This is a genomic window from Oceanispirochaeta sp. M1, from assembly GCF_003346715.1.
Lineage (GTDB): Bacteria > Spirochaetota > Spirochaetia > DSM-2461 > DSM-2461 > Oceanispirochaeta.
In genome coordinates this window covers 1-57,671 of sequence record NZ_QQPQ01000002.1, presented here as the reverse complement: position 1 = coordinate 57,671, position 57,671 = coordinate 1, and the positions used below count along the sequence as shown (strand labels likewise).

Below are 57,671 nucleotides of genomic sequence, written 5' to 3'. Positions count from 1 at the left end.
GAATAAATAATGAAATTATCTTTAAAAGAATTAGAGAATAAAAAGCAGTGGACTGATAAAGGTTATAAACTGCCTCAGTTTGATATAGAGAAAGTCCGGGAGAACAGCCGGAAGAATCCAGCATGGATTCACTTTGGAGCCGGAAATATATTCAGAGCCTTTGTTGCGGTTCTCCAGCAGGAACTTCTTAATAAAGGTAAAGTCGATACAGGAATTATCGTATGTGAAACCTTTGATGAAGAGATCATCAAAAAGGCATATGAAGCCTATGATAATCTTGCTCTTGCAGTGACCCTCAAAGGTAATGGTGATATTACCAAGGAGATTGTCGGCAGCCTGGCTGAGAGTCTGATTCCCTCCCGTGATTATGCAAGGATGGAAGAGGTTCTTACAGCTCCGACTCTGCAGATGCTGAGTCTGACTATTACAGAAAAAGGTTATGCCGTCAAAGACGATCAGGGAGATGCATTCCCATGGATACAGCCGGATCTGGATGATTTTAACAGACAGCCCACATCCACTATCGGAATTATCACCCGTCTTCTCTATGCCCGTTTTCAGAATGGTGCAGCTCCTCTGGCTCTGGTGAGTATGGATAACTGCAGCCATAACGGAACCCTCCTCAAGGAAGCCGTACTGTGTTTTGCGGAAGCCTGGAAAGGAAGCACAGGTCAGGGATTTCTTGACTATCTGAATGATGAAACAAAACTATCCTTCAACTGGAGCATGATAGATAAAATCACTCCCAGACCCTCTTCTGTCTTGAACTCAGTATTCGAAGCCGATGGTCTTGAGGGAATGGAGCTTGTGAAAACAGCAAAGAACACCTTTGTCTCTCCCTTCGTCAATGCAGAAGAATCCCAGTACCTTGCAATCGAAGATATTTTCCCTAACGGCAGAGGCCCTCTGGAAGATACCGGAGTCCTGTTTTCAGACAAGGAAACCATTGATAAAATTGAAAAAATGAAAGTCTGTACCTGTCTGAATCCCCTGCATACAGTTCTAGCTGTTTTCGGATGTCTGATGGGTTACAGCTCTATTTCGGGAGAGATGAAAGATCCTCTATTAAAGGGATTTATTGAGAGATTGGGATACGGCGAAGGAATGCCTGTTGTTGTAGATCCCGGCATCATGAATGCCGAAGACTTTATCCGTGACAGTATTGAAGTCCGTTTCCCCAATCCCCATGTTCCCGATACTCCCCAGAGGATTGCCACAGATACTTCAAAGAAAATTCCCGTACGTTTCGGTGAGACAATGAAGGCCTATATTGCACAGGGGAAATCGGATCTCTCCTTTCTGACTTTCATTCCTCTTTTTATGGCCGGATGGCTGCGTTATCTTATGGCTGTGGATGATAAGGGACAGAGTTTCGAACTCAGTTCAGACCCCAATCTGGACAAGGTTCAGCCCTTTGTGGCATCATTCTCTCTCGGATTCTCCGGTAATCTCACTGAAGTTCATAAAGCCCTCGAAGAACTTCTCAGCAATGCTGAGATATTCGGAGTGGATCTCTATAAACATAATCTGGGTGACAAGGTTGAGGCCATGTTTCTCGAGATGCTGGCAGCTCCCGGCGCCGTTGCCGGAACAATTAAAAAATATCTGGAGCAGTAATACATAATGCTGAAGGTTGAGCATCTTTCAAAGAACTACGGTCGGGTGAAACCGATTCGGGACATCTCATTTACCCTGCAGAAGGGTGAGGTCCTGGGACTCCTGGGGGCCAATGGCACCGGTAAATCCACAACTTTGAATATGCTCGCCGGCTATTTCCCTCCCAGCGGGGGAAGCATCTCCCTGAATGGCTTTAACATTCAGGAACAGCCTCTGGAATATAAGAAAAATATTGGCTACCTGCCTGAATTTCCTCCTCTCTATCCGGATATGACTGTGAGAGAGCAGCTCTATATGGTCTGTTCTGTTAAAGGGATTTCCCGGAAAGAGCGGCAACGTGAGATTGAAAGAGTCTGCGGCCTGAGCCGTATTCCGGATGTGATTGACCGCCCTGTGAAAACCATGTCCAAGGGCTATAAACAGCGCATCGGACTGGCCCAGGCATTGATAGGAAATCCCGAGCTTCTTATTCTGGATGAGCCGACTTCCGGACTTGACCCGCAGCAGATAATTGATATCAGAGAACTGATCAGGGATCTGGGTAGTGACCATGCCGTGATTATCAGCTCCCATATCCTCTCGGAAATTGCATCGGTCTCCACAAGAATCCTTGTTTTGAATAAGGGGTCCATAGTGGCAGACAGCCCTTCGGATGAACTGCTGAATACTCCCAATGCCGCCCCCGTTCTGGATGTGCGTGTCTTTGGAGATCAGCCTCATATTCAGGCCATCATAAAAGAGCTTAAGGGTGTTGAGTCTCTTGACGTTCAGGATTGTATTGAAGAGGGATGTATGGATTACAGCATCACTCTGACTGAGGGAGAAGATATCAGAAAGGATCTTTCCCGGGTTCTGAATGAAAACGGCTATGCCCTTATGCAGATGAAAATGAAAAATCCCACTCTGGAAGAGATCTTTATCGATCTTACATCAGGTTTGCCTAAAGGAGGGGATGAATCATGACGGCTATCTATATGAAAGAACTGAGGCAGTATTTCCGTTCCATGATTGCCTATGTCTTTCTGACAATACTCCTTCTTCTCTGCGGTTTTATCTTTATCACAGCCAATCTGATGTCACAGAACGGTGATATTAACAGCTTCTTTTCTCCTCTGTTTAATATACTTCTCTTTGTAACTCCTATTCTGACAATGAGACAGTTTTCTGAGGAGCAGAGACAAAAGACACAACAGCTTCTTTTTACTCTGCCTCTTTCTCTGGAATCTATTGTGATCGGAAAGTTTCTGGCGACCCTGACAGTGATCGGAATCGGTCTGGCTGTCACTCTGGTTTATCCTGTTATTCTGGCTTACTTCGGCTCATTCAGTTTTATGGTGACCCTGGGTAATTACCTGGCTGTGATTCTCCTTGTCTCTGCGGTTTCGGCCCTGGGGCTTTTTATCTCCACCCTTACTGAAAATCAGGTTGTCTCAGCCATTGTGAGCTACGGTGTTATCCTGATTCTCTGGCTGGTTGATTCACTGGCTCCCTATGCCGGCAGCCCCCTGCTGAAAAAAATGCTTACTCTCTTCTCACTGAAGAGTAACTACATTGAGTTTACATACGGGATATTCAATCCCTCGGCCATTATTTATTTCCTGAGTCTGACAGTCCTGTTTCTGGTTCTCACTACTGTCAGTCTAGAGAGCAGGAGGCAGTAGGATGAATAGAATCGCTGCCGGAATTAAAGCCCTTCTCAAGGGAAATCTCCGCTCTATATTTGTAATACTCTGCATTGCCGTTTTTATCCTGATAAATCTCTTCAGTCATAAGGCAGTGGAGCGCTATTCTCTTAAACTTGATCTGACTGAAAATGCTCTTTATGAGTTTTCTGATACCACTGCTGCAGCTGCTGAAGCACTGAAGACCCCGGTGGAAATAACTGTGTTCAACAGAGAAGAAGACTATGTTGTAATGCTTCGGGAAGTATTGAAGCGCTACAGCTCTTTAAGCTCTCAGATCAGTCTTGAGTTTGTCGATCCCTATGAGAATCCGGTTCTTATCGACTCATTCGCCGCCCGAGGAATACAAATTCATGAAAATGACATTCTTATGGAAGGCACGGTCCGTGAGAAGATCTTTTCCATAAAGGATATGTATACCCTCAATGCAGGCAGGACTGAAATTACAGGTCTTAATGCGGAGCAGCAGCTCACCAGTGGACTCTACTTTATCAATGACAGCAATGTCCCCGTCGCTGCTTTTTCTGACGGTCACAATGAGAGACCAGGCAATGCATTAACTGCACTCTTCTCTTCAAATAACTATGATGTGGTCCGCGGTAATTTGAGTTCAGTTCTCAGGAAAAAACCGGAACTTCTCATTATTGCCGCTCCCAGCCGCGATATTTTATCCGAGGATAGGTCGCTTCTGAAAACTTATATGGAGCAGGGGGGAAATGCTTTAGTATTTCTGGAACCCTCTTCTGTCAGCTTCCCGAATCTAGAGGGATTCCTTGAAGAGTGGGGCATTATCGCCGGGAATGAGCTTGTCTTTGAAGAGCAGGCCTACACAGCAGGAAACCCTGTGAATATCGTCCCCATGTATGCTCCCCATGAGATCAACCGCTACTTTATGGAAACAAGAATATTCCTGACCATGCCCTCCAGCCGCAGTCTTTATGAATCGCCCCGCAGCGGCAGCGCCTACGACATAACACCGGTCCTTGGTTCTACCCCCGGCTCCTATGGAAAGACTGGATATCAGTTCAGTAATCTGGACCGGGAAGCCTCTGATATTGAGGGACCCTTTAATCTTGTAATGAGCTCCGAGAGAACCTGGGATGATAATTCTGTCAGCCGTCTTATTGTTGCTGGCAGCATGAAACTCTATGGTGATGACCTAATGGGATTCTCAAGCTACGGCAACAGTGAGTTTCTTGTACAGACTATCAACTGGCTGGCTGACGAAGAGTCTTCAGTCTATATACCGGCAAAAAAAATTAAGGCTGATCCTCTGAATCTTCAGTCAGGTCATATCCTGATTCTGGCAATTATTATATGCGGTCTTATTCCGCTGGCTTTTCTTGTTGCCGGCATCATGATGTATATCAGAAGGAAGAGGCTGTAATGAATTACAGAAAAGGTATATTTATCAACCTGATCCTCTTTATTGTCCTGGCTGTTTTAACGGGGATAGTTTATCTTCCTGAAAAAAAGAGTGTCTCTGAGACAGTAGTGCAGGAGATTGAACTCGTGGGGCTGAATGTCTCAGAAATCGCCGCGGTTGCAGTAATCAATGATGCAGCTCGATTCGGTCTGATACACAGGGAGGGGCATATCTCTCTGGAACCCGGGGTGGAAGGTATGAGCTACTCTGTAGAGGCAATGCAGTCCTTTCTCTTTCGCATATCAAAACTGAAAGCGGTCTCTTCAATAGAAAAATCCCTGGATGATACAGTATACGGCTTTGAAACTCCGCGGGCTGTTATCACCCTTATCCTGAGTTCGGGAAACAAGAAGCGTCTGATCCTGGGGGAGCCAATTTCTCTTGATGGAAGTTCCTACCTCCGGATAGAAGATCCCGCTGCATCTGATGATACTGTCTACCTTTTGAGTTCAGAGGATACGGAGCTGTTTCTATCAGAACCCATCATCTTCTCTTCAGATTTTATCATGCCGAGGGTAGAACTCAAGGAACTGGATACTCTTAAATCAATTGAGCTGGACTTTAGGGGAGCTGATTTCCCTTCATTTTCCATTGAGAACAATGGCGGATTTCTTTTTACTCTGTCCGAACCCATTGTGAGTACCCTGGATTATGAGCGTACTTTGAAGGAGCTGATCTTCCCTATCCTCTCTCTCTCATCTGTACGGACAGAAAGTCTCTTTCCCGAGCCTCTTCTGAAAGAAGATGAAATTCTCAGCCTGAATATTTCATTAAATGAAGATGAAATGTATACCCTTTCTCTATTCCGTCATGAGGGTAAAATATTTGCAGGGACTGAAAAGGGTAGAGCCATTGCAGAACTTTCCGAAGAGGATCTCCCATTTCTGGATCTTCACTATCTGGATCTACTGAACGGCTCGGTCTACCACTGCAATGTATCAGAAATTGAGTCTGTGGTGATTGAAGATTCTCTGGAAGGAGAGGACTACAATATTACTCTCTCGGGTGAATCAGTAAATATACAGGCCCTGATAAACGGTGTCTCTGTGGAATACCCTCAGGTGATGGAGTTCTTCGATGTACTCACGAAGACAGGAATAGCCAGAGAGCTGCCTGGATCCGGGGGATCAGATTTTCAGAAACAGAAGACTGTCTTCAGCATTTTAATCTACAAAAAAACGGGAGGTATGGACCGTCTTGAGTTTGTACCCTCGGAAAATAATGAGCTGGCTCTGTATGTTAATGGAACAGCTTATTTCTCAACATATTACAAAACAGTCCTGGATATCCGAAAGTCCTTGTCCGAACTGATCCTTAAGGAAGGTGCATAATGGCTAAACAGAATTGGGGTGAGAACGTTCATAGTAAAACCGCCAGCGAGACAGTGTATGCTATGCTCCACAGGAATATCATCAATCTGAACCTTATTCCCGGTACGGTGATGAGTGAGAAGGATATCTCTGAAAAGATGAATGTGAGCCGTACTCCTGTAAGAGAGGCATTTATCAGGCTCTCCAACGAGGCTCTTGTAACCGTAGTTCCCCAGAAGGGAAGTTTCGTTTCAAAGATCAATCTCGCAAGGGTTAAGGAAGAGCGTTTTTTAAGGGAGTCATTGGAGAATTCGGTTCTTTATGATCTTATTATGCATCATGAAAAACTTAAGATGTATGATCTTTATGAAAATGTAGAAGAGCAGGAAGTTGCATTGAGTAAAGGAGAAACCACCCGCTTTATCGAGTTGGATGATGAGTTTCACAGCATGCTTTTCCGCAAGGCCGATAAGTCCATGTGTTACAACGTAATCATGAGTTTTTCCAGCCATTACCGCCGGGTCCGCTATCTCTCAATGTCTGTCAGCGGTGTATCCATATCCAACCTGAAACATCATCAGGAGATGCTTGAGCTTATTAAAGCCCGGAATCTGGAAAAGGCTGTCACCGTAATGAAGATACATCTCAGAAAACTGGATATTGAGAAGGATGTAATCTATCAAAAGTATTCAGATTATTTTGAGGATAGCGGCTCCCTCGATCTTGTAGATGAGAAGGAGCTCTTTCAGGATTTGAATCGCTGATTACCTGCATATCCTGTGCACAGTATCATACGCTTTCTTCTGATCATCCACTGTCTCACAGTAAGTAGCCACAATCAGTTTCAGATCCTTCTGCCACAGCTTCGTCACTTCTTCCTCAACAACAGATGAATCTCCAACAATTCTCACATGTAGTGTAATATCAGTAGGAGCGAATGCCTTACCCAGTACTTCCGGATCGTTGGGGCAGGGATCAGTCTGGGCACCCACGGCACCGTCGGCCATAAGTACTCCGGGAATTGATGTGATCAGATCACAGCGTCCTGACCAGTCGCCACAGGAGTGGAAGACAGGGCCTTCCATCAGCCGGGCTGCATCACACATGGGGCTCTGGGCCATATCCCTGTAATTGTCATCGCTGAACATCAGCACATTGTCATCACTGAATCCCAAGCCTTTGAATTCTCTGGATGAGGCAAATCCATGACCCGGTTTAACAAGGGCATCACCTATAAGGTCTATCTGGGCCTTGATAAAGTCTTTTTCAATCTTTGCGATCAGAGTAAGCAGTTCATTAACATCCTCAGGATTATCAAATGTCTCATACATGAAGCTTTCAGGATTGAGAACATAGGAGGAGGCAATATTCAGGGGAGACTGGGTATCGGTGAGACTCATGGGAATCTGCCCCTTAGTCTGATCCAGAAAATATTCAATCCTCTCCATTACTTCCCTGCCGATCTCAGTCTCGGTTACAGGCTTCTCAAATTTGTTAATAGCCTCCCGGCAGGTTTTTATGGTGGACTGCACAGCAGGTGACTGCCCCTCATCCCAGATATAGGGAATACCGAAGGAGTTGGATACAACTCCAATACCGTACCAGGGCTCCAGAAAGTTCGGAATATCCGCCTTGAAATCAACACTCGCCTGGAGAGCAGCAAGCTGCCATCCCAGAGACATCTTTTTGTCCCTGCAGCCCCATGAGAAGACTTCAGGAACCCGGAATCTTCTATATACACTTACTCCCGAAGAGGCTGCCTGAAAAGTCGTGCATCCCTCTTCCAGAGATTTTTCATAGTCTCTGTATCCCTCTATATCAAATTTCCCTGATTCAAGGGGGGTCATTGAAGTCCCCTGTGCGTCTGCTTTTGATGTATCAAATACTTTAGCCATTCTTAATATCTCCCGTATTGAACTGCAGCATCTACGGCTGCCTGTATGTTTTCTTCAGGTGTATCCTTCTCTAGAAAGTCGGACCCTGCGAATATATAATTTCCGCCGTCTTTCGCGGCATCCATGAGTTCTTTAACCTTTGCTTTTACTTCAAGTGGGCTTGCCTTTTTAAGAAAGTCCACCTGGTCCAGTCCCCCGGAGAGAATCAGAGAATCACCGAAGTACTTCTTAGCCTCTGCCAGATCATTGTCTCCCTGAGGAGCAGGTGAGACTGTCTCCCAGACATCCATTCCCAGAGTCTTGTAGCAGGGATATAAGTTTTTGGCATAACCGCAGTTATGGTAGATCGAGTATTTTCCACCCTCACGGATTGTCTCAGTTATGACTTTTTCATAGGGGTAGATATACTCCATAAAGAACTTTTCACCCAGGAGTCCGCCGTTGGCGATATTCCCCTGAATTCCGAAGCCGTCGTATTCTGTCTGACACATGGATTCATAATCTTTTTTGATCCATGATGTGAAGAATCTCATCATCTCAGTATAGAAATCCAGGTTAAGGAGAGGGTCCATCATCAATTCCTGCATATCCCGGTAGGTGGAGAGGGTGTTGTAAACACCTCCGGCTCCCCAGGGAACGCCTATTCCTGTGTCTCCAATAACCTTGCGGGCAAGCTTTGCCGCCTCATGTTTTTCATCTATATTTGCCTTACTCTCATTGGGAAAGTATTTTCTGAATATCTCAAAATCGTCTGCCGACTTGATCATATACCTGCTTGTATGGAAATGAATCCCCGCCAGAATCTTTGGGTCATAGGGGGCTACTTCCTCCTGTGTCAGGACTCCGGAAGGAGTAGTGATGGTGGAGAGCCTGTGGTATACATCGTTATCAATCCAGGTTTTTTCATCTATTTCCCAATTTGGATAGCTCTGCTTCAGCCAGAAGGGTTTGATAAACTGATTTTCCCTTGTTGTTATATCAAAGCCGTAATGCCGGGCACAGTCCACGGCATCATGCAGGCGGGTAACCTTCTCTCTTTCGGGGTAGAACCAGGAGAGATACTCCTCCTGAACGAACATGCTGACAGGAACTCTGTCGGGGATCTCCCTCTGCATCACTGCTGATAGTCTCTCTCTTCCAGTCATCAAAAATCTCCGTATTTTTCCATCAGCATTTCTGCTGTGTTATATGTATTGTCCATATGAGTCTTCATGGCTCTAGCGCAGGCTTCTGAATCCCCCGCCTCAAGTGCCGCAATAATGGCCTCATGCTCGGCAAATGTCTCTTCGGTTCTTCTCTCCATCTCTTTTTCCATCACTCCCAGGTTTTTCCAGAAGTTGATCATGTCGGGAGTCATGATGCAGTACTGTGAGTTAAGCACCGGGCTGCCCGAGTTACTGACAATCAGGAGATGAAAGTAGATATCATCATCAATGGCCCTGTCTTTGCTGGCATTCTGTTTGAAAATCTCATGAGCCTTTCTGATCTTCCTCAGATCCTTCTCATCAATATTCTGTGCCGACAGTTCTGCCGCCCGTATTTCAATCATTCTTCTTGTATCTGCCAGAGAACGGTAGTCGATACTCTGCTCATTCAGATGGAGAATATTGGTCAGAAGTCCTTCCAGTATCTTCTTGCCGTAGGGGGCCATATAGGTTCCGCTCTGGGGTCTGGTCTCCACAATCCCGAAGTTCTCCATACGCTTAAAGGCCGACTTCAGCTGAGGCCGGGATACTTCAAATATCTCCTGAAGCTGAGGCTCTGAAGGGAGCTTATCCCCCGGCTTGAGTTCTTCCGAGACAATCCTATCCAGAATTTGCTGAATGATGAGATTAGGTACCTTGGGGACAACAATTTTTCCAAAACAGTTCTTCATATATGCTTCCTGAAAGTAAGTAACTAAGTAACTAGATATCCAGACTGTGCCATTGAAGAGACACACTGTCAAGTTTTTTCAAGAAAGTTGAGAAATCTTTGAAGTGGGGTAGCGGTTTGGGGCGTATAAGCTCATGGAGTTCCAAAATGAATATAAACCGACTTTCTTATTTCTTCGTTGTTCAGCTCCTTCTTGCGGGAGCATTCGTATGGGCATCAGACGATCCTTATCTGTTTCAAGAGAACAGTTCGTATGATGATTCTCTATATTACAGAGAGATCTCATTCACTGAAGATCCGATGAACTGGTACCGGGATAATCAGAGTAGACTGCCGCTTCTTTCTCCCAGGGAGCAGTCAATCAGATTAAATAGAATGGAAAAGGATATTTTAGGCTGGTCGGAGCGGGAGCTGCAGTCTCTACTGCCGTCTCCCGACTATGCGGATTTTCTTTCAACCATGGAAGAACTCAATCAGGTCTGGACTTTTCAGACAGAGAAAGGACAGGTCCTTTTTGATGAAGCCGGTGATCCTCTTCTACTCTCATCGGATCCTGATGATATTGAGATGGACAGGGCGGCCTGGGCTGCAGCCGTGGGAACTCTGGCAGAGGAGATTCTGGAGGGATGGTCCCTGTCAGCAAATTCTCTTCTTGGATCTGTAATATCCAGAATACCTGATGAATATAGTCACACCGTTGAAGAGAATCTCAAGATCAGTCTACGGGATTACTGCAGACTGATCCAGAAGGAGTCGGATCAGCTTGTCAACTGGTCTTCGGCCAAGATGAATTATCTCAGGACCGAAGACAATTACTCCCTCCGTCATAAGAGTGAAGATCAGAGTGCTGCCGGTATTGCGGACTCACTGATTGCGGGCATACGGGATGAATTGGAAGAGACAGAAGATGCGCTGGATAGCGGGCTGAATGAGCTTCAGGATATCAGTATGGCAGACGGTTTATCTTTGGGGTCTGAGGATTGGGAAGATTTGTTCCGGAGTGAGTTTCAAAAGGGGCTGGATAAATGGGGATATGCTGAACAGAATTTTCTGGCTGAGCGTCTGAGCTGGGAGCTGAGGACTGAAAAGGAGTTTCAGGAATCAGAGGAATCCTGGAATGAGGCCTTTGCTTTGTTTACAGCAGGTCGTGAAGAATGGATATCAGAAATTACTCTGCAAATGGAGAAGGGATTTGCTTTCTGGCAGGCCCGGGAAGAGAGTACTATGGCGGAATTGCGAAGTATTGCGGAGGAACTTGAGACTGCAGCTCTGGATCAGGAAAGAAAGTTTGCTGCTCAGGTGGAATCGGCTCTTTCTCTGTACTCAGACAGTTATTCTCTACTTTGTTCGGCAGAAGAAAATCTCTCCTATTACCTGGATAAAATTGAATATTACAAGGCGAAAATTGATTCTCTGGAAGGAAATGATCTCTCTTCTTCTATTGGTGGAGGGGCGTCTGCAGTGAGTTCAGATAGTAATAATTTGCTTGATTCAGGGGATGAAGTTGTCAGCCCTGAGTATAAGGAGCTATTAGAGAAGATTGATGCCCTTCAAACTGAACTGGTTTTGTATCAGGATGAATATAATATCTGGCAGTCTCTCCGGACATCACTCTTAAGTCAGATGGATGATGCGAGAGGGATGCTTTTTGATTTGGAGCTTACCGCATCAGGCTATGATGATACTGTTGCCCCTGGAATCCTGGAAAGGGATATTCAGGAGATGATAAAGCGTACAGACAGGCTGTATGTACAATGGGAAATTTCACAAGCGGTAGCATTATATGCTTTGACAGACAGTTCGTTAAGGGATACCGAGGCTGAAACTTCAGCAAAGTATGAGCAGGCTGAGTCGAAGCTGGTATCTTCTGAACTGCAGTACAACAAAGCTGTTCAGTCTCTGAGCATACTGCGGGAGAATCTTGCTTTAGAGCAGCTGGATATCGATGAAATCAGGGAGTCTCTGGCCATAGCTGAGGCAGCCATGCTGGATGCTGAGAAAAGCTATGAAAATTCAAGAGCCATTTATCTGAATGATGATCCCCTTGTAATCGAGAAAGTTATTGAAGATCTTGAACAGAGACTGGTTCTCTGGTTCAGGGGAGACTCAGAAAATCCGGCTGAAAGAGATACTTTATATCTGGATTACATTCTTGCCGGAGAATGGGAACGCCGCAATGAGCATAGCGAAGAGCTGCAGTCTCTGCTGAGGGATCTAAATGGTACTGAGCTTCCTCAGGAGTCAGATAGTTTTGAGGATCAGCAGGATCTTGAATCTGCTCTTGAATCATTATATGACCTTAAGGCTCTTAATCCGGATGCAGGACTTGAAGAATCCCTGGTGACTCTTAAAAAGGAACTGGATCTTCTGAAAAGGCTTGAATGGAATAATCAGGTACAGGACCGTCTACTGGATGTTTCAGAATCGGAAGATTTAAGGTCTATCCTGGAACAAAGGGTTTTGACAGCGGAGTCTGTTTTGTTACTGGATAAAGTAGCATTCTTGAAGGATCTTTTGATCTCTCTTGAGGATGGTGTACAAGGTGGTGAGAGCTTTCAGGGAGAGTACCTGAATACCCTGAAGGAACATGGCTTTTCAGTAGATTCAGAGCAGATCAATGCAGTTTCAACTTTGTATTCAACACTGAAGAAAATGGAAACCGAGGGTCTGAGTTTACAGGAGTGTAAAGATCAGATGGGCAGTGATTCAATTCTCTGGTTGGAGGCAGCTCTTTCAGAAAATGATCTTCTGCCGGGCGCCGAATATCTGGAACTGCTTGTGTCCGGGAGCAGTCTTGAAGTTCTGAAGGCAGAGGCTGCATTGGAAGCTTATGATTCAATTTCTGATTGGACTGCGTCTTTCCGGCTGCTTGCAGGAAATGGTTTTCTTCAAGCTGACAGTGGAGAAGAATTTCTTGAGAAGCTGGGGAGTTTCGACAACTTTGAAACTTTTTTTGACTGGTACCTTCCACTTCAGCAGAGTGATGTTTTTCCTGAATATCTGGAACAGGGGTTAAATGCTTTTATTCTGCATCAATACGGCAGTGAACTGGATTCCCTGAGTGCCGCTGGTGATGAACTGGATTTTAGAACAGTGTTTCTGGACCGCCTCAGGTCTCTGCAGTTTTCAGAGCAGAGCACATCTCTAAAAGAGCCTGGTTTTATTAATGAAATTTTTATTGAATCCTTTAAGGCAGTATGTGAGGAATCTGTCAGTATACCTATAAGATCAGCCCGTTCATATCTTAATAGTTTCTATGAGAATGAGATTGTTATGAATTCTCATAGAATCAGTATCAATAAGATGGAAAGTGATCTGACCCTTAAAAGGGAGAATGGAGATTTATATAAAATTCAGGTTGTTGACCGTGACAGGCAGATCTACTTTGATCAGAAAAATGAGTATGATAAAGTCCTACAGAATTTGAAAACCAGTCTGAGTTCTTTTGATTCGGCACAGTACTCCTTTCTCCAGGGACAGCAGGCAGTGCAGGATTCATACAATGAGTATATGAAGGCTTCCAGGTCATATCAGCAGGCAAAAGAAATCTCAGATTATGCCGGAGGAGCATACAGCTTTGATGAGTACAATGTTTTTACCATTCGTGATGCCCGGCAGGCGGAATATGAGAAGTGCAGAGGGGCTCTGGATATTCTCGAGCAACTGGACTCTGAAAATCAGAACACAGTGGATTCAGAATGGTCCCAATTGCTGCGATATGGACAGGATCTGCTCTCTGTTACAAATAATATTTCATATGCAGCTCAGGAGATCAGGAAGGAGCTGGGAGAATTGAGCCGGCAGCAGATGAAAACGCTTCGTAATCTGATTGATAACAGTACAGACTTTATTGATTTTTCTTTCAGAGATGGTCTTGCCTTCAGTTATGAATCTTCAATGATGAAGCAGGGAATGAGTTCGTTTGAATCCTGGGATAACAGTAATTACAACCAGCATATGGATAGTTATTTCTCCCGAACAGACAGTTCAGAGGTTTTTACAAAAGACCTGCTTCTCTGGCTGGGGCAGATAGCCGAATACACCAACTCCGAAGAAGTCCTTAAGGAATTTTCCTATGCCTATTATCATGAACTTCGTCAGATGGAAGGTATGGATTGGGAAACCATTAATTCTGAATACACAATCGATCTGTTTAATGATGCCAGGCATACGGATCTTCTGGACAGTGAAGGAAGTTTATTCCACCCGGTTCATATCGCTTATGAAGGCGATCTGGATCGTTTTAATAACGGAGAATATGAAACTGTAATCACAGGTCTTATCCATGAAGGTGAATATATAAGAGTCTTTATTGAAGGTGAAGAGTGGCTTCAGGAGCAGACTGCCGTCCATCTGAAGAGTATTAAGGAGAATAGTACTCTATATAAACAATACGCCTTTTATAAAATGCTGATGTTTTCGGATGCCTTCAGCACAGACAGCCTGAAGCATGCAATGGAAAAAGATCTATCTATGCTGGCCTGGGAATATATTGATGCCAAGGCAGATACTGAACAATATAAATTCAGAAATGGCAGGGGCGGTTATTATAAACCCGGCCAAGACATCTGGGATAAACGTAATACACTTAAGGACGTTTCGAGAGTATACACAGGAATAAGCGGAAGAACTGCATCAGCTTCTAATGCCAAAAATTCAGTTTTCCTGTTGAAGGCTTTAAGTGGTACAGAAACAAGAATCAACACTTTATCTCCCGGGACGATTGATTCTATTGAGCAGGTTCAAAGTCTCCTCAGGACTATATGCGGGATTACCCTTTCTGAAGACCAGAAGAGCTTAGCTACGGAAGCTTTTTCATCTCTATCATCATTTGACAGGAGTTCTGTTATCCATCTTTTTGATGGATTTATCCAGGAACTCTCTGTGATGACAGTACAGAATGACATGAATCGTCTGCAGAGGGATGAAGAGCTGAAGTCAGAACAATATGAGCAGAAATTCGCTCTTTCTGAAATTTATAATTCATCAGTCTGGAATGAAGACAAGTACAATGCTGCGGCTTCGGATTTCTACAACAGCTATTCAATGGAGCAATACGGCAATGACAGCATCGAAGCATACCTGAGTGCAGACAATCCTTATTCCCGGGAGAGTCTTTATACCCTTTCGAGTTATGGTAAACAATTAATCAGAAATTTCCATGATCGGCTGACTGTTGTTAAAGAGGAACAATACGGTACATTCCGTGATGGCCTTGAAGAACTGCACAGGCAGAAAGAATATTGGGAAAATCTCTGTGGAGGATTGGGGCGGGAAGGTCTTAATCAGTGGGCACTCTCTCTGGAAAAACTGATCACTGACCGTAACAGCTGGCACAATCAGATAAGTAGAGAGTTTGAGAGAAAGAGTACTCTCTGGGAAAATAAATATATCTCTCTTATTGAAAGCAAGAACAGCTGGGTACAGCAGAGTTCCCGGAATGTACTTGAATATGGCGCACAGACTTTTGCCCGGGAATGGGATCTTGAAGCTGATAGACTGATGACAGATCTGAACTTCCATCTTATCTCGGATCTTTTTACAGATACAGGTTCCGCTGGTGATATTGTTGCGGCTGCTCTACAGGGCAGGACTATGGATAAGCTCCTGAGTTCAGTGGGGAATCTGAGCCTGAGGACCAGCGGAGTTCTTTCTGCTCCGACTTCTCTAGCTCTTCTCCCGGATCGGCAGTCAGCATTCTTTGAAATTGAAGAGTCTCATAAGGAGCTTACAGAGAAAGTTTATAAAGCCATGGCTTTTTCCAGGGCCTCCCAGATGAAGGAGTTGGTGGAACAGGTGAAATCATCAATAGCTGATAATCTTGAGGATGCCAACCGTTCTGTTGATGAGAGTGTGGATGCACAAATGGCTGATGCCGGATACGTGAGACAGGGTAATGTTTTTTCCAGAATAGTACTCATAGACAGCTCTCTGACAGGAGGGAATGAAAGTGAGACACAGACTCTGGAGGGCTACCGGTTTTTTAAGGCTCCTGATTTTGATCATCAGATAGACCTCAGTTCAGACTATCTGATAATGCTCAGCAGCGAGATGATTCAGGCATCAGTTGATCTGGCTCAGGAGCGCCTGGGGCATTATATCAATCTTGTTTTCGGAAATGAAGAAGATGGGAATATCAGAGATGGTCTTGATCAGAGTTTTATCTCTTTATTGGAACAGTCGGAAGCAGATTACAGTGCCTCAGCTCAATTCGATGATGAAGACAACTCAGAAAAAAAAGGCATGTTTAATTTCTATCTGGGGTATGCCCCAGTAATGAAGGAGGATAGTCCGGAAGAGGTTGAAACATACGGCTATGGGGAATTCGGCAGGATCTACAAAAAATACTTCATTCATCAGGCGAGGCTTTATAGAGGGCTCGCGACTGTGAACACTCCCCTGTATACTCAGAATATCTGGGATGATGATGCTGACAATGATGGTGAATCAGATGGCCTGCTGGGATCTCCCTCAATTCGTACTCTGGCAGATATAGCAATGAATGTTGTTGGTAATATATTCATGCCCGGTATAGGTTCTCTATTGCTGAATCTGGTAGATAATGCACTGTTTGCCTTGTTGGATGTCGGAAATGGAGTTGCAGATATGGGACAGGCCTCAGTTGGTTTCCTTAAAAGTGCGGCGAGTTCTCTTATCAGTTATGGAGCCGGAGCATTAGGCGGTGTAATGGATAATCTCGGTTTTCTACAGAACAGCGGCATGTTCGAAGTGGCCGGTGATATAGGTATCCGGGGAATCAGTTCTGTCGCATCAAATTATGGAACAGCTGCTTTGTACGCACTAGATTCAAATTCCAACGGCTGGAACTGGGATACATTCAACAGTATGACCAGTTGGGATAACGCAGGCATAGGATATCTCAGTGGAATGACAGGTACTGCCGTCAGCGGAACTCTGAATCTGGGAACCTTTGGCTTTATCGGTGAAATGGGTGAGAATGCAGACCGCTTCACATCCCTGATGGGTGGACTCAGTGCTTCGGGCCTGGAGTATGCGATGACAGGGCAGACAACACTTAATCTGATGAATCTGGGGAAATCAGGTACAGGATTCCTTGAAATGAATCTTGGAGGCGGTGGCTCTCTATTTAATTTTGGAACTCAGGGTACTGACGTAAGTCTCGGCAGTCTCAGCTCCGCTGCCCAAGGTCTGGCCCTGTACTCTGAAAATCAGAATATAAACGCTGCTGTTGATGACAGGGATTTGAGAGCCGGTATGAGGACTCTGTTCAGTTCCGGGATCGAAGATACTGAATCACTGTATCAGGATATCCTGGACGGCAGCGTCACCCTTACTTTATCAGAGGGTTTGGGCTATCAAGGGTATACATCTGTTGACGAATCAGGCAAAAGGGTCATAGACTTAAATGGGAGCGGTCAAAGCCGTTTGGATCTGGCAGTATTGTTGAGTCATGAGGCATTCCGTGATGGATTGAACAATGGTGAAGCCGCACAAATCCTTGAAACAGTAGAAGCTGCTTCGGCCCATATGGCAGTCAGTTCAGCCCTGCAGCAACGCTATGGATCGGACAGTCTCAGCATCGACAATAACCGTGAAGCTTTTGCTTACAGACTGTTTGCCCAGGGAGCCATCACTAAGGATGAAATGACTGGCTATATTCTGAACAGTTATGACTCGACCGGAGATTTCTGGAAGAGACTGGATGACGGCAGAATCCTCAGTGATGGAAAAGCCGGCCTATATGATGAAATTGGAAATCTGATCCGTGTTGCTACGGATGATGCGGGAAACCAGCTGGATGAGATGGAATCTCTGCAGTACTACATAGACTCGGATACCGCTGAATACTTGAGCTTTCTGACTCCGCAGCAGCTTTCAAAATTAACGTATTATAGATCTTCTGAGGATGTGAACCGACAGGTAAATATGCGTGATGAAATCATCAATGATTATGAAATATTGAGAAACCTGAACACCAAAGGAATCCTTTCAGGTTCTGATTATCAAAGGGCGATGGATAGTGTTTTTCAATCAATGTCCATGTACAACAATGAGTTTGTTTTGAGGGGAGTCGCTGTTACGCCTGAGGGAGTTATCACAGAGAGATTTGGTGATGAGGAAGATAGGATGAAGACTCAGAAAGATGGAGAAACCCAATATCTGACTTATACACACCCTGGAATAGATACTATTGGTGGGCTGGGAATCTATTCTCCAGGATTTATTATCCCCGGGAAAGATGTGAAGAACTATGCCTTCGGGATGAATATCATAGGAATGGAAAATAACTATCTGGTAGAGCATATGAATCCTGATGATATTGATAATCTTCTTTTACAGGAGCTTACATATCCTGGTCAGAAGCTGATGGATTTTCCTGAGCTGATGTTTCCAACAGATGGTGGCGGAACCGATGCTCATGCCCATATCGAGCTGTCCAGCTATAACCCCGAAACTCAATCATGGGGGTTTTCAGATCCAGTGGGTGATTGGAGTGACTGGAGCTCGGGAAGTAACTATGGAGGAAAGTATGAATGGCTTGATATTGATGAATCTGGGGAGAAATCTTGGACTTTAAATTATATGTGGAATAATTGGTCACCTTGGCAATAAGAATTAAAGGATAGAATATGAAGCAAATTTTAGTATCTATTTTTATTACATTTTTAAGTTGTTCGGTTTTTAGTCAAGATTATCATTCATGTTATATAGAGGTCGAATCTTCTGGTAATCAAAATCCTGAATACATAATAATAAATAAAGTTGGAAGTGAATATTTTGTTTCATTTCTGAGACCTACTATCAGTGGAAGAGCTTCTCTTTCTCGTTATTGGGTAGGGGAATGGGATGGTCATGATTTAATCTTAAATAATGGATATTCTACTTATGCAATCAATATGATTGAACAGGGTTATATTCATTACTATTCATTAAACGATTCTGGGGAGTTCCCCGGCAAAGACTTTCGCCCCATCACCGAAGAAGACTTGAAGAAAATCGTAGAGCTAAAATAGATATATTATTCTTGACGATTGGATATCCTCACTATAGGCTAGTACGATATCGTACTAGCTGTAGAGGGTAATATGTCAAAAGATGATTCAATTCCAGTGAGTGAACTTTATCACTCACTGGATGATTTTCTTGTTAATTATTTCCGTTTTCTTAATCCAATCTTTCATCGATATACGAATGATGGGATTGAACTGAACGAAAATCAGATTAAGGTGTTGATGGCCGTATCTAAGACGGAACAGATCTCTCCTTCAGAGATCAGCAAGCTTTTCATGATGCCAAAAACTTCTCTCACTACTATAGTTCGTTCCCTGGTGGATGCTGGTTTTCTTATAAAAAAAACTAACACAAAAGACTCAAGGAAATTCCTTCTGGAACTAACTCCAAAAGGGCAGCAATTTATTATTAAGAAAAATGAATTTGATATTTCCAGGCTGGATAGCCTTCTAGGGGGGATGATGCCGGATGAACGTAAAAGAGTCATTGATGGTTTCAATACTTTAAATGGTTATTTTGATAGAGAAGGGAATACAATATGAGCAGCAAACGATCCTTTGAATATGATGCATTCGGTCCCTGGATTTATCATATAAAAGGCCCTCATAAACTGCCTCCATTATTTGCTGATTATGAAAATGAATTATCCGGTGCTGATATGTGTTTTAAAATTCCCCGGAATATTGATCGACGTGATGCAAACCCTGATATGAATCTTTATGATTTGGTGATCGGAATATTTAAAACAGAAATTCTTATACTGGAGAGAAAGACCAGGGGTCGGGAGACATATGTAGAACTGGATCGAATTGAATCTGATTGCATCAGTTCTATCTGTAAGTATGACTGTCTACTAAGTGGTACTTTGACAATCCATACACTAAAACGTTCTATTATAATATCTTACAATACTGTTTCTGAAAGCATTATCGATTCAGCGATTACTTTGATCCGTGGAATTCTGCCTCATCAAAAAATTGTGTCAGATCAAGAATCCCTTCCTTATGATTTGGATAACATGGAATTCAGATTTGTAAATATCACCAACAGGATACTCCAGGCAGATAACTCCCTCCAATTAATCGTTTATCAGCCAAATCTCTTTTCAAGAATACCAAGAGAGTTTAAATGGGAATTCTTTAATCGCCTGGGCTTTACAGAGCAGGCACTCTCCAGTTTTGTCATTCTGACTGATTCCAGGGAACTGGTTATTGTTCATCGATACTTTTTTCTAAAACGAAAATCTACAGATTCATACGCTCGTTTCTTTTACTATATTCCCTATGATTCAATAACTGAGATAAAAGCTTTTACTCAAATGAATGGGAACAGTGGAGTAAAATTGAAAACAAAGCGGCTGGATCTGCTTCTTAAGGCAGATATTGGGAATAAGCCTTTAAATTCACTGATAGAGAAGCTCAATATAATTTCTAATTTTACATTATCCCCAAAGTAAAAACAGCACAGGCAGGCATAGTAGATAGAGAACTGTCGAAACGGTAATGGAGTTGGCAATAAAGTCTGTGTCCAGGCCGAACATATCACCGATAACTATTGGGTTTATGCCGATGGGGGCAAACATATTTATGAGAAGTACTTCTCTGGATATATCATCAAAAAACGAGAGCTGAAGTGTGAGATATGTAGCTCCTATCCAGACAGCCAATCGGATCAGAAGGTAGGGAAGCAGAATTCTGGCTGACTTTATTGATCCCTTGATAGAGATGGAGAGGCCCATGCAGAAGAGTATTGTTGGAACAGCAATAAGACCGAAACTTCCAGTAAAAGATGTCAGCCAGACAGGCAGGTTTATATCCAGTAGACCAACCATCAGCCCCAGGGCAAGCAAGATAAGCAGAGGTATTATATTGTACAGAATACTCTTTGTATCAACTTTATTATTCTTGGTCAGCTTAAGGATTATTACTGTTAAAAGAGAATAGACAACCAGTACCGGCCAGAAGAATGAAGTATAAAAAATCCCTCTCTGAAGTCCCGCAGAGCCGATGAGGATCTCCTGAATCTTCCAGCAGATATATCCGATATTTCCGGCAAATCCCATCAGCAGTAGTTCGCCCTTATATTTATCAATCCATTTTACACGGGGGATCAGGGCCAGGATGATTCCCAGCATAAATAGCCATGCAAGACCGGTAAAGATGAAGAGTCCAAGGGTCATGGGGATAAACTGTCCGGCAGTCTTTGTATCAATCTGCCGCATAGATTCAAATACCATAAAGGGAATACAGATACGTACTGCAAACTGCAGAATCTGTGGACGGTGCTTCGGATCTATGAAATTGCCGTTACGGCTGATGAGTCCCAATATGATGGGGAGGAATATTCCTGAGAGTGCGGGTATTAAAGTTATCATTACTGATCATTCAGATTGAAAAATAGATATTAATCAATCCTTTCTGAAACTATGTTTCAATTTTGAAGGCTTATTTCCAGGGCGTTAAATTAAAAAACCTAACCCGATTTTAACAATTCCTTTATCATTTTCAAATACACAACCACGACACTGAGCTCAACTTACGAAAGAAATATGATTTGAAAAAATGACAAGGAGTTGTTAATCATGAAAAAAATTATCGCTGTTCTTATGATTCTGTTTGTTGCTGGTTTTACTTTTGCTACCGGTCAGCAGGATGCTGCTTCCTCTTCTGCTGAAGCCTCTTTTGCCGGAAATTATGCGTTCGGTGGATCTACAACTGTTGAGCCTATTATCAGAGCTGCTGCTGAAGCATTTTCTGAAATGTACCCTGATGTAAAGATTTCCTACGATGCCCCCGGTTCTTCTGCCGGGGTTAAAGGTCCTCTTGAAGGTACATATTCTATCGGTGCCGCTTCAAGAGCTTTGAAAGACTCTGAAGTAGAAGCCGGTGCACTCGCCACTGCCATCGCCAAAGACGGAGTAGCTGTAGTTGTAAACAAAGGTTCTGTTCCCATGGATGACCTGAAACTGGAAGATGTAATTGCCATCTTTACCGGTGAACTTACAAACTGGAATCAGCTTGGTGGACCCGATGCAGAAATCGTTGTTTTCAACAGAGATGAAGCTTCCGGAACAAGATCCTGTTTCAAAGACGCAACTGTTAAAAAACAGAAAAAATCTTTCACCGAAACTGCTGCTATCGTAACTTCTAACGGAGACATGGTTGCAAAAGTCGGATCGACTCCCTACGCCATCGGATACTGTGGATTCGGATACCTTGGTAAAGATGCAGGCACCAAGTCTGTAACTGTAAGCAGTGTTGCTCCCGAAACAGAAAACGTACTTAACGGAAGCTACCCTGTACAGAGAGATCTTATCCTGATTACAAAAGGACCCGTTCCCGCCGGTACTCTGGAAGAAGCTTTTATCAACTACATCCTGTCAGAGGAAGGTCAGGAAATTGTTAAGGAAGAGAAGTTCATCCCCATGAATTAGTCTTTTGCTGAGATGCATTTATGAGAAGGCTGCCCTACACGGGCAGCCTGTTTTTTTCCCTGTTCATATTCAGCTCATGTTATGAGATTAACCATATTCTAACATTCCCCTAACACAAAAAAGTTCTGACTATGGAGAATGTTAATTAAATAACTACTTAAGGAGAAGATGTCTTGAAGTCTTCAAAAAGTGTTCTGGAAGTCACTGTTGAAAAGATATTCTTACTGAGTGCTTTAATCTCAGTAATCAGCGTTATCTTTATTACTGTTTTCATCTTCCAGGAAGGATTACCCCTCTTTGCAAAGGTCAATCCACTTAAATTTTTGTTTTCAAGTAACTGGGCTCCCACTGCAGAGCCTCCTCAATATGGAATTCTCTCATTTATCATGGGTTCAGTATGGGTTACTGCCGGAGCACTGCTTCTGTCTGTTCCTATCGGTCTTGCGGTAGGCATCTTTATGGCGGAAATGGCAGAAGGTCGATTTGCAGATATCCTGAGATTAGTTGTTGGACTTCTGGCAGGTATCCCATCTGTCATTTACGGTCTGTTCGGATATATTGCGATTTCTCCTCTTATCAGAACCCTGTTTAAAAGCCCTACGGGATTAGGAATACTTACGGCAAGCATTGTTCTGGCCATCATGACACTTCCCACAATCATTAACATCACTGAGGTTTCACTCAGGGCTGTTCCTCAGGAATTAGTAGAAGGCTCTCTTGCACTGGGAGCCACTCACTGGATGACTATCTACAGAGTCATGGTTCCCTCCGCACGCTCAGGTATCCTTGCGGGCATTGTACTTGGAATGGGACGCGCCATCGGAGAGACTATGGCTGTACTGATGGTGGCCGGTAATGCTGTAACCATGCCCAAAGGTCCTCTGTCTCTGACAAGAACATTGACCATGAATATTGCAACAGATATGAAGTATGCCGCTGATGACCATGCTGTCAGCCTCTTCACAACAGGTATTGTTCTCTTTGTTTTTATCCTGGGGATAAACATGCTGGTTCAGTACCTCATGAAAAAAGCTGTGAAGGAGGACGTGTAAATGACTGCAGCTGAAATTATGGAACGTCCCTCAAAAAAAGAAGTCATTTCATCTCCCCAGTCCAGAAAGCTGAGGATCCAGGAGCGAATCGCCAAAGGAATCATCTGGTTCCTGGCAATGCTGACCATTGCTGTTCTGGCCTGGATTGTGGGTTACCTTATGGTTCGGGGAATCAGATATAACAATCATGTTCCCTATGGTGTCACCACTTCTGTGGAGACACAACTGGAGCTTCCCGGAATGGATGATGATGTTGTTTTTATCATCCACTACAAAACCAGATCAGAAGATATTCCAGTCACGGGGTTAAGAAAACTCTATAACAAAGTGAGAAAGGAGAATTGGGGATTCTACAATCAGCAGAATTTGAAAGTCACTCCCTTTGCCTATAAAGGGGCGGGAGCCTTTTCAAAGAGTGTTGAAGAATTTCTCCTTACAGGATCAGATCTCTCTGACTACAGAGAGAATGTTAAGGACGTTTCATCCTGGAAAGATATGGTTTCTCATGTCGGCAGTACGCCGGGTTCCCTGGGATTTATTCCCGCATCTGAAGCTTCTAATCTCCCCTCCAATGTTAAGATCCTCGGGGTCCGAAGGATCGCACTGGCCGTTCACCCCTCTGTTCTGGAGATTCAGGATGGAAAAATGATGAGAGAGATTTCTTCCGAAAATGTGGATAGAATTATTAACGGAGAAGTCAGCAACTGGCAGGAAGTGGGTGGCACTGATCTTCCCCTTACTGTGATTGAGCATGATGACTCCGGGAATTATATTGAGGAACTTCAGAATACATCAGGAGCAGTGGTTCTGTGTCACTTCAGTGATATCGAACAGAATGAGTTATCAACCATACCGGTTCTCAGACATGAAACAGGATGGAACCTCACCTGGCACTTCATTGTTGAAGCTCCTGCAAGATCAGGACAGTGGGGTGGTATTTCATACATAATTCTTAACACCTTTTTTCTGATTCTCTTTACCGTTCTGTTTTCCACTCCAGTGGGTATCATGGCTGCCATCTATATGGTTGAGTATACTAATCAGGGTCGTATGATGCGTATACTCAGAATGGGTACAGAAACCCTGGCGGGTATACCCTCCATCGTGTTCGGTCTCTTCGGTTTTATCTTCTTTGTACAGATTCTTGGAATGGGTATCGGATTCATTTCCAGTACACTGACTATCACTCTTATGGTACTGCCGACAATTATCAGAACCAGTGAAGAGGCATTGAAATCAGTACCCCAGTCTTTCAGAGAAGGAAGCCTGGCCCTGGGTGCCTCAAAGCTGCAGACCATCGTAAAAGTTGTGCTGCCTGCAGCATCACCGGGAATCCTGACAGGTATTATCCTCTCAATTGGAAGGACAGTGGGTGAGACAGCAGTTCTAATCTACACTCTTGGATCTAATTATGATCTTGTCTCGGGACCTTCATCGTCAGCCAGGGTTCTGTCACTGCACCTGTATATGCTTTTCTCGGAAGCATTGTCTTTTGACCGCACATTTGCCACTGGAGCTGTGCTGGTCATTATCATCCTTATGACCAACTTATCCGCGACTTATGTAATGAAGCGTGTGAATAAAAATTCAGGATATGCCCTTAGGTCTTGATTAGAAAAACACCAAGGCAATGTTATTTGCCTTGGTAGTATGAGGAGAACAAAAACTATGAAACAAACTAAAATTAACGTTAAAAACCTGAATCTTCATTATGGAGATTTTCAGGCACTCCACAATATTGACATTGATATTAAAGAGAAGGAAGTTACCGCTCTGATCGGTCCCTCGGGTTGTGGTAAGTCAACATTCCTGAGAACCCTCAATCGCATGAATGACCTGATTGATATCGTAAAGATAGATGGAGATATTCACTACGATGAGAAGAATATTTATTCCCAGTGGGATGTTATTGAGTTGAGAAAGAAGGTGGGTATGGTATTTCAGAAACCCAACCCCTTTCCCATGTCCATCTTTGATAATATTGCTTATGGACCCAGAACCCACGGCGTGAAAAACAAATCCATTCTCAATGATATTGTTGAACAGAGTCTGCAGCAGGCTTCCCTTTTTGAAGAGGTAAAAGACAGGATGCATAAACCGGCTCTCGGCCTTTCGGGCGGTCAGCAGCAGAGACTCTGTATAGCACGTGTACTGGCGGTAGAACCTGATGTTGTTCTTATGGACGAACCCACATCGGCTCTGGACCCTATCTCTACATCCCGTATTGAAGATCTGATTGATGAGCTGAAAAAGAGTTATACGATTGTAATCGTAACCCACAATATGCAGCAGGCCGGCCGTATCTCCGATAAGACCGCCTTCTTTCTGCATGGCAGAATCGAAGAGTTCGGACCTACAGATGAGATCTTTTTTAATCCCATGAGTACTAAAACTGAAGAATACATATCAGGGAAATTCGGCTGATCCTTCGGCCTATAGGAGACATACAAATGATTAGGCAACACTATGAAGATGATTTGGCTGAATTGAGCAGAGAGATCATGAAAATGGGGCTCCGGGTGGAAGAAGCAGTTAATAAATCTGTTGAAGCCCTGAAGAATAAAGACACTGAACTGGCACAGCAGGTTCTGGATGAAGATACAATAATTGATACCATGGAGAAGGATCTCTGTGATAAATGTGCTCTGATAATTGCAAGAGAACAGCCTGTGGCAGGTGACCTGAGACATTTAATAAGCGCAATCAAGATCATTACCGATATTGAAAGAATCGGTGATCATGCAGTACACGTGGCTAAAGGGGCAATCAAAATGGCTGGAGAAGAGTACATCAAAGCTCTGGTTGATATTCCCCGAATGGCACAGCTGGGTTGCAGTATGCTATCCAGGGCTGTTTCCGCTTATGTTGAGAAAAATTCTGCTGAAGCCATTAAAATTGCCGCTGAGGATGACCTTGTTGATAATCTTCATAAGCAGATTGTCCGTGAACTGTTGACCTATATGATGTCAAATCCCCATAATATTGAGGGCGGAATATCTTTAATGTATATGAGTCGCTTTCTTGAAAGAATCGGTGACCATGTCCGGAATATCTGTGAATGGGTTGTATTTGCAGAAACCGGTGAGCATGAGAACCTCTAGGAATAAATAATGGCAAAACTGCTGATAGTAGAAGATGAAGCTGATATTCGCGAACTGATCTCTTTCAATCTGGAGATGAGTGGTTATGAAGTTGAAAAGGCCCGGGATGGTGAAGAAGGTCTGGCTCTGGCAAAAGGCGGAGATTTTGACCTGATTATTCTGGACCTGATGCTGCCGGGAATGGATGGATTGAAAGTCTGTTCCCAACTTAGGAAAGATCCCTCTACCGCAACTGTGCCTGTAATCATGCTTACAGCCCGCTCTGAGGATGATGATATTATAAGCGGACTGGAAACAGGTGCTGATGATTATATCACCAAACCATTCAGTCCACGTATCCTTATCGCCAGAGTTAAGGCGGCACTGCGGCGCACTGCCAGTGAAGGGAAGGAAGAAAATTCTGACAGAATCATCAGAATCCATGACATCGTTATTGATACAGCCCGACATGAGACACATCTTGCAGGAGAGCCTATCAATCTCTCTGCGACAGAGTTTGGCATCCTCCGTTTTCTTGCAAAGAATCCTGGATGGGTTTTTTCAAGAAATCAGATTATTGATTCAGTAAAGGGTGAGGACTATCCTGTCACAGCCCGTTCTGTTGATGTGCAGATTCTAGGTATCCGTAAGAAGCTGGGAGACCGGGGTAATATAATTGAAACTGTCCGGGGGATCGGATACAGGATGAAGGGCGAGTAAATCATTTTATTACCTCAAACTGCCCCATCATGCCATTATCTTCATGCTCCAGAAAATGACAGTGATACATGTATACACCTTCATAATCCTGAAAATTCAATACAAAACGGACCGTATCTCCAGGCATCAGTAAGACCGTATCTTTTGGTCCTGCAAGATGGAGCGGAGGTGCCTCCCCATTCATATCTATTATCCTGAACTGAACATCATGGACATGGAATGAGTGCAATACCCGCATCATCCCCATTCCAACATTCCTGACAGTCCAAAGTTCTGCTTCTCCCTGAGTAGTTTCAAAATCTATTCTATCAATATCCATGGTTTTACCGTTTATGGAGAAACCTCTCATCCCTCTGGTTTCCATTCTGAATTCCCGTCGTTTCGCAATATGATTTTCACCTCTGACAGAAAAAGGTCTATCCGTATTTATATTCTCCATAGAATCCTGTTTATTCCCCTTTGACTCTATACTAAGGGCGGAATAGCTGGTAATTCCATATACATCACATATGAGTTCAGATTTCCCGGCTTTTGAGAAATCTGTGAGAATTTCAAAACGTTCTCCCGGTGACAGAACCAATTCTTTCATTTCGACTGCCTCTGGAAGAAATCCACCATCAGAAGCAATAACTCTGAATGATCTGTTGTCATCAAAACGAATCTGCATGAGACTGGAATTGGAGCCATTCAGTATTCTAAAGCGAATAATTCCTCCATCAATATTCAACTGAGGTGATATCTGTCCATTTACCAGAAGAATATTTCCATTATAGCCATGCAATATATCCGGCATTGAAGGGGAGTATGTAAAACTGCCATCTCTGTCAATCCTCCTGTCCTGCAGTATCAGTGGTATATCATTAGTTCCGTAGTCAGAAGGTATATTCAATGCTTTTGAGAATTCATCTTCAATAATTATCATCCCTGCAAGACCTTTATACACATGCTCAGCAGTTTTTCCCATAAGGTGGGGATGGTACCAGAGGGTAGATGCAGCTTGTCGAATTTGAAACACAGGATTCCACAGCTCATCTTTCTGAATGATCTGACGAGGTCCTCCATCGAATTCCGCCGGGATGTGCATCCCATGCCAATGGAGAGTTGTTGACTCCCCAATACTGTTTAATATGTGTATATCTGCATTATCTCCTGCATCAAATCGGAGAGTCGGGCCCAGATAATCTCCGTTATATCCAAAAGTATCGCTTTTGATACCGTTTAATATGAGCTCACCTTTCTGAATTGTCAGTCTTGCATCTCTTCCCTCTTTCAGCTCTGGAATAAAGAGAGGAGCTGCATATAAACTGAAACTTAAAGAAAGCAGGAATGATAGAGGAATTATTTTATGCATGATTTAATTATTACTTATTTAGTATAGTATGTCAAATTGGATCAATTGAAATCAGCGAAGTGTTATTTCTCTATCCAGTTCGGCACTTAGCCACTCCACGGCCTTGTCCTTGTCTCTTGCCAGGTAGGTTTTTGGGCCCTCAGAACCAAGATAGGATGTCCACATTCGGGATAATCCGAATACCAGATCTGATGTTGTGTATGTTACAATTCTGTATTCTGGGTTTGCCCTGTGGTATTGTAGGTTCAGCTTGGCGATTTTTGCGACCTGTTCTGTTGTTATATCAAGTTTTGTGATTCCTGAAAAATCATTGAATCCAAAGTCATTTGCAGTATAGGTTTCTGTATCTTCATAGATATTTGTGATCAGGGAAATAAGTTCCTTCCCCGTGACTGTATCCATTCCCTTTATCAATATTCCGTTGCTGCTCAGCTGCTTTGTCGTAAGGCTCATAGTCCAGCACTATAACTCTAAAGAGCTGTTCTGAATAGTTCGAAATAAACGATTTCAAAATCAAAAACAGAAAATAATTGAGGATTTGAGTTTTTGGATTTGAGGTTTATTTGATATTAGAATTCTGAAATTCAAGGATTCTCATGTTTGACGGACTGAATATCTATTCTTCATTTTGTAATACGGGATGAATCTAAAAAAAACCGCCAAAGAGTATGGCGGTTTTTTTATTATGCAGAGGGCAGCTTATCTGCTTCCTCTTATATAGGGTTCTCCCAAAGTGGCGGGAGCACTCATCTTCCTTTTCCCTTTACTGCTCATTCCATAAGACAGAAGAACACCGAGAGTCGTCAGGTAGGGCAGCATGGCCAGCAGGTTGGGAGAGATTCCCAGAGGCTGGAGAACATACTGGATTACGAAGATACCACCGAATACATAGGCTCCCAGGAAGGCCTTTGAAGGCTCCCAGAGGGCAAATATGGTCAGGGCAATTACAATCCATCCTCTACCCGAGGTCATCCCTTCTATCCATGATTTGCTGTAGGCAGTTGATAAATGAGCACCTGCCATACCGGCAAAAGCTCCACCGACCATAACACAGGCATATTTTACCAGGGTCACATTGATTCCCAGAGTTTCAGCTGCCTTGGGATTCTCTCCTACTGAGCGGACAGTGATTCCAATCTTTGTATATTTAAGGAGGAACCAGACGATAAGACCGAGTATGACAGAAAGGTAGACATAGGCATCATGGTAGAACAATATTTCTCCCACTACTGGAATCTTAGATAGTCCTGGGATAGCGATGGGTGCCATCTTTGCCTGAAGGGGACGTCCGATATAGGATTTTCCCCACAGACCGCTCAGTCCCAGTCCCAGCATTGTCAGGGCAAGACCGGAAACAACCTGGTTGGCCCTGAGGGATATGGTGACAAAGGCATGGATCAGTGATATGAGAGCACCCGCAATTATAGCCGCAATCATGCCCAGCCAGGGATTTCCGGTTGTGAAGGTCACGATAAATCCGGTGACTGCACCCACGGACATCATTCCTTCAATTCCCAGGTTGAGAATTCCGGCGCGTTCGGTGACGACTTCACCCAATGTTCCAAGCAGAAGGGGAGTTCCTGCTATGATGGTGCGTATAAGAATTGATGTTATTATATCAAGCATTAATTTACTCTCCTTTTATAGACAACCCTGTGGCTGAGGAGGAAGTCTCCCATTATCAGGAATACAAGGATCAGTCCGTTAAAAACATTTACCGTGGAGGCGGGTAGGCCCATGGACATCTGAATAGCATCACCACCAACAATAATTCCGGCAAAAAATAGTCCTGACAGAATGGAGAATGCGGGGTTGAGCCGGCCCAGCCAGGCAACGATAATTGCCGTGAATCCGTAGCCCGCACTTATGGTCTCGGGGTAACTCAGGTGTTTGTGTATGGTCGTCAGTTCTCCAACTCCTGCAAGGCCTGCAACCCCCCCTGAGATAGCCATCATCAATACGGTCGTTTTGAAAAAGTCTATTCCGGCATACTTTCCGGCTTCCGAGTTTTCACCGATTACCCGAACTTCATATCCAAAGCGGGTCCGGTAGACAACAAAGCAGAGAATCAATGCTACCACAACCGAAAAGATCAGCAATGGAATTGATATTCTTGTGTGGTGCACCAGCTTGAGAATCGCATGATCCGGCAGATCGTCGGTGTATGGATAGCCGTATTTAGTGGCTCCCTTCCAGGGGCCTACCACCAGATATTTTACAAATTCAGCAGCAATATAGTTGAGCATCAGGGTTGAGATAACTTCATTTATTCCAAATTTCACCTTGAAGATAGCTGGAATAATCCCCCACATAGCTCCTCCAATAAATCCACCAAGAAACATCAGGGGAATAATTACAGGGCCGGGAAGATGGGGACCCCAGTTCAGTCCGATCCAGGTAGCAAAAATAGCTCCCCATAGTAGCTGACTTTCGGCTCCGATATTCCAGAATTTTGCTTTATAGGCCAGTGCCAGACCGCTTCCGATAAAGATCAGAGGGACCGCTTTGGTCAGGGTTTCTTTAAATCCGAACGCACTCCCGAAGGAGGATCTGAATATTTCATAGATAGCGTAGAAGGGATTGATTCCGTAAGTAAGAAATACAATACCGACTGCACAAAGTCCTGCAAACAGTGAGAGCAGGAGAACTGCTGCAGTAAATCGGGGAGTTGTTTTCTCCCGGGGCAGTGTTACTAGAGGCATTATTTCTCTCCTCCCTCTTCGGGCATGGAACCGGCCATCATCATACCGATATCATCTATTTCACAGTTTTCAGGATTTACAATACCCATAAAGCGGCCTTCAAACATGACGGCTACCCTGTCACAGACCTGAAAGAGTTCTTCCAGGTCTTCTGATACCAGAAGAACCGCTCCACCTCTGTCGCGGCAGGCGATGAGCTCTTTTCTTATGTATTCTGCTGCTCCCACATCCAGTCCATAGGTAGGGTGGGCAGCAATAAGAAGATCCGGTTCGGCCATGATCTCACGTCCAAGAATCAGCTTCTGTATATTTCCTCCCGAAAGGTTTTTTACAGGAGTATTGATGGAGGCTGTATCCACATTGTAAGCCTTAACAAGCTCATCAGCATGTTTGCGGATCAGAGGATAGTTCATCAGATTCCGGATGCTGTATGGTTTTTTATGATGCTGCTTCAGTACTGAGTTTTCAAAAAGCTGGAGTGTGGAAACCGTTCCGTGTTTGATTCGCTCTTCAGGGACATGAGTTATTCCCTTATCATGAATCTTCCTGGCAGACATATTGGTGATGTCTTTTCCATGGAGAAAAACTTTTCCATCCAGTGATCTACGAAGACCGGTGATGGCTTCAACCATCTCTCTCTGTCCATTTCCTGAAACTCCGGCGATTCCCAGAATTTCATGTTCTGCAATCTTAAAAGAGAGCTTGTTTACAATGGGGATATTCTGGTCACTGTTGACTTGCATCTCCATGACTTCAAGGATGGTGTCTCCGGGCTTCTGATCATCTTTATCAAAACACTCTGAGATTTCCCTGCCGATCATCATCCGGGCCAGGTCTTTCTGTGTTACATCTTCGATCCTGGCACTGCCGGTCACTAACCCTTTACGCATTACCATTACAGAGTTACATATGGCCATAATCTCTTCCAGTTTATGGCTGATCAGGATAACCGAATGGCCCTGACTGCTCATCTTTCGGAGTATTCCAAAAAGGTCTTCTGCTTCCTGAGGTGTGAGTACAGAAGTGGGTTCATCCATTATGAGGAGGTCAGCATTTCTGAAGAGAGCCTTCAGAATTTCTACTCTCTGCTGTTCACCTGCAGACAGTTCCCATATTTTTTTATCCGGGTCCACCTCGAGGCCGAAACGCTCGGAATACTCTTTGATCTGGGATCTCATATATTTCTGAGGAAAGAAGAAGGGTGCTCCTTCAAATCCCAGAGCTATATTTTCAAGGACAGTGTGTTTCTGTACAAGCATAAAGTGCTGATGGATCATTCCGATTCCGGCATGCATGCTGTCTTTGGGATTTCGCAGTCTTATCTCTTCACCGTTGATATTAACCTGACCATCATCAGGCAGATAGAGTCCGTAAAGGATATTCATCAAGGTTGTCTTACCGGCGCCGTTCTCACCTAGCAGGCCAAGAACATCACCGGCTTCAATGGTCAGGTCAACATTCTGATTTGCCTTGACTCCGACAAAGGATTTGCTGATTCCCTTCATTTCCAGTTTTCTAATTCTACTCAAAATAATTCTCCGTGGAGGGGATGAAGTATCATACCCCGATGAGGCCCAATTGTCAGACCTTTTTTTCTTATTCAGGTCCGGAAATTGAAAAAGGGACGCCGAGGCGTCCCTTTCTATCTCCTTTACTTAAGGAGCTGTATTCTTACTGCTGGGGAAGAGGTGTATCAAAGTTATCTACCTGATACATCATTTCAGCGAAAAGATGCCCGATAGAGGCCATTTCACCCTCGGCAATAGTCATGTTTCCGGCCTGGTCGTAGATGGGTCCTGTAAAAGGATCAAATGTGTCACGCCCGGATTTCATCTGCTCATAGCGTTTCATAACCAGATCGTATACAGAGATGCTTCCGAAATCTGCAGAATCAGTCATGATTCCTTTCAGAGTATCAACGTATATAGGATTGATTTTGTCGTCATAGGAACCACCCATCTCAACAGCATTTTCTTTCATAAGCCACAGAAGATCATAATCTGTAAGATCAGCATCTCTATCAGCTTTGTAATCAAGAAGCATCTGTTTGTAGAGTACACCCCAGTCTGTAAGCTGACCGGTTAAACATGCATCTTTTCCGTATGCCTGCATGGGGCTGTAGTGAGACAAAGCGTAAACTTCGTCACCCTTTTCCATATGTTCCTGAGCTACTTCAACAACTGTGGGAGTATCTTCTGTAAAACCGAGTACATCACAACCTTCGGCAATAAGAGCTTCGGCAGCTTCTCTTGCTTTATCGGGTCCGTACCAGGCATAGATCCATTTAACGCTTACAGTAGCTTCGGGATTAACTTCTTTAATTCCCAAAGCAAATGCATTCATATGGCGGAAGAGTTCGGGGATGGGGAATGCAGCTACGTAACCGATTTTATTGCTTTTGCTCATGGCACCGGCAATAAGACCGTTCATGTAGTAGATCTGATACATGTCACCCATATATGTTCCCATGTTGGGGGATCTTTTGAATCCTGAAGCATGGTAGAATTTAACATCAGGATATTTTGCAGCAGCAGCTACAGTATCATCCATATATCCAAAACTGGTTGTAAAGATAACATCACATTTCTGTTCCTGAACCATTCTGTCAATAAAACGTACTGCATCACCTTCGGGAACTGATTCTACGGTGATTGTTTCGAGCCAGGGTAGTTCGGCCTCGGCAAAAAGACGTCCCTGATCATGGGCATAGGTCCAACCGAAGTCTCCGGCAGGGCCGATGTAGACAAAACCGGCTTTGATTTTTTCTATTCCATCGTCACTGGCCGCAGGTGCTTCCTGTCCACCGGATGCAAAAAGCATACCGGACATGAGCAGCATCAGAGCTGCAATAAGAACAGATTGTAATTTTTTCATTTACTCTCTCCTAGGATTTTATTCACTTTCTAAATAGATTGTCTGTATAACTGATCACTTTGTCAATCAAAGTATAAATATACTGCGAAATTTGTCTGACCAATCAGTCAATATCGAAGCTATAGAGGTTTTGTGGAGATGAAAATGAAAAAAGATTACATATTTGTACGGTTTGGGAATCAGTAGTAGAATGCTCAGAATGGGAAATAGTCCTGAAAAGAAAAACTCAGCCCACCATATAGGCAGGCTGAGTCAATTTGGGTGATATAATGGAAAAGATCAGGTGGTTTTGATCTCTCCTGCTTTTTCCAAACCGATCTTTGTTAGAATTGGTCCGATTATTTCAAAAAAGATACAGGTGGCAGTTACGGTTGTGATAACTGTATCACCGATATATGATCCGTGGGCTCCGAAGGCAGAAAATTCATTTTTTACAATAAGTGCCAGACCGATGGCAACACCTGCCTGTGAAAGGATACCCATCCCCAGATACTTTCTGATATTGGGAGGTAGTTTACCAAGGGCAGAACCTATTGCTGCTCCACCCATCAGACCTGTTGTTCGTCCAAGGATATAAACAAGTCCAAGGAGTCCCAGGCTGGGTAGTGCGGAAATATGCAGATTGGAACCTGCCAGTACAAAGAACATAACAAAGAGCAGAGGCATGAATTCTGAAAGCTCATTATGGATCTTCTCTACCAGACTATGAGACTGAGTATTTACAATAAATATTCCAAGAATCATATTGGTCAATATCAATGAGAGATGCAGCATATGGCTTATTCCTGATGAGATCAGGATTGATGCGAACATCAGAATAAATATATCACGTGCTGATTTCAGCTTTCTGGCAAGAAGACAAAACACAAATCCCAGAGCCAGACCGATAATAATACTGAATACTACTTCCTTGAGAGGGCCTGCCAGGAGTACCAGTAAGCTGCCTGCTTCCGCACCGGCTTCCTGTGCCAAAAAGGATTTTGCAAAGGCGGCAGCAAATCCGAAGATAATAATACCAAGGCCGTCATCAAATCCTACGACTGAAAACAGAGCCTTGGTGAGAGGGCCTTTAGCCTTGTATTCCTGAATAATGGCTACTGTTCCCGCAGGAGCACTTGCCGGTGCAATAGAGCCGAATATCAGGGACAGTGCAATATCTTTTGTCAGAAGATAGAGGAGGCTTGTAACTAGAATAAATGCCATTAAGGATTCTGCAAATATTACAATGACTATGCCTTTGCCCTGTTTCTTCAGAGTGGAGAAACTCAGTTCAATTCCGATACTCACAGCCACAAAACTAAGGGCAATATCGGAAATAAAACTAAGATTATGCTGAAATCCTTCGTCTACGATATTGAAGAATGAGGGACCTAAAAAAACTCCGATCAGCATAAAACCGATTATTGAAGGGAGTTTTATATATTTCATACTCTTACCGGCATAGAAACCGAGAGCTACCATAATACCTACAACCAGCAGGGGCTGCAGGCTTGTTGCATGGGTGAATGTTAAGTTCAAACTTATTCTCCTAAAAGTCTATGGAACCGTCAAAATAAAGGAGATCGGTTACTGAAATAAGTATCCCTCCCTGTTCTGCGGGACGTACAAGATTTATTCTGCGGATGGTATCGTTCATAAGACGTTTGTCAATTACGGCGATAATAACTTTACTGAAGCTTGAGGAGCTTTCATTCCAGAAGGTAGAGAACAGAGGCAGTTTATTCAGATAGGAACCTGCGGTAGAAGAATCAAGAACAGAAACATCTCCTTCCACTTCACCGGACATCATTTCCAGTACATCAGAGAAAATCTCCTCTTCCTGAATATGAAGAATAAACTGACATTTTTCAAAAGGTTTAATCTGGATGGTTTCTACTTCTTCTCTTGTCAGGAGTTTTGCTGCTTCTGCAGGATCCGAGGCATTGATAAGTTTACTGTAAAGTTCCTTGTCCTTCATGATCTTTGAGATAGAAGAGAGAATCTTTATATGTTTGTTTCTATTCTGATGGGAACCGATGATGAAGAAAATCAGATGGGAATCTTCATTGTCAATAGAATCAAAATCGATACCATCCTTGAGAATTACCAGACCCACAGTGAAATCGTCCAGAGAATCAAAGGAACAGTGGGGGATGGCTACACCAGATCCCAGGCCGGTTGAGCTGAGCTCCTCTCTTTTTACAAGGGCATCTTCAATTTCTGATGCACTGACACCTTTCAATACGGCTGACTCACAGGCCAGCTGGCTGATCTCTTTCAGTAAAGCCTCTTTACTGCGGGCTTCGCTGCCGATCCGGATACATTCCGGTCTTAGTGAATCTATCATTTACTATTCTCCTATGTTTTCCTGAGTGAATAACACCCTTAGGCCTAAGGGCCTACAGAATAAAAATTATCAACTTCAGCTTTAATAAAATACTGAATAAAACCTTTCTTGCTATTTATTGAGCGAAGAGCTTTTACAGCCTCTTCATTTCTCAGAATGCTGCTCAGCTTGGAAAGAATCCTGAGGTGAACTACCTCACTGTCTGATATAAGGAGGAAAAACAGATTGGTCGGCTCTCCGTCGAAGGAGGCAAAGTCTATTCCCTGTTCTGAAACTCCGATTATGATCTTTGCTTCTTTGACAACCTCGGCCGAAGCCTTGCGTATATGGGGGATGGCAATTCCGCTTCCGATTGATGTCGAGGTGAGTTCCTCACGTTCTATCAATTTCTTGATGAAGACCTCTTTTTCTAAAATCAGGCGGGATTCATATGCTTTTTCGGCAAGTTCCCTGATAACTTCTTCCTTAGTCCGGGCTTTGAGGGGGAGAATTATATTTTCCTGATCCATTAGACGGGAGAGGGGGACAGAGTCATACTCTTTTTCGATAAGCCGTGACAGATCATTCTGAGGAATCACTTCCATCTTGGATGTGAGCCAGTCATTAAGGGCGGGTTTTGAAAAACGCCACTGATTGGCGATCTTGGCACAGGGTATTTCCTGGTTTTTGATCATCTTGAGAATCGTCTTATCCGAGAGCTTAAGATATTCTGCAACTTCAGCTAGTGTTAGAATCTCATTGTCCATACTCTAAAATCCTCCAATTTCCTTTGTATTCCGTTATATTCCTTTAAAAGGGCGCTGTCAATGCCTTCGAAATGAAAAAGAGTACTTTATTGGACTATTTAGAGCTCGTGGGAGAGTGGATTCCCTTAATATCATTTATTTCTGAAATCAGTATTCAAACGGTCCATCAGTTTCCTGCTCCGTTCCACATAGTCTGGAGGAAATACATACAAGGGTAGATCAGGGTGGGGCACCAGGCCTCTGTCTTCAGGTCCCAGACCGGTCAGAAGACTGAATAAAACATCACTGCTGACCCAGGGACTTTCAAGGAAGTAGAAATGTCCTCCGTTTGAACTAACATGTTCGGCATTACTTACATCAATGAGATTGATCTTATCATTTTGGTTGAAAAACTCTCTTATGGGCGGATCTATTTCTGATTCTACTATGGTCTGTCCCATCCTTGGAGCGAGGTGGAGGGCCATAGAGCCTACAAGAACCATATCTTTTGACGAACTGTACAGGTTCATCCGCTTCATAATATTCAACTGTCCGTCTATCAGATAGGAACCGAAGAGTGCCCGGTCCAAGTCACTGTTTGACAGAATAACCGTTCCCAGTTTTGTTTTCAGCTGGGCTTCTTTCGCAGGGATCTCGCTCATCTGCAGAGCCTTCTGATATAGGGCATTGGTAACCAGTCTTGTACCTGCGCTGTAACCGAGAATATGTATTTGCTCAACTTCTTCCTGCTCTGCCAGAAAATCAAGGAAGACCCTGAAACTGCGGGCTGAGAAGGCTGCTGTGTCCAGGTCTTTGAAATAGGCAGTATTCTGGGGAGTCGCCGGCCAGCCATAGGAGATAAAAGAACCCCTGTATCCAAAATAATGCCAGAGCTGTGCTGTCATAAGGAGGGGGTTTTCAAAGTTTACATTATAGCCGTGAACAAAGACAACCACATCTTTGCTTTCAGTTTGTTTCAACTGTGATCGAAGTTCCAGGAGGAATCGCTCTTTTGCCGTGTCTGAAATATCCTCTCTGAACTCCTGGGAAGTGAAGGGGGAGGCCGATGAATCCAGAATCCCGAATTCCTCTACATCCGTTACTTCCAGAAGCGCCTTTTTTTTGCTGCTTCTGCTGGCCTCTATCATGGTCATGTCATCCCATGTTTTTCCTTCTTCCGCCACTCCGATACCGGCTATTCCCAGACGGACCAGTTCAGATCTGCGGCTGAGATAATAAGGTTCCCTGTCATCTTCCGTTGCGGGGTATCTGTTGGTGGCATAAAGTAAAGGAACTCTGTGTCTGTCCTGAATGACAGCACCATGTAGAAAGGGATTATATTGTTCATCATCCATCACTGCAGGGGGAGGCATTTTAACAATCTGGTTTGATTTAACCGTTGTGCAGGATATTGCAGCCAATAGCATAGTGAATAAGAAGAGTCTTTTAATGTTATTCATTGTTTAATATTAAGATGTATAAGAATAATTGAAAAGATGAAATCCATGAGCCGATTGTGAAATCGGACTTTTACTGCTAAAGTATTGAAAATAAAATTATAAGACAGAACAGGAGTACACATATCATGGCTGTATCCAGGAAAATTGAAGAAATGCAGGCCTCTTCATCCTTTATCAGGAAGATGTTTGAAACAGGTGCCCGCCTTAAAGAAGAATTCGGAGCAGAAAATGTGTATGACTTTTCTATCGGTAATCCCTCAGCCCTGCCTCCTAAAGAATTTACTGAGATCCTTCTGGAAGAAGCTGCCAGGGAGAACATGCACGGCTATATGCCTAATGCGGGTTATCTCTTTGTCCGTGAGCAGATTGCAGCCTATCTTCGAGAAGAGCAGAGTGTGCCCTTTGAGGCCGCTCATATCCTCATGACCAGCGGCGCCGGCGGTGCCCTGAATGTAGCCCTTAAGACAATTCTTAATCCCGGTGACAAGGTTCTGGCCAGCCGGCCCTGTTTTATGGAGTACAAATTTTATTGTGACAACCATGGTGGAACTCTGGAGTTGGTGGACTGCCTTCCAGGTTTTGATCTCAATGTAGAAGCCTTTGAAGAGGCCATTGATGAGAAAACAGCGGCTGTTATTATCAATTCACCTAATAATCCTTCGGGAAAAGTATATTCTGCAGAAACTCTTAAGAATCTGGCCGGCATGCTGGAGCGTAAGAGTAAGGAATTGGGAAGACGTATCTATATCCTTTGTGATGAGCCTTATAGAAAGATTGTTTATGGTGGAGCGGAAGTCCCGTCCATCCCTGCAATTTACCCCCATACAATGGTCTGTACCTCCTATTCAAAGGATCTTTCCATACCCGGTGAGCGTATCGGTTTTCTGGCCATCGCCCCTGAACTGGAAGACAGGGATCATATTGTGAATGGAGCCGTACTGTGTAACAGAATCCTCGGCTATGTGAATGCATCGGCCCTGATGCAGAGAGTTGCCGGACGTCTTCAGGGAACGGCTGTGGATGTTGCTCAGTATCAGAGAAAACGGGATGCCCTGGGGAAAATTCTGCAGGACTGCGGCTTTGATCTGGATCTGCCGGAAGGTACATTTTACCTCTTTCCAAGAGCTCCAATGGGTGATGATACATTGGTTGTTAACCTGTTGCAGGAACAGAATGTACTGGCGGTTCCGGGAAAAGGGTTCGGCCTGCCCGGCTACTTCAGACTCTCCTACTGTGTGGATGATGATATGATCAAACGCTCTGAAAAAGCCTTTAAAAAAGCCGCTGAAAAGATTTTTGGATAGCTTTTCTTGACAGAATCCGGGATAGGCTTTATGTTTATTCAATAAATCATCGTGGTTCTTTTGACCGCGATCCTAGAGAAAACAAGGAGACGTGTTTAATGTTAAGTATAAAATCAATATCCCCCGCCAAACTTAACCCCGTATGTGTTTATCATACGAATACGTCTGCGATACCCGACTGATAACAGATTTTTACTGATACAGCACCGCAGACAGCCTTTGGGTTTCTGCGGTTTTTTTATGCCCGGATAAAATTATCCGGGACTCCTACCGCAGAATCAACCAGTTACAATACCGCCTGGAGGGCGGAATCAATGAATCAGAAAACAAAACAATCAGGCTTTAAAGCCTTTCTAACTCTTTTTACACTCTTAAAGGGAAACTGGAGCCTTTATATCATCTCCATAGCTGCTCTTGGACTGACAGTCGCTGCAGAAATGGCTGGTTTTATGGTTATCCGGCAAGTGGTGGACGGTCTGCTGATCTCTGCTAAGGGTTTGAACTTCCTACTTACATGGGCCTCGGTATACCTCTTTCTAGCCCTTATAAAGGGAGCTCTCAGTTATGTACATGGACGGGGTAAAGCCCACTGTTCAGAAAAGGTAACGCAGAATATCCGGAACACACTCTACGATCATCTGCAGCGTCTCTCTTTTGCCTTTCATGACAATAGTCAGACAGGTGAATTGGTTCAAAGATCCACAAGTGATGTCGATACGGTAAGGAAATTCTTTGCCAATCAGATACCCGAGGTGAGTCAGGTCTTCTTTCAGTTCACAATCAACCTGGCAATTCTTCTATTCCTTGAATGGCGTCTGGCTCTATTTTCAGTCATTGTCGTTCCAGTCGTAGGGGTGCTCTCTACGGTCTTCTTTTTCAAAATCTTTAATGCTTACGATGAGTATCAGGAAGTGGAAGGGAAAATGTCCAACAGGATTCAGGAGAATCTTTCGGGAATCAGGGTGGTTCGTGCCTTTGCAAGGCAGGATTGGGAAAAAGAACGATTTCAGGAGATCAATGAGCTGCAGCGGAAAAAGGGACTGCGCCTCACCTGGTGGCATAGTATTTACTGGCCTTTCGGTCATATCCTCTGCGGGTTTCAGTTCTCTCTGACCCTTCTGCTGGGGGGCTATATGGCTATGCGCGGAACTATTACTCCCGGTACTTTTATCGCATTTTCAAGTCTGGTGAATGCCCTTATCTGGCCCATGCAGGAGCTGGGACGGACGATCACAGAGATCTCAAAAAGTCATGTTTCCTACAGACGTATAAGAGAGATTCTTGATGAGGCACAGGAGGATCTGGAGAGCGGTAATGTAAAGGATGCTCATGAGATCCGTGGAAACCTGGAGTTTCTGGGAGCAGGATTCCGCTATGGAAGCGGAGAAAAGGTTCTGGATGATATCAGCTTCAGCTGTCGGGAAGGAGAAAAGATTGCTCTTCTGGGAGCCACAGGTTCCGGGAAGACAACACTGGTTAATCTGCTGCCCCGTTTCTACGACTACAGTGAAGGTAAGATTCTTCTGGACGGTTCTGACCTGCACAGCTACAACCGCCACAGTTTGAGGCAGCATATAGGAATCGTTCAGCAGGAACCCTTTCTGTTCTCCATGACTGTTGCCGAGAATATCTGCTACTCCCTGGACCGGGAAGTGAGCCGTGAAGAGATGGAAACAGCGGCGAAGGCTGCGGCGGTACATGACTCTATTGTGAAATTCCCAAAGGGTTATGAAACCATGGTAGGTGAAAAGGGTGTGAGCCTCTCGGGTGGTCAGAAACAGAGGATCGCCATTGCCAGAACTCTCCTCAAGGACCCCCGCATTCTGATACTGGATGATTCAACATCAGCGGTGGATGCGGATACAGAGGCAAAGATCAAGAAGGCCATGGATGAACTGATGAAAGGGAGAACGACCTTCATTATCGCCCATAGAATCCAGACCCTGAAACAGGCGGACAGAATCCTTGTTCTGGAGCGGGGCAGGATTGTACAGCAGGGATGTCACGGTGAACTTATCACCGTAGACGGCTTTTATAAAGATGTGTTTAATCTGCAGACTCAGATGGAAGAAGAGCTGCAGCAGGAACTCCTTACGGCAGCTGCCGTAGGCGGAGAGTAAAATATGAGTGAACAAAATACAAATAAAGCGAAGATCGAGACTCTGGAAAGTCAGCTCTTTACCGGAGCATTCAAGGGGAATACTTTTAAAAGGATATTGGCTGAGACCGCAAATCATAAGGGTCTTCTTATAGCTTTTCTCCTCTTCATCCTGATGACCTCTTTTATCGATTCCCTTTCTACCTACCTGACTCAGTTTATTATAGATGACGGGATTCTGGGGAAGGATAGCTCTGCCCTCTGGCGTTATACAATTTATCAGATGCTCTGTTTTGTGGTAAACGGCGGGTGTATATTCGGTTTTATCTATTGTGCCGACAGACTGGGACAGCACATTCAGTATGAAATGAGGGAGAAGCTCTTCAATCATCTTCAGGAGCTGTCATTTTCCTTCTTTGACAAGACTTCATCGGGATGGCTTCTTTCCAGAATGACCAGTGATATCAGAAGAATTTCTGAACTGACCAGCTGGATGCTTGTGGATGCGGTCTGGGGAATGTCGAATATCCTTATTTCCTTGATATTTATGTCATTCATTCACTTGAAACTTGCCCTTATGATGATGGTTATTCTGCCTCTCCTTTCGGTTGCGGCGGTAAAGTTTAAGAATCATATTATCCATGAGTACCGGAAAGTCCGCTCTATCAACTCAAAAATCACCTCAGCCTACAGCGAAAGTATCAACGGTGTTCGTGTTGTTAAATCACTGGCCAGGGAGAAGAGGAATCTGAATCAGTTTGACGATCTTTCGGGGGATATGTACAGAGCCTCATTCAGAGCCGGATGGCTATCCTCATTGTTTCTCCCGATTGTGCAGATGATCACGTCTTTTGCAGTGGGTGTCGTAATTCTATATGGAGGCTGGGAGATCAACATCGGGGGTATGACCATAGGTGGACTCAGAGCCTTTGTGGGTTATATCACTTTTATGCTTTGGCCGATTCAGGAAATGGCTCGTGTCTTCAGTGAAATGCAGCAGGCCATCGCCAGTGCAGAGAGGGTGTTTGCCCTTATGGATCTTGAGGCGGATATTCAGGATCTGCCGGAAGCCATGGAGTCACCACGCTTTGAAGGACATGTGGAATTCAGGAATGTCGATTTTCACTATGTTCCTGATGCTCCTATCCTTAAAGACTTTAATCTGAAGGTGGAGAGGGGAGAAACAATTGCCATTGTCGGACCCACAGGCGGCGGGAAGACAACTCTTGCCAGTCTTGTTTCCCGTTATTATGAACCCGTATCAGGGAATATTTTTCTGGATGGGCAAGACTATACAGGTTTTACTCAGAAAGGGCTGCAGTCCAGGATCGGTGTTGTTCTACAGACGCCCCATCTCTTTTCCGGAACAGTAGGGGAGAATATCCTCTATGGAGCTCCCGGTGCAAGTGAGGATGAGATGCTTGCGGCTTCAAGGACCGCCTGTGCTCACGAAATGATCTGCAGGCTGCCCGGCGGTTATGATGAGCTTGTGGGTGAAGAGGGTACTCTTTTATCCGTAGGGCAGAAACAGCTGATCTCTCTTGCCAGAACCATTCTGGCCGACCCTGATATCATCATTATGGATGAGGCGACAAGTTCCATCGACACCAGAACAGAGCAGGATATCCAGCATGGTATGGAAAAGCTTCTTGAAGGCAGAACTAGTTTTATTATTGCCCACAGGCTCTCTACCATCAGGAATGCGGATCGGATTATTGTTATTGAGGACGGCAGTATAAAGGAAGAGGGAAGTCACAGTGAACTTCTGGCTCAGGGCGGACATTATCATCAGCTTTATACCAGCCAGTTCAGAAAAGATCACTCTTCAAAGATGCTCGGCTAAGTACTTTTTGAATTCACCACTCCCGTTCTTTATACTTCATTAAAAGAACGGGAGTTTTTCTTGAAACTTATTTACAGTGATAAATCTGAACTTAAATTCTACCAGAGGTTTTTACTCTATTTTTCAGTAATAATGCTGCTGTCATTTTTTATGATACTGAGTATTTTGCTGATCAGCAGGAATCAGAGAATCCGTGAATACAAGGTTCAGTCAGAGGCTCAGGTTCGTTACCTGGGAGATATGATTGAGAGCCATTTTCAGTCTGTTAAGTCGGATATACTCTTTCTTCCTGAATTGAATGAGCTTATTCGCTATAAAAATATTCAGAATGATGAAGACAGACATTCCATAGAACTTGAATTCCTTATATTTTCCCGTACAAAAAAAATATATGATCAGATCCGCTATATCAATAAATCCGGTAAAGAGGAAATAAGGGTAAATTATAATTCAGGGAATCCCAATATTGTTAAAAAGGATGACCTGCAGAATAAGAAAGACCGCTACTATTTCTATGAGAGTTATTCGCTGGATAACAATGATATCTATGTTTCACCTCTGGATCTGAATAAGGAACAGGGGACAATTGAAGAACCTCTCAAGCCCATAATCCGCTTTGGAACTCCCATAGTAAACAGTACTGGTGAAAAGTCCGGAGTCCTTATTCTTAATTATCTTGCAGCTGAGCTTCTGGATGAACTGGAATCGGCAACACATAGTAATCCGGGTGTCTTTGCCCTTATGAATGAAGACGGATATTGGCTTTTTCAGGATGATCCCGATCAGGAGTGGGGATTTATGTATCCGGAAAGAGAACATCTGACCATGAGAATAGAAAATCCTGATCTCTGGAATGAAGTTTCGTCATCTCCTTTTACACAGATAATGAATCAGGAGCGTATATACACTTTTCTTGAAATTCAGCCCCTGAAAGATACCCCGGGGATCAAAAACGGCCCGAAATGGAACCTTGTAAACTGGATCTGCTGTGAAGATTTCGGCATATCCAGGGAAAGTCTTTTACAAAAACTTCTTTTCTATAATCTTCTTGCAGCATTTATTCTCGGTTTTCTGACACTCCTGTTGGCGAGAGCTGTGGATCAGAGGAATAAATACAAGACTGCCCTTACTCATTCGGCTCTTTATGATTCTCTGACAAATCTGCCTAATCGGGAGTTACTTAAATCAAGAATTGAACAGCTTATCGAAGAGCTTAAACGTTATGAACAGATATTTGCTGTTATGTTTATAGATCTGGATGGATTTAAATCTGTGAATGACACACTTGGTCATGACAGCGGCGATGAGCTCCTTGTTCTGGTGGCGAAACGTTTGAAAAACTCAGTCCGCTCCAGTGATACAGTCGCAAGGATCGGAGGTGATGAATTTGTTGTCCTCATGACTCATCTTGAGAACAGGGATCAGTGCAGTATTGTTGCCCGTAAGGTTCTGGATGCCATAAATAAAGAGTTTCCTCTTTCTGTCGGTGCGGCAAATATTGGAGCCAGTATTGGAATCGCCCTGGCTGAGGCAGGAACTGTTCCTGATATGGATTCCATGATGAAAAGGGCGGATGAAGCCATGTACCGTGTTAAGAACAGCGGTAAGGGTGATTTTCAGATCGACTGATTATTCCAGCATTCTCATTTTTGTTTCAAGGCGGATAGTTTTATGTTCACTCATGTCTCCCCTGATTCTTCCAAGGAGGAGTTCTGCGGCTTTTCTTCCTATCTCTTCCATCGGCTGTGCCACAATGATGCTTATGCATGGAAAGAAGGATGCCAGAGGGAGGTCATCAAAGGAGAGAATATGAAGCCCGGGGAAGTCATGTCCTGCTTCCAGCAGATAACGGGCCGCACCCAGATGCATGAAGTAGTTGGAGATGAAGATGTAATCCGGGGGGGATGTATGTTCCATCAGCTGCTTCATCAGTTTGTACCCGCTGTCTTCATGATAGTTACCGAAGAGGATCAGATCTTCATCGGCCTGAATACTGAAATCCTGACAGGCCTTATTGAACCCCTCGTATCGTTCTTTTGCAGAGGTCAATTCCATATCTCCCCCCAGGAACCCGATCCTCCGCGCACCCTTTGAAGCGGCAGATTTTACGGCTTCATAGCTGCCCTGGAAGTTATCCGACAGCACAGCATCAGAGCTGAAGCCCTGTACCAGACGGTCCACCAGTACCACCGGAGTTTCCCCCATCAGGTTGAAATGCTCTCCTTCACTGCTGCCGGGAATGATGATAGTACCATCCACATTTTTCTCTTTCAGAAGTTTAAGTCGATCTTTTTCTTCATCTATACTCTCCTGAGAACTGCAGAGAACAACTGAATAACCTTCGTTTTTCAGCATATCTTCTATACCGGTGACAATGCTCATGAAAAATTCATTCTTAAACTCAGGGGCTACAATACCAATTGTATGAGTTCGTCTTGTTTTAAGGCTTCGGGCGGTCTGGTTCATTCTGTAGCCGCTCTGCTTAATAACTTTTTTTACCTTTTCTGCAGTAGCGGGACGTACTTTAGGATCTCCGTTAAGAACCCGTGAGATAGTTGCGGTTGAAACACCGGCTTTGGCGGCGACCTCTTTAACTGTTAAATTCTTTTTCGGCATCGAATACTTTTCTCCCGCACATAGTTATATAGCATTCTTCAAGATTATTCTTTTATAAAAAACTTGATTTATCATTGAGTCTATGTAAGAATGTAATCGATTACATTTGATTTGTAAACCCTTTGGCCTTTTGGTCAAAATCATTTAAACCATTGAGTCTGTACGGCAGTCTCAATAGGAGGAACTATGGATATTAAAAAAACAGAACCTGTAAACAGACTCAGAGGCCGCATGCCCAAGGTCGGTATCAGACCGGTCATTGACGGAAGAGAAAGAGGGGTAAGAGAATCCCTTGAAGTACAGACCATGAATATGGCTAGATCCGCAGCAAAGCTGATAGAGGAGAATCTGAGACATTCCAATGGTCTGCCTGTTGAATGTGTCATTGCCGACTCTACAATCGGTGGTGTTGCCGAAGCTGCGGACTGTGCTGATAAGTTTGCTAAAGAAGGTGTTGGAGTTTCTCTTACTGTAACTCCCTGCTGGTGCTACGGAACAGAAGTAATGGATACAGATCCTCTTCTTCCCAAGGCAGTCTGGGGGTTTAACGGAACAGAAAGACCCGGAGCCGTTTATCTGGCTGCAGCTCTTGCCGGATACACTCAGAAAGGCCTGCCTGCTTTCGGTATTTACGGTAGGGATGTACAGGATTCAGACGACACATCAGTACCTGCAGATGTTAAAGATAAACTGCTGCGTTTTACAAAATCAGCACTGGCCGTTGCAACCATGAAAGGAAAGTCCTATCTCTCTATCGGTGGAATGTCCATGGGAATTGCCGGTTCTCTTGTGAATCAGGACTTCCTTCTGGATTATCTCGGCATGAGAACAGAAGTTGTTGATATGAGTGAAGTAGCCCGTCGTGTGGAAGAGGGCATCTTTGATAAGGATGAATATGCGATAGCCCTTAAATGGGTTAAGGAAAACTGCAAGGAGCAGGAAGACACAGCTAATCCTCCCGAATACCGCAGAAGCCCCGAGCAGAGAGCTGCGGACTGGGAATATGTCGTCAAAATGGTCCTTATCGGTAAGGATCTGATGGTTGGAAATCCCAGGCTGAAGGAACTTGGATTCGGTGAGGAATCTCTGGGTCGAAATGCAATATGCGGTGGTTTTCAGGGACAGAGGTCCTGGACCGATCACTATCCCAACGGTGACTTCATGGAAACCTTCCTGAATACCTCCTTTGACTGGAACGGCATAAGAGAAGCTTTTGTTATGGCAACAGAGAATGATTATCTCAACGGTATCACCATGCTCTTCGGTCATCTTTTAACAAACACAGCACAGATCTTCAGCGATGTAAGAACCTTCTGGAGCCCCGAAGCTATCGAGCGTGTGACCGGATGGAAACCTGATGGACTTGCCAAAGACGGATTTATCCACCTTATCAACTCTGGTTCCACCACTCTTGACGGTGCCGGACAGATGAGTGATTCCAAAGGAACTCCTGTAATGAAACCCTTCTGGGATATTACTGCAGAAGATGTTGAGAAGACTCTTAAAGCAACTGAGTTCTGTGTCGGTGACGGCGGATATTTCAGAGGCGGCGGTTACTCAACCGACTTCCTGACAAAGGGTGGAATGCCTTGTACCATGGCCCGTCTGAATTATGTTAAGGGACAGGGACCCGTACTACAGCTGGCCGAAGGCTGGACTGTTGATGTTCCTGCGGAAGTGCATGACAAGCTGGATGACAGAACCAATCCAACCTGGCCTACAACCTGGTTCGTTCCCCGTGTAAACGGAGAAGGATCATTCAAAGATGTGTATACGGTAATGGCAAAATGGGGTGCAAACCATGGTGCTGTCAGCTACGGCCATATTGGTCAGGACCTGATTACACTCTGTTCCATGCTGCGAATTCCAGTCAATATGCATAATGTTGAGGAAGAAGGATTCAGACCCAGTGCCTGGGCCTCTTTCGGTATGGATGAGGAAGGGGCGGACTTCAGAGCCTGTAAAAATTTCGGTGCTATCTACGGCTGATTCTTATGAATCATCTGTTTTGATTTAAGCTGTATAGAAAAGGGATTCTACTGTCGTTCGGTAGAATCCCTTTTTATTTTATTGTTGACTAAGTCCGCCTGAAAGATGCATATTTTATCTTATGAATCCTGAGATTCAAAGTACCATAGATTCCCGCCTTCAAAATGGATATCTTCTCACATATAAATCCCTGAAAGACGCACAGGAAGAGGCTGAGAACTGTCTCGATGATTCTGAACAAGCCTTATATTTCAAGGGAGTCATTAATTCCCGTATTCTTCTGTCTCTTATAGCCTTAAGAAAGGGTGAAACAGATCTGGCCAGGGAGAGACTCACTCTGATTGAAGAAGAATTGAATGCTTCCTCATCAGTCTCGGAAGATTCATTGATGAGGATGTCTCAGGTTCGGGCAGCTTACTTTCTTGACAGTGCTGTTTATAAAGATGCCTTTAACTCATTTGTGAAATGCGGAAATATGGCTGCCCGTCTGGGGAATAATCTGTTTCAGATTCTCAGTGCCAATGGCAAGGGTGTTATCAAGCTGGATCAGATGGAATTCAAGGATGCCTACGATTATTTCCGGGTCGCCAGAAGCTATGTGCAGGGAGAGGAACTGTCTCTGCTGAATAATGTGCTGGCTCTGAATATAGGTTGTGCTCTGAACGGTCTTGAAAGGTATGACGAAGCCTTTGAACGTCTGAATGATGCTCTTGAGGAAGCCGGAAAGCTGGGTTCCCCCATGATTGAATGTTCTATTCTGGATGAGATCAGTGCCATGCTGATCAAACAGAGTAGGTTGGAAGAAGCCCAGAATTACCTGGAGAAGGGGCTTGAAAAAAGCAGTCAGCATCTCTTTCAGGAGGGGCATACACAAGTTGTCTATCACTATGCCACTCTTCTTCTTAAACTGGGAGAGTATGAAAAAGCCGAAAAACTGATCGAAGATCTGGATGAAAATCAGGTATTGGATCTTGATCCGATTATGTATCATCAGGTTGCCGCCGAGATTTTTGAACAGAAAGGTGATTTTCAGAAAGCTCTGCATTCCAGTAAAGAGATTCAGAAGATAAATGAAAAACTTCGCAGCACTGAGGTGCTGCATTCGGTTTTCAAGCAGGAAAAACGTGAGCTGCAGGAACAGAATCATCGACTGCAGCTGGTCAGTACAATTGGTCAGGAGCTGGTGTCCACACTGGATCTGGGAAAAATCCTGAATCTGATTTATGCTCAGATGAATGTTCTTATGCCTGTAGATCTCCTCTCAATTTCAACTGTGAAGGGAAATGAAATCAATGTGAAATTCACTCTGAACAAGGGTGAGAGAATTGAGCCTTTTACTCTGCATAAAGAGGATACGGACAGTATTATTGCCTGGTGTGTGCGGAATAAACAGGAAGTATTTGTCAGGAGCATCAACGCCGATGCTTCTAAATATGTAAGAAATCTTAAACCTATGAAAGGTAATGAGAATAATCTCCTTGAATCTGTTATCTGTATTCCCTTATTGCATCTGGGCGAACTTGAGGGGGTTCTTACGGTTGAGGGTAAGAATCCCAATTCTTACAACAGTCAGGATCTTGATAATCTGAGAGCTCTGGCTTCCTATGTAGGTATTGCTATAAGAAATGCTATGCAGACCGAGCAGATGACTGAACTCAATAAACTCCTCAAGTATCAGTCTTCGGTCGACAGTCTCACAGGGCTTGTAAACCGCCGGGAATTTCTAAGGCAGAGCAAGAATATCCTGAGAGTATGTCGAAGAAATAATTTCCCGATTTCCCTGGCTATGATAGATCTGGATCACTTTAAGATTGTCAATGACAGCTACGGTCATCATGCGGGAGATGAAGTGTTGAAAGCTTTCGGGTCGCTTCTGGATGATTATTTCAAAAGGCCTCTGGACTGTGTGGGCCGATACGGCGGAGAGGAGCTTATAATCTTATCCGGTAACTTTCCGGCTGCTGAGGCCGCCGCAAGGGTTGAATTGGTGCGGGAAGAATTTTCTACAGTGGAGTTCAAATCCGGAGATAATACATTCAATGTGAATTTCAGTTGCGGAATTTACGGTGAGATTCCGACGGAAGATAGCAGCGATCATTTAAACAGGATAACCGCACTGGCAGATAAATATCTTTATAGGGCGAAGGAAGAGGGACGAAACTGCAGTTTTCTATCCGATAAAAAGAATAAGCCTGCTGAAAAGTTCATCTTCTCCAAGTCCGAACACTGACTGCCCCCGCAACTTCTTTTTAAGCTCGTCTACAGTATGGCGCCGCCCGTAATGAATCCCCTTAAGAAATGAAAGTTCCCTGACAGAGTCTTCAATCGTCCCCTTTGAAACACTTATCTCCCATCCATCTGTTTCAGGAGGATGGAAAGAGCTAATGTCCTGTCTGAATGCGGGTGTCTTTCCCAGTATCCAGTCTTCCGAAAGCAGCAGGGTTCTCTCCTGCTGTACCGAGTCGTGTTCAGACAGTTTCTCCCACTCATCTTCATCCCAGTCTTCAAATATATAATCTTCTCTCTTTTCATATAGAGAGCGGAAAGTATTGAGCACCATTTCCATGGTCAACTTTGTATTAACACGGTTTAGATTTATTATTTCCGACCTGTTTGAGGCAGTTCCTGATATCTTTGTGAAAACTTTCTGAGTACCCGGGGTTATTGATTCTTTCAGGCGCTTTGTTTCTGATTCAATCAGAACTGTTCCATGATGAAAGGCCCTGTCTTTTTTATGCCGAAAGGCGCTTCCGCTTATTTTGTATATCTTTCCCTCATGCTCTACGGTCAGATCATTTCTTTTATTGATACTCAGATCAATTCCACAGTTTTTCATTATCATGCAGATTTGTTCAAGATTATTCTTACGGTCGTAAGATTCTATATTCTGAATAAATGAAAAGTTAAGGTTCCCTCTGTCGTGATAGACGGTGCCGCCGCCACTCTCTCTTCTTATAAGATAGGTGTCTTTTGTTCTGTTAGGAGTGCATTCAAGCCATGGATTCTGAAATCGTCCGATTACAACGGCAGGATCATTAATATAGAGGAGAAGAATCTCCTCTTCATTGTTCAGTTTCTCGAGTAAATAATGTTCTATTGCAAGATTGAGAAAAGGATCATTATATGGAGATATAAGAAGCCTTTTAATCACACCTGTTTTACCTTAATCCCTTTTTCTAAAATTTCATCCACCTGCTCTTTATTCATATCTGTGTCGGTGATAATCATATCAACACTATCCAGAGGCAGGATTTTAACAAACCCTGATTTTCCGTATTTTCCGGAATCTGCCAGAAGGATTGTATTATCTGACTGCCGGGCCATATATTTAATTATTTCCGCAGACTCTTCAATATGAGTGGTCATGCCGGTTTCGGCAGAAAATCCTCCGGTTCCTACAAAGGCATATTTAACATGGTAGCGCTCCAGATGTGACAGGGATACAGGACCGACTAGAGATTCAGATCCAGGTTTGAATTCACCGCCAACCACTGTCAGATGGAGGGTAGGATTAACTCTGGCATAAGTCAGGGCCAGGGTGGAGTTGGTAACCACATGGATGTTTCTCTTTCCCATCAGATATTTAAGTACCAGAGAAGTAGTGGTTCCATCATCGATCATGATGGCGTCTCCCTCTTCAACCATGTCGGCCGCGGCTTTTGCTATTCTGTTTTTCTCTTCCTGTTTCTGTCTCTGACTCTGAATAATATCAGGATGGAACACAGGGAGGGCGCCGCCTCTGGTCCTTAATATAAAACCTTTTTCCTCCATGCTTGAGAGATCACTACGGATCGTTACAGCTGAAACTCCCAGCATTTCACTTATTTTGGTAACTGACAGATTGTAGTCTTCAATAAGCATATTCAGTATTTTATTTTCTCTGTCTGATAGAAAAGGATTCATTGTATTCCTCGATTAAGCATTGCCGCTATTAAAGCATAGAACAGTGCAAGTTTGTATGAAATGGATAAATATGTTCTTATGATAAAATCATATCTGTCTGTATAGCTCCCATTTTATAATAATATTTCAATTAGTCAATGAAACTCTTTCAAAGTACTTACTATTTTCCTTCGAATAAGCAGCTTTATAAAGTCATAATTTAAATCGATATAATTTGATTCATTTTAAAAGCTGGTGTATTCTTTTACAATGATTTTTGAATATGAGGTCTCCGGAGATGATTATTCCCTGGCCGGCCGTGCATCAAGTGATATAAAGAAGAAACTCAAACAGTTGGGAATACCTTCACCGGTAATAAAAAAGACCGCTATTTCCATGTATGAAGCCGAAATCAATATGGTTATACATGCTGATGGCGGAAAGATTGTGGTGACCCTTAATCCTGAACAGATCAAAATTGTGCTGGAAGATACAGGTCCCGGTATACCTGATCTGGATCAGGCAATGCAGGAAGGTTATACCACTGCCTGTGAAGCAGCCAGAGAGCTGGGGTTTGGAGCAGGAATGGGTCTTATGAATATTCAGAGGAATTCTGACAGTCTTCATATTGATACGGTTATCGGCCAGGGAACAACAGTTACCATTCTGCTGTATATGAACGGATAATCAGATGCCCGTAAAATACTTTCACTCAGTCACACTGGATGAAGCTCTGTGTAAGGGCTGTACTGTCTGTATTAAGGGTTGCCCCACCGAGGCTATCCGGGTACAGAAAGGGCGGGCCTGGATTACCGCTGAGCGCTGCATCGACTGCGGTGAGTGTATCAGAACCTGTCCTTCCGGGGCCAAGAAGGCTATTTCAGATCCTCTGTCCATGCTGGATGATTTCGATTTTAAAATTGCCATACCAGCACCTACGTTGTACGGTCAGTTTCCAGTTACCCTATCCTGTAACAAAATCCTGACCGCTTTAAAATCAATGGGTTTCGATGATGTTTTTGAAGTGGCTGTGGCAGCCGAAATTCTGAGCAGAGAGACCAGAGACTATCTTAAGCAGCAGAATAGTGATAATCCTCTGATCTCTTCCTCCTGTCCGGTTGTGGTTCGTCTTGTAGAGACACGATTCCCTTCTCTTATTGATCAGCTGGTTCCCATGATATCTCCTATGGAGCTGAGTGCCCGTATTGTTAAGGATAAATATAAAGACCGGACTGATAGGGTCGGGGTTTTCTTTATCTCCCCCTGTGCCGCCAAGGTCACCGATGTTAAAACCCCCAGAGGCATAGTCAAGTCTTCTGTTGACGGGGTCATCGGTATTAAAGATATTTTTAAAGAACTAAGTCATGCCGTAAATCATGTAGAAAATGAAGAAAATTTGAACAGAGCCCGTGCCATAGGTATCAGCTGGGCCAGGACCGATGGAGAAGGCTCGGCGGTCCATTCAGAAAATCATATTTCTGTGGATGGTATTGATCATGTTATTGATGTTCTGGAAAATCTTGAGAACGGACATATTAAAAATGTTGACTTTGTCGAAATGATGAGTTGTCCGGGAGGTTGTGTCGGTGGCCCTCTGACTGTGGAGAATCCTTATATTGCCAGGAACATCATCACAAGCCGGGAACGCAGTCATCAGGCTCCCATGGAGCATGATTCTTCCGGGGAAGGTTATAATACAATCGATATGATAGGTCTCCAATGGACCGAAGAGATTGAAAGCTGTGCCACCCATCTTCTGGATCCTGATTATAAGAAGGCCATGGAGATGATGGAGGAGATGGAAATCATCAGACAGGGCTTACCCGGTCTGGACTGCGGCTCATGCGGTGCTCCCAGCTGTAAGGCTCTTGCCGAAGATATTGTTCGTGGTAAAACAACGGAAACCGACTGTGTCTTTATGCTCAGAGAAAAGATCCGTGAGCTTACCAGAGAGATGATTGAACTGGAAAGCCGTTTGCCTCCCGGGCTTGACCGCTGATTTGATTGTAAGGGCTGGACTGACAGCCCTGCAGAGAGCTAATATCTAAAAATCATTTACTGAAATAAGGAAACTAAATTGCTCACCGTAATTATAATCATGTCTGTCGGTATGATTGCCGGCTTTATTTTGAGAAAATATAAGAAATTATACCAGGGGCTTGATAAAACTGTCAGTTATGTTATCTATCTGCTCCTTTTTCTGTTGGGGATAACAGTCGGACAGAATGAAACAATTATCCGGAACTTCCATTTAATAGGTTTGAAAGCTCTTCTTATTACAGTTGCTTCTGTAGGGGGGTCTATTCTCCTGGCCGCAGTCGTTTTCCATTTTTTCTTCCGTCATGACCATATTGAACTGGGGACTGAAGATGATGTTCATGATGGAGCCGAAGTTTCAGCTAAAAAACTTCAGGGGGAAGATGCATGAAAAACTCCCTGATTATTCTGGCTTTTTTTGCGGCGGGTGTTCTTCTGGGAGCTCTTGGTGATGCAGGTGGTTGGATTCCCGAAGCCCTCGGGTCTATGAGTACCTATGTGCTCTATGTTCTGATGTGTCTTGTGGGCTTTGGTATCGGAGGAGATACTGATTCTCTCCGGGTTCTGAAGGAGACAAATCTTAAGATTGTTCTGGTTCCATTGTCAATCGTTGCAGGATCTCTGGGAGGTGCAGCTCTTATCTCTGTTTTTGTTCAGGGACTGGACCTGCAGGAAGTTCTGGCCATAAGCGGCGGATTCGGTTATTACAGCCTCTCGAGTCTCTTTATAACTGAACTGAGAGGAGAGCTTCCCGGTACGATCGCTCTTCTTGCCAATATAATGAGAGAGATCATCACATTGCTGATGACACCATTGTTTGTACGTTGGGCAGGGCCTCTCGGGCCGATTGCATCGGGGGGTGCGACCAGTATGGATACGACCCTGCCGATCATTTCCCTCTATTCAGGGAAGCAGTATGCTGTCATCTCCCTTTTCAACGGGATAGTTCTTACAGTATTAGTTCCTTTTCTGGTGCCATTTATACTCAGCTTTTAAGACGGACTCTGTCTCTTCCAGACTACAGAACCTTTTTCTAGCTGGTATAGATTCTGGGAACCCGTTTATTGACAGCGCAGGTTATCTCATAGGAGATGGTTCCGATCAGGTCTGCCAGCTCAGATGCATCCGGTCCGGCACGGTCCGGTCCGAAAATGGTCACTTCATCACCAACTTTAATATCCCTCTCATTGCCAAGATTAATCATCAGCTGATCCATACAGACTCTGCCGGCTATAGGGTAACGTTTTCCCTTAATCAGGAATTCCGCTTTACCTGAAAGCAGGCGCATGTATCCATCGGCGTATCCCACAGGGATAGACGCAATACGGCACTCCTCTTTCGCAGTCCATGTCCTTCCATAGGATACAGTCTGACCGGGGCTGACTGTTTTCAAGAAGGCTATTCTTGTTTTCAGCTCCATCACAGGTTTCAGTTCTTCAGTTTTTGCCATACTGCTATGAGGAAGATAACCGTATGCACTGATTCCCAGACGAACCATATCCAGGTGACTTTTTTTATGAAGGAATATTCCTCCTGAATTTGCCGCATGGACAAGACCCGGGTCTATATTCATTGAAAGGATCTCTTTTTTGATATCAGAAAGAGTATTAGTCTGCTCTTCGGTAAATGCCTGATTCTCAGGGTCCATGCTGTCAGAAACCGGGAAGTGGGTACATATTCCGCCGATTTTCAGTCCCTTTGCTGTATCCGCCAGGCGGGCAAGGTAGGGAGCATCTTCGGGGGGGCAGCCTATTCGTCCCATGCCGGTGTCTATCTTTATATGTATTGTAAGGGGGGGCGCTTCTTTCTCCCGAACCATCAGATTCAGGCGATTCAGATACTCTTCATCTCCTACAAAGGGTTCCAGCTTGTAATCAATCACATCTTCATACTCATTTTCCTGAGGATAACTAAGCAGAATTATGGGTGCTGTAATCCCTGCCTCGCGAAGTTCCTTTCCTTCATCCAGATTGGAAACTGCCAGGTGAGTCACTCCATGTTTCAAAGCCGTCATGGATATAGCCACAGCACCATGCCCGTAGGCATCTGCCTTAACCGCCAGACAGAGTTTTCTGTCGGGTCCGATAAATTCCCTCACCTTCTCCAGATTCCATATGAGGTTCTCTAAATGTATCAGAGCGCGGGTCGCTCTTTTTGATCTGCTGTAATCGTACATAATATCCTATTGTGCCATATCTTCAGGCATTTATGGTGTTCATTCTGTTCTCAGATTTATAAAATACTGCCGAACTCAAATGTATTAAGAGATTTTATCATTACTCCATGATTTTCTTCTACAGTATGAAATGAGAGAATATAGGCATATAATTGTATAAGAATTTGATTCAATAGACAGATTAGAGTACCTTACAAGTGTAAGATTCTTCTGGAATCGCTTTCCTCCGACCCTGTCGGTGTGTTGTTAGAGAATGAAAAGCATTGAGGCTCTGTCTCAACAGTTGTAGGAGTTCAAAATGAAATTGGGTGATAGAATTAAGGGGACAGCCGTTCTGGCGGGTCTTTGTTTTTTAATTGTATGCCTCTCGACCTTCCTGGCGGATCTTTTAGTATTTAAGAATCTGTCCATCAATCTGTTTCAGGTACTTCTTGTAGGGCTGTTCAGCACCCTGCTCATGGTACCTCTGTTTTACTGGCTTAGAATGAGACTGGACAGCAGTGGTATTGATGCCACCCAGCTTGCGGATCTTGAACTTAATGAAAGAGACGTAAAAGAAGCAGTCAGTAACTGGGTCTATATACATTATAGAAAAAGACTGGAAGGAGAGCTGAAGTTTTCCAGAGATGAAAACGATGCTCTCAGCTGTAAAGTAACAGTAAGAAATGAAGGATAAATCTTCTGGTGTTTTTTTCTAAAGCATCATGAGCTTTTACCGATAATATATCAGGGCAGAACGGGCCGAATCAGGCCTGTTTTTTTGTCTTTGAGAAAAATGGAAAACTTTTTAAAAAGGGGTTTACACCCGGTGTGTTTTTCAATATTATCATCCTCACGCTTCAAGCAGCTAAGCAATAGCAAAGCAGCCTGAAGCAAAGTAAATATAGGTTTTAAAAGCATTTAAATAAAGTTTTTGAAACACGGTTGACAAGTTATCAACTTTAAAATATATTCACTGAGCGCTGCTACGAGAGTGGCTCGCAAGTTCTTTTAAAGAGATATTAGAGAAGGGAAATTAAAGTATTTGACGAAAGTCAAGCACTGGTAGTACGAAGATAAGGTCGTACCGCAAGCCGTAAGGCTGAGGAACGATCCTGTCAAATAGAATCGTGCCGAAAATCTTATGATTTAGGTACGGTCCGAACGTTAGTTTTCTTTTTAGCACAGTGGGACTTTCCGCAAGGGAAGCCGCACTGCATAAAGG

46 protein-coding genes (1 of these 46 running past the window's edge) are annotated in these 57,671 nt (G+C 43.9%); 28 read left to right on the top strand and 18 right to left on the bottom strand.

Annotation, left to right across the window (positions count from 1 at the left end; translation table 11 throughout):
* The 7 genes in view from DV872_RS01445 to DV872_RS01415 are tightly spaced (at most 6 nt apart) and all read left to right on the top strand, a layout consistent with a single transcriptional unit that may run on beyond the window.
* Positions 1–10 carry the 3' portion of a glucosamine-6-phosphate deaminase gene (locus DV872_RS01445; RefSeq protein WP_114628055.1) on the top strand. The gene continues 767 nt to the left of window position 1, outside the view, so only the last 10 of its 777 coding nucleotides appear in the window; its start codon lies off the left edge, out of view; the stop codon is at positions 8–10.
* Positions 10–1,617: a mannitol dehydrogenase family protein gene (locus tag DV872_RS01440; RefSeq protein WP_114628054.1), complete on the top strand. Its 1,608-nt coding sequence runs from the start codon at positions 10–12 to the stop codon at positions 1,615–1,617. Before DV872_RS01445 ends, DV872_RS01440 begins: the two co-directional genes overlap by 1 nt.
* A 6-nt stretch (positions 1,618–1,623) precedes the next feature.
* Positions 1,624–2,580, top strand: a complete 957-nt coding sequence (locus DV872_RS01435) for an ABC transporter ATP-binding protein (RefSeq protein WP_114628053.1) — start codon at positions 1,624–1,626, stop codon at positions 2,578–2,580.
* Positions 2,577–3,278: an ABC transporter permease gene (locus DV872_RS01430; RefSeq protein ID WP_114628052.1), complete on the top strand. Its 702-nt coding sequence runs from the start codon at positions 2,577–2,579 to the stop codon at positions 3,276–3,278. The genes DV872_RS01435 and DV872_RS01430 overlap by 4 nt, the downstream gene beginning before the upstream one ends.
* A 1-nt stretch (position 3,279) precedes the next feature.
* Positions 3,280–4,686: a GldG family protein gene (locus DV872_RS01425; protein WP_114628051.1), complete on the top strand. Its 1,407-nt coding sequence runs from the start codon at positions 3,280–3,282 to the stop codon at positions 4,684–4,686.
* Positions 4,686–6,056, top strand: coding sequence for a DUF4340 domain-containing protein (locus DV872_RS01420; protein ID WP_158546774.1), 1,371 nt, complete (start codon positions 4,686–4,688; stop codon positions 6,054–6,056). The genes DV872_RS01425 and DV872_RS01420 overlap by 1 nt, the downstream gene beginning before the upstream one ends.
* A complete protein-coding gene (locus tag DV872_RS01415; RefSeq protein WP_114628049.1) occupies positions 6,056–6,799 on the top strand; it encodes a GntR family transcriptional regulator in 744 nt (247 codons plus the stop codon). Before DV872_RS01420 ends, DV872_RS01415 begins: the two co-directional genes overlap by 1 nt.
* On the opposite strand, the gene DV872_RS01410 is transcribed toward DV872_RS01415, so the two are convergent.
* Genes DV872_RS01410 through DV872_RS01400 form a run of 3 tightly spaced genes read right to left on the bottom strand, consistent with a single transcriptional unit; the run spans position 6,800 to position 9,806 of the window.
* Positions 6,800–7,930, bottom strand: a complete 1,131-nt coding sequence (locus DV872_RS01410; RefSeq protein WP_114628048.1) for a uroporphyrinogen decarboxylase family protein — start codon at positions 7,928–7,930, stop codon at positions 6,800–6,802.
* Positions 7,931–7,932: 2 nt separating this feature from the next.
* A complete protein-coding gene (locus DV872_RS01405; protein WP_114628047.1) occupies positions 7,933–9,075 on the bottom strand; it encodes a uroporphyrinogen decarboxylase family protein in 1,143 nt (380 codons plus the stop codon).
* Positions 9,075–9,806, bottom strand: a complete 732-nt coding sequence (locus tag DV872_RS01400; protein WP_114628046.1) for a FadR/GntR family transcriptional regulator — start codon at positions 9,804–9,806, stop codon at positions 9,075–9,077. The genes DV872_RS01405 and DV872_RS01400 overlap by 1 nt, the downstream gene beginning before the upstream one ends.
* A gap of 146 nt (positions 9,807–9,952) precedes the next feature.
* Between DV872_RS01400 and DV872_RS01395 the strand changes: the two genes are divergently transcribed.
* The 4 genes from DV872_RS01395 (at position 9,953) to DV872_RS01380 (ending at position 20,255) form a co-directional block, all read left to right on the top strand.
* On the top strand, positions 9,953–18,400 hold the full coding sequence (locus DV872_RS01395) for a hypothetical protein (RefSeq protein ID WP_114628045.1): 8,448 nt from the start codon (positions 9,953–9,955) through the stop codon (positions 18,398–18,400).
* A 17-nt stretch (positions 18,401–18,417) separates the two neighbouring features.
* The gene (locus DV872_RS01390) at positions 18,418–18,801 is read left to right on the top strand and encodes a hypothetical protein (protein ID WP_114628044.1); all 384 of its coding nucleotides are present in this window, start codon (positions 18,418–18,420) and stop codon (positions 18,799–18,801) included.
* A gap of 72 nt (positions 18,802–18,873) precedes the next feature.
* Positions 18,874–19,341, top strand: coding sequence for a MarR family winged helix-turn-helix transcriptional regulator (locus DV872_RS01385; RefSeq protein ID WP_114628043.1), 468 nt, complete (start codon positions 18,874–18,876; stop codon positions 19,339–19,341).
* The gene (locus tag DV872_RS01380; protein WP_114628042.1) at positions 19,338–20,255 is read left to right on the top strand and encodes a hypothetical protein; all 918 of its coding nucleotides are present in this window, start codon (positions 19,338–19,340) and stop codon (positions 20,253–20,255) included. The genes DV872_RS01385 and DV872_RS01380 overlap by 4 nt, the downstream gene beginning before the upstream one ends.
* On the opposite strand, the gene DV872_RS01375 is transcribed toward DV872_RS01380, so the two are convergent.
* The gene (locus DV872_RS01375) at positions 20,241–21,173 is read right to left on the bottom strand and encodes an AEC family transporter (RefSeq protein WP_114628041.1); all 933 of its coding nucleotides are present in this window, start codon (positions 21,171–21,173) and stop codon (positions 20,241–20,243) included. The genes DV872_RS01380 and DV872_RS01375 overlap by 15 nt on opposite strands.
* 207 nt (positions 21,174–21,380) lie before the next feature.
* Here DV872_RS01375 and DV872_RS01370 point away from each other — a divergent pair, with 207 nt between their 5' ends.
* The 6 genes from DV872_RS01370 (at position 21,381) to DV872_RS01345 (ending at position 27,084) form a co-directional block, all read left to right on the top strand.
* Positions 21,381–22,232 (top strand): phosphate ABC transporter substrate-binding protein, encoded by an 852-nt coding sequence (locus tag DV872_RS01370; RefSeq protein ID WP_114628040.1) that lies wholly within the window; start codon positions 21,381–21,383, stop codon positions 22,230–22,232.
* 173 nt (positions 22,233–22,405) lie between these two features.
* A complete protein-coding gene (gene pstC / locus DV872_RS01365; RefSeq protein WP_199563409.1) occupies positions 22,406–23,284 on the top strand; it encodes a phosphate ABC transporter permease subunit PstC in 879 nt (292 codons plus the stop codon).
* Positions 23,285–24,895: a phosphate ABC transporter permease PstA gene (gene pstA, locus DV872_RS01360; RefSeq protein ID WP_230391394.1), complete on the top strand. Its 1,611-nt coding sequence runs from the start codon at positions 23,285–23,287 to the stop codon at positions 24,893–24,895.
* Positions 24,896–24,952: 57 nt separating this feature from the next.
* Positions 24,953–25,708: a phosphate ABC transporter ATP-binding protein PstB gene (gene pstB, locus DV872_RS01355; protein ID WP_114628039.1), complete on the top strand. Its 756-nt coding sequence runs from the start codon at positions 24,953–24,955 to the stop codon at positions 25,706–25,708.
* A 26-nt stretch (positions 25,709–25,734) separates the two neighbouring features.
* A complete protein-coding gene (gene phoU / locus DV872_RS01350; protein ID WP_114628038.1) occupies positions 25,735–26,385 on the top strand; it encodes a phosphate signaling complex protein PhoU in 651 nt (216 codons plus the stop codon).
* 9 nt (positions 26,386–26,394) lie between these two features.
* Positions 26,395–27,084, top strand: a complete 690-nt coding sequence (locus DV872_RS01345) for a response regulator (RefSeq protein ID WP_114628037.1) — start codon at positions 26,395–26,397, stop codon at positions 27,082–27,084.
* A gap of 1 nt (position 27,085) precedes the next feature.
* Here DV872_RS01345 and DV872_RS01340 read toward each other — a convergent pair whose 3' ends face one another.
* From DV872_RS01340 to DV872_RS01295, 10 genes are all read right to left on the bottom strand, one after another.
* The gene (locus DV872_RS01340) at positions 27,086–28,435 is read right to left on the bottom strand and encodes a multicopper oxidase family protein (RefSeq protein ID WP_114628036.1); all 1,350 of its coding nucleotides are present in this window, start codon (positions 28,433–28,435) and stop codon (positions 27,086–27,088) included.
* A gap of 51 nt (positions 28,436–28,486) precedes the next feature.
* The gene (locus DV872_RS01335) at positions 28,487–28,888 is read right to left on the bottom strand and encodes a hypothetical protein (protein ID WP_114628035.1); all 402 of its coding nucleotides are present in this window, start codon (positions 28,886–28,888) and stop codon (positions 28,487–28,489) included.
* A gap of 246 nt (positions 28,889–29,134) precedes the next feature.
* Positions 29,135–30,061: an ABC transporter permease gene (locus tag DV872_RS01330; RefSeq protein ID WP_114628034.1), complete on the bottom strand. Its 927-nt coding sequence runs from the start codon at positions 30,059–30,061 to the stop codon at positions 29,135–29,137.
* Positions 30,061–31,137: an ABC transporter permease gene (locus DV872_RS01325; RefSeq protein ID WP_114628033.1), complete on the bottom strand. Its 1,077-nt coding sequence runs from the start codon at positions 31,135–31,137 to the stop codon at positions 30,061–30,063. Before DV872_RS01325 ends, DV872_RS01330 begins: the two co-directional genes overlap by 1 nt.
* Complete coding sequence (locus DV872_RS01320; protein WP_114628032.1) at positions 31,137–32,666, bottom strand: ABC transporter ATP-binding protein; 1,530 nt, start codon at positions 32,664–32,666, stop codon at positions 31,137–31,139. Before DV872_RS01320 ends, DV872_RS01325 begins: the two co-directional genes overlap by 1 nt.
* A 142-nt stretch (positions 32,667–32,808) precedes the next feature.
* Positions 32,809–34,011, bottom strand: a complete 1,203-nt coding sequence (locus DV872_RS01315; RefSeq protein WP_114628031.1) for a BMP family ABC transporter substrate-binding protein — start codon at positions 34,009–34,011, stop codon at positions 32,809–32,811.
* A gap of 279 nt (positions 34,012–34,290) precedes the next feature.
* On the bottom strand, positions 34,291–35,529 hold the full coding sequence (locus DV872_RS01310) for a cation:proton antiporter (RefSeq protein ID WP_199563408.1): 1,239 nt from the start codon (positions 35,527–35,529) through the stop codon (positions 34,291–34,293).
* Between the two features lie 10 nt (positions 35,530–35,539).
* On the bottom strand, positions 35,540–36,337 hold the full coding sequence (locus tag DV872_RS01305; protein WP_114628030.1) for a PTS sugar transporter subunit IIA: 798 nt from the start codon (positions 36,335–36,337) through the stop codon (positions 35,540–35,542).
* A 44-nt stretch (positions 36,338–36,381) separates the two neighbouring features.
* Entirely contained in the window at positions 36,382–37,083 is a 702-nt protein-coding gene (locus tag DV872_RS01300) for a fructose PTS transporter subunit IIA (protein ID WP_114628029.1), read from the bottom strand.
* Positions 37,084–37,214: 131 nt separating this feature from the next.
* Positions 37,215–38,522, bottom strand: coding sequence for an alpha/beta hydrolase (locus tag DV872_RS01295; protein WP_114628028.1), 1,308 nt, complete (start codon positions 38,520–38,522; stop codon positions 37,215–37,217).
* Positions 38,523–38,647: 125 nt separating this feature from the next.
* Between DV872_RS01295 and DV872_RS01290 the strand changes: the two genes are divergently transcribed.
* The 4 genes from DV872_RS01290 to DV872_RS01275 all read left to right on the top strand — a co-directional run bounded on the left by DV872_RS01290 (position 38,648) and on the right by DV872_RS01275 (position 45,396).
* The gene (locus DV872_RS01290; RefSeq protein WP_114628027.1) at positions 38,648–39,826 is read left to right on the top strand and encodes a pyridoxal phosphate-dependent aminotransferase; all 1,179 of its coding nucleotides are present in this window, start codon (positions 38,648–38,650) and stop codon (positions 39,824–39,826) included.
* A 314-nt stretch (positions 39,827–40,140) separates the two neighbouring features.
* Positions 40,141–41,946, top strand: coding sequence for an ABC transporter ATP-binding protein (locus DV872_RS01285; RefSeq protein WP_114628026.1), 1,806 nt, complete (start codon positions 40,141–40,143; stop codon positions 41,944–41,946).
* Between the two features lie 3 nt (positions 41,947–41,949).
* Positions 41,950–43,767 carry an ABC transporter ATP-binding protein gene (locus DV872_RS01280; RefSeq protein WP_114628025.1) on the top strand — a complete coding sequence of 606 codons (1,818 nt, stop codon included), beginning with the start codon at positions 41,950–41,952 and terminating at the stop codon, positions 43,765–43,767.
* Positions 43,768–43,827: 60 nt separating this feature from the next.
* Complete coding sequence (locus tag DV872_RS01275; RefSeq protein WP_114628024.1) at positions 43,828–45,396, top strand: sensor domain-containing diguanylate cyclase; 1,569 nt, start codon at positions 43,828–43,830, stop codon at positions 45,394–45,396.
* Here DV872_RS01275 and DV872_RS01270 read toward each other — a convergent pair whose 3' ends face one another.
* Positions 45,397–46,383 carry a LacI family DNA-binding transcriptional regulator gene (locus tag DV872_RS01270; protein ID WP_114628023.1) on the bottom strand — a complete coding sequence of 329 codons (987 nt, stop codon included), beginning with the start codon at positions 46,381–46,383 and terminating at the stop codon, positions 45,397–45,399.
* Between the two features lie 186 nt (positions 46,384–46,569).
* On the opposite strand from DV872_RS01270, the gene DV872_RS01265 reads away from it, so the two are divergent.
* The gene (locus tag DV872_RS01265) at positions 46,570–48,372 is read left to right on the top strand and encodes an L-fucose isomerase (protein WP_114628022.1); all 1,803 of its coding nucleotides are present in this window, start codon (positions 46,570–46,572) and stop codon (positions 48,370–48,372) included.
* Positions 48,373–48,493: 121 nt separating this feature from the next.
* Positions 48,494–50,602, top strand: a complete 2,109-nt coding sequence (locus DV872_RS01260; RefSeq protein ID WP_114628021.1) for a diguanylate cyclase — start codon at positions 48,494–48,496, stop codon at positions 50,600–50,602.
* Here the strand turns inward: DV872_RS01260 and DV872_RS01255 are convergent.
* A complete protein-coding gene (locus DV872_RS01255; protein WP_114628020.1) occupies positions 50,543–51,523 on the bottom strand; it encodes a lipoate--protein ligase family protein in 981 nt (326 codons plus the stop codon). The genes DV872_RS01260 and DV872_RS01255 overlap by 60 nt on opposite strands.
* Positions 51,520–52,275 carry a DeoR/GlpR family DNA-binding transcription regulator gene (locus tag DV872_RS01250; RefSeq protein ID WP_114628019.1) on the bottom strand — a complete coding sequence of 252 codons (756 nt, stop codon included), beginning with the start codon at positions 52,273–52,275 and terminating at the stop codon, positions 51,520–51,522. The genes DV872_RS01255 and DV872_RS01250 overlap by 4 nt, the downstream gene beginning before the upstream one ends.
* Positions 52,276–52,524: 249 nt before the next feature.
* Here DV872_RS01250 and DV872_RS01245 point away from each other — a divergent pair, with 249 nt between their 5' ends.
* The 4 genes from DV872_RS01245 (at position 52,525) to DV872_RS01230 (ending at position 55,287) form a co-directional block, all read left to right on the top strand.
* Positions 52,525–52,941: an ATP-binding protein gene (locus DV872_RS01245; protein ID WP_114628018.1), complete on the top strand. Its 417-nt coding sequence runs from the start codon at positions 52,525–52,527 to the stop codon at positions 52,939–52,941.
* Between the two features lie 4 nt (positions 52,942–52,945).
* Positions 52,946–54,253: a [Fe-Fe] hydrogenase large subunit C-terminal domain-containing protein gene (locus DV872_RS01240; RefSeq protein ID WP_114628017.1), complete on the top strand. Its 1,308-nt coding sequence runs from the start codon at positions 52,946–52,948 to the stop codon at positions 54,251–54,253.
* Between the two features lie 78 nt (positions 54,254–54,331).
* Positions 54,332–54,682 (top strand): LysO family transporter, encoded by a 351-nt coding sequence (locus DV872_RS01235; protein WP_114628016.1) that lies wholly within the window; start codon positions 54,332–54,334, stop codon positions 54,680–54,682.
* The gene (locus DV872_RS01230) at positions 54,679–55,287 is read left to right on the top strand and encodes a lysine exporter LysO family protein (protein ID WP_114628015.1); all 609 of its coding nucleotides are present in this window, start codon (positions 54,679–54,681) and stop codon (positions 55,285–55,287) included. Before DV872_RS01235 ends, DV872_RS01230 begins: the two co-directional genes overlap by 4 nt.
* A gap of 37 nt (positions 55,288–55,324) precedes the next feature.
* On the opposite strand, the gene alr is transcribed toward DV872_RS01230, so the two are convergent.
* The gene (gene alr / locus DV872_RS01225) at positions 55,325–56,467 is read right to left on the bottom strand and encodes an alanine racemase (protein WP_114628014.1); all 1,143 of its coding nucleotides are present in this window, start codon (positions 56,465–56,467) and stop codon (positions 55,325–55,327) included.
* Positions 56,468–56,765: 298 nt separating this feature from the next.
* Here alr and DV872_RS01220 point away from each other — a divergent pair, with 298 nt between their 5' ends.
* Positions 56,766–57,143 (top strand): hypothetical protein, encoded by a 378-nt coding sequence (locus DV872_RS01220; protein WP_114628013.1) that lies wholly within the window; start codon positions 56,766–56,768, stop codon positions 57,141–57,143.
* Positions 57,144–57,671 lie beyond the last annotated feature (528 nt).

What these genes read in the sequence shown, in the direction of transcription:
- DV872_RS01440 (WP_114628054.1), top strand. Translation starts at nt 10, where the DNA reads ATGAAATTATCTTTAAAAGAATTAGAGAATAAAAAGCAGTGGACTGAT.
- DV872_RS01435 (WP_114628053.1), top strand. Translation starts at nt 1,624, where the DNA reads ATGCTGAAGGTTGAGCATCTTTCAAAGAACTACGGTCGGGTGAAACCG.
- DV872_RS01430 (WP_114628052.1), top strand. Translation starts at nt 2,577, where the DNA reads ATGACGGCTATCTATATGAAAGAACTGAGGCAGTATTTCCGTTCCATG.
- DV872_RS01425 (WP_114628051.1), top strand. Translation starts at nt 3,280, where the DNA reads ATGAATAGAATCGCTGCCGGAATTAAAGCCCTTCTCAAGGGAAATCTC.
- DV872_RS01420 (WP_158546774.1), top strand. Translation starts at nt 4,686, where the DNA reads ATGAATTACAGAAAAGGTATATTTATCAACCTGATCCTCTTTATTGTC.
- DV872_RS01415 (WP_114628049.1), top strand. Translation starts at nt 6,056, where the DNA reads ATGGCTAAACAGAATTGGGGTGAGAACGTTCATAGTAAAACCGCCAGC.
- DV872_RS01410 (WP_114628048.1), bottom strand. Translation starts at nt 7,930, where the DNA reads ATGGCTAAAGTATTTGATACATCAAAAGCAGACGCACAGGGGACTTCA.
- DV872_RS01405 (WP_114628047.1), bottom strand. Translation starts at nt 9,075, where the DNA reads ATGACTGGAAGAGAGAGACTATCAGCAGTGATGCAGAGGGAGATCCCC.
- DV872_RS01400 (WP_114628046.1), bottom strand. Translation starts at nt 9,806, where the DNA reads ATGAAGAACTGTTTTGGAAAAATTGTTGTCCCCAAGGTACCTAATCTC.
- DV872_RS01395 (WP_114628045.1), top strand. Translation starts at nt 9,953, where the DNA reads ATGAATATAAACCGACTTTCTTATTTCTTCGTTGTTCAGCTCCTTCTT.
- DV872_RS01390 (WP_114628044.1), top strand. Translation starts at nt 18,418, where the DNA reads ATGAAGCAAATTTTAGTATCTATTTTTATTACATTTTTAAGTTGTTCG.
- DV872_RS01385 (WP_114628043.1), top strand. Translation starts at nt 18,874, where the DNA reads ATGTCAAAAGATGATTCAATTCCAGTGAGTGAACTTTATCACTCACTG.
- DV872_RS01380 (WP_114628042.1), top strand. Translation starts at nt 19,338, where the DNA reads ATGAGCAGCAAACGATCCTTTGAATATGATGCATTCGGTCCCTGGATT.
- DV872_RS01375 (WP_114628041.1), bottom strand. Translation starts at nt 21,173, where the DNA reads ATGATAACTTTAATACCCGCACTCTCAGGAATATTCCTCCCCATCATA.
- DV872_RS01370 (WP_114628040.1), top strand. Translation starts at nt 21,381, where the DNA reads ATGAAAAAAATTATCGCTGTTCTTATGATTCTGTTTGTTGCTGGTTTT.
- pstA (WP_230391394.1), top strand. Translation starts at nt 23,285, where the DNA reads ATGACTGCAGCTGAAATTATGGAACGTCCCTCAAAAAAAGAAGTCATT.
- pstB (WP_114628039.1), top strand. Translation starts at nt 24,953, where the DNA reads ATGAAACAAACTAAAATTAACGTTAAAAACCTGAATCTTCATTATGGA.
- phoU (WP_114628038.1), top strand. Translation starts at nt 25,735, where the DNA reads ATGATTAGGCAACACTATGAAGATGATTTGGCTGAATTGAGCAGAGAG.
- DV872_RS01345 (WP_114628037.1), top strand. Translation starts at nt 26,395, where the DNA reads ATGGCAAAACTGCTGATAGTAGAAGATGAAGCTGATATTCGCGAACTG.
- DV872_RS01340 (WP_114628036.1), bottom strand. Translation starts at nt 28,435, where the DNA reads ATGCATAAAATAATTCCTCTATCATTCCTGCTTTCTTTAAGTTTCAGT.
- DV872_RS01335 (WP_114628035.1), bottom strand. Translation starts at nt 28,888, where the DNA reads ATGAGCCTTACGACAAAGCAGCTGAGCAGCAACGGAATATTGATAAAG.
- DV872_RS01330 (WP_114628034.1), bottom strand. Translation starts at nt 30,061, where the DNA reads ATGCTTGATATAATAACATCAATTCTTATACGCACCATCATAGCAGGA.
- DV872_RS01325 (WP_114628033.1), bottom strand. Translation starts at nt 31,137, where the DNA reads ATGCCTCTAGTAACACTGCCCCGGGAGAAAACAACTCCCCGATTTACT.
- DV872_RS01315 (WP_114628031.1), bottom strand. Translation starts at nt 34,011, where the DNA reads ATGAAAAAATTACAATCTGTTCTTATTGCAGCTCTGATGCTGCTCATG.
- DV872_RS01305 (WP_114628030.1), bottom strand. Translation starts at nt 36,337, where the DNA reads ATGATAGATTCACTAAGACCGGAATGTATCCGGATCGGCAGCGAAGCC.
- DV872_RS01300 (WP_114628029.1), bottom strand. Translation starts at nt 37,083, where the DNA reads ATGGACAATGAGATTCTAACACTAGCTGAAGTTGCAGAATATCTTAAG.
- DV872_RS01295 (WP_114628028.1), bottom strand. Translation starts at nt 38,522, where the DNA reads ATGAATAACATTAAAAGACTCTTCTTATTCACTATGCTATTGGCTGCA.
- DV872_RS01290 (WP_114628027.1), top strand. Translation starts at nt 38,648, where the DNA reads ATGGCTGTATCCAGGAAAATTGAAGAAATGCAGGCCTCTTCATCCTTT.
- DV872_RS01285 (WP_114628026.1), top strand. Translation starts at nt 40,141, where the DNA reads ATGAATCAGAAAACAAAACAATCAGGCTTTAAAGCCTTTCTAACTCTT.
- DV872_RS01280 (WP_114628025.1), top strand. Translation starts at nt 41,950, where the DNA reads ATGAGTGAACAAAATACAAATAAAGCGAAGATCGAGACTCTGGAAAGT.
- DV872_RS01270 (WP_114628023.1), bottom strand. Translation starts at nt 46,383, where the DNA reads ATGCCGAAAAAGAATTTAACAGTTAAAGAGGTCGCCGCCAAAGCCGGT.
- DV872_RS01265 (WP_114628022.1), top strand. Translation starts at nt 46,570, where the DNA reads ATGGATATTAAAAAAACAGAACCTGTAAACAGACTCAGAGGCCGCATG.
- DV872_RS01260 (WP_114628021.1), top strand. Translation starts at nt 48,494, where the DNA reads ATGAATCCTGAGATTCAAAGTACCATAGATTCCCGCCTTCAAAATGGA.
- DV872_RS01250 (WP_114628019.1), bottom strand. Translation starts at nt 52,275, where the DNA reads ATGAATCCTTTTCTATCAGACAGAGAAAATAAAATACTGAATATGCTT.
- DV872_RS01245 (WP_114628018.1), top strand. Translation starts at nt 52,525, where the DNA reads ATGATTTTTGAATATGAGGTCTCCGGAGATGATTATTCCCTGGCCGGC.
- DV872_RS01240 (WP_114628017.1), top strand. Translation starts at nt 52,946, where the DNA reads ATGCCCGTAAAATACTTTCACTCAGTCACACTGGATGAAGCTCTGTGT.
- DV872_RS01230 (WP_114628015.1), top strand. Translation starts at nt 54,679, where the DNA reads ATGAAAAACTCCCTGATTATTCTGGCTTTTTTTGCGGCGGGTGTTCTT.
- alr (WP_114628014.1), bottom strand. Translation starts at nt 56,467, where the DNA reads ATGTACGATTACAGCAGATCAAAAAGAGCGACCCGCGCTCTGATACAT.
- DV872_RS01220 (WP_114628013.1), top strand. Translation starts at nt 56,766, where the DNA reads ATGAAATTGGGTGATAGAATTAAGGGGACAGCCGTTCTGGCGGGTCTT.